This is a genomic window from Algoriphagus vanfongensis DSM 17529 (genome assembly GCF_000429465.1).
GTDB classification, from domain to species: domain Bacteria; phylum Bacteroidota; class Bacteroidia; order Cytophagales; family Cyclobacteriaceae; genus Algoriphagus; species Algoriphagus vanfongensis.
Map to the genome: position 1 here is coordinate 115,343 of NZ_AUBX01000016.1, position 57,671 is coordinate 173,013.

The 57,671-nt window shown below is 44.6% G+C and carries 43 protein-coding genes, 1 tRNA gene and 1 pseudogene (2 of these 45 running past the window's edge); 21 read left to right on the plus strand and 24 right to left on the minus strand.

Annotated features, from left to right (window positions below):
- Nucleotides 1-147, plus strand: partial view of a Na/Pi symporter gene (locus tag G460_RS0115885; RefSeq protein WP_026956293.1) — the end only. 963 nt of this gene lie to the left of the window's left edge; the window shows 147 of its 1,110 coding nt (coding positions 964-1,110); its start codon lies off the left edge, out of view; the stop codon is at nt 145-147.
- Here the strand turns inward: G460_RS0115885 and deoC are convergent.
- Both deoC and G460_RS0115895 read right to left on the minus strand, forming a co-directional pair.
- On the minus strand, nt 139-813 hold the full coding sequence (gene deoC / locus G460_RS0115890) for a deoxyribose-phosphate aldolase (protein ID WP_026956294.1): 675 nt from the start codon (nt 811-813) through the stop codon (nt 139-141). The two genes, G460_RS0115885 and deoC, sit on opposite strands and share 9 nt — an antisense overlap.
- Complete coding sequence (locus tag G460_RS0115895) at nt 797-2,014, minus strand: NAD(P)-dependent oxidoreductase (protein ID WP_026956295.1); 1,218 nt, start codon at nt 2,012-2,014, stop codon at nt 797-799. The genes deoC and G460_RS0115895 overlap by 17 nt, the downstream gene beginning before the upstream one ends.
- 179 nt (nt 2,015-2,193) lie before the next feature.
- Between G460_RS0115895 and G460_RS21980 the strand changes: the two genes are divergently transcribed.
- Nucleotides 2,194-3,702 carry a sulfatase family protein gene (locus tag G460_RS21980; RefSeq protein WP_051316076.1) on the plus strand — a complete coding sequence of 503 codons (1,509 nt, stop codon included), beginning with the start codon at nt 2,194-2,196 and terminating at the stop codon, nt 3,700-3,702.
- A gap of 109 nt (nt 3,703-3,811) precedes the next feature.
- Here the strand turns inward: G460_RS21980 and G460_RS0115905 are convergent, their stop codons facing one another.
- The 5 genes from G460_RS0115905 to G460_RS0115925 form a co-directional block, all read right to left on the minus strand.
- Nucleotides 3,812-4,369 (minus strand): FKBP-type peptidyl-prolyl cis-trans isomerase, encoded by a 558-nt coding sequence (locus G460_RS0115905; protein ID WP_026956296.1) that lies wholly within the window; start codon nt 4,367-4,369, stop codon nt 3,812-3,814.
- On the minus strand, nt 4,356-4,907 hold the full coding sequence (locus tag G460_RS0115910) for an FKBP-type peptidyl-prolyl cis-trans isomerase (protein ID WP_026956297.1): 552 nt from the start codon (nt 4,905-4,907) through the stop codon (nt 4,356-4,358). Before G460_RS0115910 ends, G460_RS0115905 begins: the two co-directional genes overlap by 14 nt.
- A 20-nt stretch (nt 4,908-4,927) precedes the next feature.
- Nucleotides 4,928-5,854 carry an FKBP-type peptidyl-prolyl cis-trans isomerase gene (locus G460_RS0115915; protein ID WP_026956298.1) on the minus strand — a complete coding sequence of 309 codons (927 nt, stop codon included), beginning with the start codon at nt 5,852-5,854 and terminating at the stop codon, nt 4,928-4,930.
- A gap of 45 nt (nt 5,855-5,899) precedes the next feature.
- Entirely contained in the window at nt 5,900-6,934 is a 1,035-nt protein-coding gene (locus G460_RS0115920) for a DHH family phosphoesterase (protein ID WP_026956299.1), read from the minus strand.
- 199 nt (nt 6,935-7,133) lie between these two features.
- Nucleotides 7,134-7,469, minus strand: coding sequence for an avidin-fold protein (locus G460_RS0115925; RefSeq protein ID WP_026956300.1), 336 nt, complete (start codon nt 7,467-7,469; stop codon nt 7,134-7,136).
- Between the two features lie 202 nt (nt 7,470-7,671).
- On the opposite strand from G460_RS0115925, the gene G460_RS0115930 reads away from it, so the two are divergent.
- From G460_RS0115930 to G460_RS0115975, 10 genes are all read left to right on the plus strand, one after another.
- Nucleotides 7,672-8,094 carry a nucleoside-diphosphate kinase gene (locus tag G460_RS0115930; RefSeq protein ID WP_026956301.1) on the plus strand — a complete coding sequence of 141 codons (423 nt, stop codon included), beginning with the start codon at nt 7,672-7,674 and terminating at the stop codon, nt 8,092-8,094.
- Between the two features lie 174 nt (nt 8,095-8,268).
- Complete coding sequence (gene nirB / locus G460_RS0115935; RefSeq protein ID WP_026956302.1) at nt 8,269-10,779, plus strand: nitrite reductase large subunit NirB; 2,511 nt, start codon at nt 8,269-8,271, stop codon at nt 10,777-10,779.
- Nucleotides 10,780-10,781: 2 nt separating this feature from the next.
- Nucleotides 10,782-11,159, plus strand: coding sequence for a nitrite reductase small subunit NirD (nirD, locus tag G460_RS0115940; RefSeq protein ID WP_026956303.1), 378 nt, complete (start codon nt 10,782-10,784; stop codon nt 11,157-11,159).
- Nucleotides 11,160-11,170: 11 nt separating this feature from the next.
- Nucleotides 11,171-11,752 carry a DUF4202 domain-containing protein gene (locus tag G460_RS0115945; protein ID WP_026956304.1) on the plus strand — a complete coding sequence of 194 codons (582 nt, stop codon included), beginning with the start codon at nt 11,171-11,173 and terminating at the stop codon, nt 11,750-11,752.
- A gap of 1 nt (nt 11,753) precedes the next feature.
- Nucleotides 11,754-13,559, plus strand: coding sequence for a sensor histidine kinase (locus tag G460_RS0115950; protein ID WP_211226759.1), 1,806 nt, complete (start codon nt 11,754-11,756; stop codon nt 13,557-13,559).
- A 58-nt stretch (nt 13,560-13,617) separates the two neighbouring features.
- On the plus strand, nt 13,618-14,280 hold the full coding sequence (locus tag G460_RS0115955) for a response regulator (RefSeq protein WP_026956306.1): 663 nt from the start codon (nt 13,618-13,620) through the stop codon (nt 14,278-14,280).
- Between the two features lie 133 nt (nt 14,281-14,413).
- Entirely contained in the window at nt 14,414-15,832 is a 1,419-nt protein-coding gene (locus tag G460_RS0115960; RefSeq protein WP_026956307.1) for an MFS transporter, read from the plus strand.
- Nucleotides 15,833-15,934: 102 nt separating this feature from the next.
- Entirely contained in the window at nt 15,935-19,459 is a 3,525-nt protein-coding gene (locus tag G460_RS0115965; RefSeq protein WP_035464585.1) for a nitrate reductase, read from the plus strand.
- Nucleotides 19,456-20,898 (plus strand): rubredoxin, encoded by a 1,443-nt coding sequence (locus tag G460_RS0115970; protein WP_026956309.1) that lies wholly within the window; start codon nt 19,456-19,458, stop codon nt 20,896-20,898. Before G460_RS0115965 ends, G460_RS0115970 begins: the two co-directional genes overlap by 4 nt.
- A gap of 118 nt (nt 20,899-21,016) precedes the next feature.
- Nucleotides 21,017-22,297 (plus strand): alginate export family protein, encoded by a 1,281-nt coding sequence (locus G460_RS0115975; RefSeq protein ID WP_026956310.1) that lies wholly within the window; start codon nt 21,017-21,019, stop codon nt 22,295-22,297.
- 126 nt (nt 22,298-22,423) lie between these two features.
- Here G460_RS0115975 and G460_RS0115980 read toward each other — a convergent pair.
- A tRNA-Val gene (locus G460_RS0115980) sits at nt 22,424-22,498 on the minus strand.
- 154 nt (nt 22,499-22,652) lie between these two features.
- Nucleotides 22,653-25,466, minus strand: a complete 2,814-nt coding sequence (uvrA, locus tag G460_RS0115985) for an excinuclease ABC subunit UvrA (protein WP_026956311.1) — start codon at nt 25,464-25,466, stop codon at nt 22,653-22,655.
- A 280-nt stretch (nt 25,467-25,746) separates the two neighbouring features.
- Between uvrA and pnuC the strand changes: the two genes are divergently transcribed.
- The 3 genes from pnuC to G460_RS0116000 are packed head-to-tail and all read left to right on the plus strand — an operon-like array spanning nt 25,747 to nt 28,410.
- On the plus strand, nt 25,747-26,355 hold the full coding sequence (pnuC, locus tag G460_RS0115990; protein WP_026956312.1) for a nicotinamide riboside transporter PnuC: 609 nt from the start codon (nt 25,747-25,749) through the stop codon (nt 26,353-26,355).
- A complete protein-coding gene (locus G460_RS0115995; protein WP_026956313.1) occupies nt 26,352-26,891 on the plus strand; it encodes an AAA family ATPase in 540 nt (179 codons plus the stop codon). Before pnuC ends, G460_RS0115995 begins: the two co-directional genes overlap by 4 nt.
- Before the next feature lies 1 nt (nt 26,892).
- The gene (locus G460_RS0116000; RefSeq protein ID WP_026956314.1) at nt 26,893-28,410 is read left to right on the plus strand and encodes an arylsulfatase; all 1,518 of its coding nucleotides are present in this window, start codon (nt 26,893-26,895) and stop codon (nt 28,408-28,410) included.
- On the opposite strand, the pseudogene G460_RS21985 reads toward G460_RS0116000, so the two are convergent.
- The 3 genes and pseudogenes from G460_RS21985 to G460_RS0116015 form a co-directional block, all read right to left on the minus strand.
- Nucleotides 28,411-29,382 (minus strand): annotated as a pseudogene (locus tag G460_RS21985) (serine hydrolase domain-containing protein); the annotation flags it as partial.
- Nucleotides 29,383-29,489: 107 nt separating this feature from the next.
- Entirely contained in the window at nt 29,490-31,562 is a 2,073-nt protein-coding gene (locus G460_RS0116010; RefSeq protein WP_026956315.1) for a S9 family peptidase, read from the minus strand.
- A 120-nt stretch (nt 31,563-31,682) separates the two neighbouring features.
- Entirely contained in the window at nt 31,683-33,224 is a 1,542-nt protein-coding gene (locus G460_RS0116015) for a M20/M25/M40 family metallo-hydrolase (RefSeq protein WP_026956316.1), read from the minus strand.
- A 211-nt stretch (nt 33,225-33,435) separates the two neighbouring features.
- Here G460_RS0116015 and G460_RS0116020 point away from each other — a divergent pair, with 211 nt between their 5' ends.
- The 6 genes from G460_RS0116020 to G460_RS0116045 all read left to right on the plus strand — a co-directional run bounded on the left by G460_RS0116020 (nt 33,436) and on the right by G460_RS0116045 (nt 39,976).
- Nucleotides 33,436-34,323, plus strand: a complete 888-nt coding sequence (locus tag G460_RS0116020; RefSeq protein ID WP_026956317.1) for an EboA domain-containing protein — start codon at nt 33,436-33,438, stop codon at nt 34,321-34,323.
- A gap of 28 nt (nt 34,324-34,351) precedes the next feature.
- A complete protein-coding gene (locus G460_RS0116025; RefSeq protein WP_026956318.1) occupies nt 34,352-35,263 on the plus strand; it encodes a TatD family hydrolase in 912 nt (303 codons plus the stop codon).
- 3 nt (nt 35,264-35,266) lie between these two features.
- Nucleotides 35,267-36,181, plus strand: coding sequence for a UbiA-like protein EboC (gene eboC / locus G460_RS0116030; protein ID WP_026956319.1), 915 nt, complete (start codon nt 35,267-35,269; stop codon nt 36,179-36,181).
- A 65-nt stretch (nt 36,182-36,246) separates the two neighbouring features.
- A complete protein-coding gene (locus G460_RS0116035) occupies nt 36,247-37,398 on the plus strand; it encodes a 3-dehydroquinate synthase (RefSeq protein ID WP_026956320.1) in 1,152 nt (383 codons plus the stop codon).
- Nucleotides 37,399-37,401: 3 nt separating this feature from the next.
- A complete protein-coding gene (gene eboE, locus G460_RS0116040) occupies nt 37,402-38,604 on the plus strand; it encodes a metabolite traffic protein EboE (RefSeq protein WP_026956321.1) in 1,203 nt (400 codons plus the stop codon).
- Nucleotide 38,605: 1 nt separating this feature from the next.
- Nucleotides 38,606-39,976 carry an alkaline phosphatase family protein gene (locus G460_RS0116045; protein ID WP_026956322.1) on the plus strand — a complete coding sequence of 457 codons (1,371 nt, stop codon included), beginning with the start codon at nt 38,606-38,608 and terminating at the stop codon, nt 39,974-39,976.
- On the opposite strand, the gene G460_RS0116050 is transcribed toward G460_RS0116045, so the two are convergent.
- The 12 genes from G460_RS0116050 to G460_RS22005 form a co-directional block, all read right to left on the minus strand.
- Nucleotides 39,973-40,557: an HD domain-containing protein gene (locus G460_RS0116050; RefSeq protein WP_084421368.1), complete on the minus strand. Its 585-nt coding sequence runs from the start codon at nt 40,555-40,557 to the stop codon at nt 39,973-39,975. The two genes, G460_RS0116045 and G460_RS0116050, sit on opposite strands and share 4 nt — an antisense overlap.
- Complete coding sequence (locus G460_RS0116055; protein ID WP_035464547.1) at nt 40,554-41,450, minus strand: YitT family protein; 897 nt, start codon at nt 41,448-41,450, stop codon at nt 40,554-40,556. Before G460_RS0116055 ends, G460_RS0116050 begins: the two co-directional genes overlap by 4 nt.
- A 196-nt stretch (nt 41,451-41,646) precedes the next feature.
- Nucleotides 41,647-45,264, minus strand: coding sequence for an amidohydrolase family protein (locus G460_RS0116060; RefSeq protein WP_026956325.1), 3,618 nt, complete (start codon nt 45,262-45,264; stop codon nt 41,647-41,649).
- Between the two features lie 57 nt (nt 45,265-45,321).
- Nucleotides 45,322-46,371 carry an adenylate/guanylate cyclase domain-containing protein gene (locus tag G460_RS0116065; protein WP_026956326.1) on the minus strand — a complete coding sequence of 350 codons (1,050 nt, stop codon included), beginning with the start codon at nt 46,369-46,371 and terminating at the stop codon, nt 45,322-45,324.
- Between the two features lie 8 nt (nt 46,372-46,379).
- On the minus strand, nt 46,380-46,769 hold the full coding sequence (locus G460_RS0116070) for a response regulator (RefSeq protein WP_026956327.1): 390 nt from the start codon (nt 46,767-46,769) through the stop codon (nt 46,380-46,382).
- Nucleotides 46,766-48,127 (minus strand): sensor histidine kinase, encoded by a 1,362-nt coding sequence (locus tag G460_RS0116075; RefSeq protein ID WP_026956328.1) that lies wholly within the window; start codon nt 48,125-48,127, stop codon nt 46,766-46,768. Before G460_RS0116075 ends, G460_RS0116070 begins: the two co-directional genes overlap by 4 nt.
- Before the next feature lie 39 nt (nt 48,128-48,166).
- Complete coding sequence (locus G460_RS22715; RefSeq protein ID WP_051316078.1) at nt 48,167-51,796, minus strand: two-component regulator propeller domain-containing protein; 3,630 nt, start codon at nt 51,794-51,796, stop codon at nt 48,167-48,169.
- Nucleotides 51,797-52,061: 265 nt separating this feature from the next.
- Nucleotides 52,062-53,450, minus strand: a complete 1,389-nt coding sequence (locus G460_RS22720; protein ID WP_051316079.1) for a sensor histidine kinase — start codon at nt 53,448-53,450, stop codon at nt 52,062-52,064.
- Between the two features lie 2 nt (nt 53,451-53,452).
- On the minus strand, nt 53,453-54,127 hold the full coding sequence (locus G460_RS0116090) for a transmembrane-type terpene cyclase (protein ID WP_026956329.1): 675 nt from the start codon (nt 54,125-54,127) through the stop codon (nt 53,453-53,455).
- A gap of 1 nt (nt 54,128) precedes the next feature.
- The gene (locus G460_RS22000; protein WP_084421371.1) at nt 54,129-55,397 is read right to left on the minus strand and encodes an oxygenase MpaB family protein; all 1,269 of its coding nucleotides are present in this window, start codon (nt 55,395-55,397) and stop codon (nt 54,129-54,131) included.
- A 401-nt stretch (nt 55,398-55,798) separates the two neighbouring features.
- On the minus strand, nt 55,799-57,490 hold the full coding sequence (gene ggt, locus G460_RS0116100; protein ID WP_026956330.1) for a gamma-glutamyltransferase: 1,692 nt from the start codon (nt 57,488-57,490) through the stop codon (nt 55,799-55,801).
- 1 nt (nt 57,491) lies between these two features.
- On the minus strand, nt 57,492-57,671 hold the final stretch of the coding sequence (locus G460_RS22005) for a peptidylprolyl isomerase (protein WP_051316081.1). Its footprint extends 630 nt past the window's final position; 180 of the gene's 810 nt are visible here — the last part of the coding sequence; its start codon lies beyond the right edge, outside the window — the gene reads right to left on this strand; it ends in the stop codon at nt 57,492-57,494.

Sequence of the window (57,671 nt, forward strand, 5' to 3'; positions counted from 1 at the left end):
TCCTTCCCACAGTTGAGGAATGTTCCTGTCAGATTGGCGATCTATATGGGTAAAAAATCCGTGAAATCTAGATTTTTGGGATTTGCCTATATCCTATTGACCTTTTTTATTATCCCGTTCCTGCTGATTTATTTCAGTTCAGAGTGATAGATTTTCACGGGAGCGAAGTTCATCCATGATTGCCTTGGCCGAGCTGGTTCCTATGCGGTCTGCACCTGCCTGGATAAGTTGCTCTGCAAATGCCAGACTTTTGATCCCGCCGCTAGCCTTGATCCCTGTTTGAGAACTGAGAATACTCCGCATCAATTGGATGTCTTCCAGTTTTGCTCCTGAGGGTGCATAGCCAGTGGAGGTTTTGACAAAATCAGCTCCCGCATCTTGGCAGATCAGGCTGGCTGTTTGGATTTGATCTGGGCTTAGATAGGCAGTTTCGATGATGACTTTCAGGATTTTTCCTTCCTCATGACAGATATGGGCAATTTGAGCAATTTCGATTTTGGGCCAGTTCATGCCCGAATGAAAAGCCGTCTGTGACCAAACCAGATCCAGTTCATCCGCCCCATTCGTGATAGCTTCTTTGGTTTGGGAAACTTTGGTAGCTGTATCTTCAAAACCAAATGGAAATCCGATCACCGTGACCGTTTGGATGTCTTGGGACTGGAGTTCCCGCGCTACTTTTTTGACCCAAAAGCTCGGGACACAGACTCCGATAAATTGTTCCTCGATTGCTTCCTTGATAAGTTTGTCCACATCTTCGCCTGTCATGGTAGGCTTGAGGATGGTAGATTCGAGATATCTATTCAGCTTGTTCATGGGGGTACACGTAATCTGTCAAATGCATAAATTCTAACGTCAGATCTCCATCTCGGGTGATTGTTGCTTTTTCCAATAGAGGTGCAGGCTCCTCCAGCAGTGCAGGGATGACCCATTGACTGAGTTGCTTCCCAAAGTCCTCACTTGCTTCCCTGGGGAGTTCGCAGGGAAGATTGTCTATGGCCATCACCGAGATGCTGCTTTGTTTACCAAATGGAGGAAGTTCGGCTTTGGTCTGCCTATCCAAATCATAGACAGGGTCCTGAATCGATGATGCCCGGATTGTGCTAGGTACAAACCCTCCTATGTCGCAAGTGATATCGGCGATCACAGAGATACCGAAATCTTCAGATTGGATATCTGCAAGATGAAACAACCGAGGGGCTTCCGGATCCCAGTAGGCCGCCGAGATCAGAAGTTCTCCCGCCTCTGCATATTTCAGAAAATGAGATTCATAGCGTTCTGGATTGGCATAAAATTCGGATTTGTCAAAGCCACCGTCCGTTTTCCGGCGGACATAATCGGCCGAACCGAGCTGCACGAAGACAGCTTCCTCAAAATAGTCGTGAAGAAATTCATCCGGATTCACCTGTCTTATCCCCAAGGTCTCCAAAATCTCCTTGGCTCCATTTCCCACACGTCCCCTGCCAACCAAGACAATCTGAATGGGTGGCAGCTCTACTTTTTGCAACTCGGACTTCATGTCTGCCAGATCAAAGCACTCGAAGGCACGCTTGATCGTAAATAGCCCTGTTTTCATGCCGTAAGTCCAGAGTGCATTGTATGCACCGACGACCCCAGCCCAATGTCCAAATGCTACCAGTCTTTGACCGGACTCGTCTTTGAGCACTTCATAGTCGATGAGCCGAATGTTTTTGGTTAAAATAGCTTGAAGAAGCGCTCGATTTTGGCTTTGTCGCTTGATGGTGTGAGAGAAGAAAAAGTAGGTTTTGTCCGGAATCAGCTGAGCGATCGGGACCTCTTTTACTCCGAATAGCACATCACAATGAGAGATGTCATCTACGGTTTGAATTCCCTTGGACTCATATTCCTCATCAGCAAAACATCGGATAGTACTTTTTTCTACATAAAACTCGATGTTTCCAGCATACTGCTTTTGCAGAGCCTGGAGCTGGGATGGGCTAAATGGGCTTCTTTTGTCTGGTGGAGTCTTTCCTTCGCGGATAATTCCAATTTTCATAAAAATCTTTTCGCTACAGGGTTTCTTACTGTTTTCTAAGATAGTAAGATTTCTGAAGGAGAATCAGTTAGAAAAGAGAAAATAGCCTCTGGGAAATGCTTTGATTCAGGTTGGAATTAACTCAAGTGATTTTTGGAATCTGTAGTAGAACAATTTAACTTCCAAAAGCCCAAAGACCTATGAAAAAAATACTCCTACTCTTCATTCTAATTAGCTTCCATACTTTGCTAGGAAGTGCTCAAAGCAAATCACCCAATATCTTATTTCTAATCGCAGATGACTGGTCATTTCCACATGCAGGAGTCTATGGGGATAAGGTAGTAAGAACTCCCACATTTGATCGCTTGGCATCCGAAGGGGCGCTCTTCACCAATGCCTATACGGCATCTCCTTCCTGCTCTCCTTCCAGGGCATCAGCCTTACTTGGGCGATATCCACATCAAAATGGGGATGGGGGCAATCTTTGGTCGGAGTTTCCCAATGAGCATCCAACCTATGTTCAGCTTCTGGAAAAAGCCGGATATTTCACTGGGTCGGCCCGAAAAGGCTGGGGACCTGGCGAGTTCAAGGTGACAGGTTTTGAACACAACCCAGCAGGAAAAGGCTTTGAAGATTTTGCTTCCTTTTTGAAAGAAAGAAAATCAGGCGAACCTTTCGCTTTTTGGTTTGGGAGTACAGATCCGCACAGAGAGTATGTAGCCAATACAGGGATTCAGACAGGGATGAAATTGGAAAATGTAGTCGTGCCGGGATTTTTCCCCGACAATGACTGTGTCCGAAATGATATCTTGGATTATTATTTTGAAATTGAGCGTTTTGATCGAGAATGTGGGCAGCTGATAGCCATGCTGGAAGAGATAGGGGAGCTTGATAATACCATCATAGTAATGACAAGCGACAATGGGATGCCTTTTCCCCGGGCCAAAGCAAATCTTTATGATTATGGTACTAGGATGCCTTTGGCGATTCGATGGCCTGAAAAGATCAAAGCCGGAATGATCGTGGAGGAATTTGTGAATTTCGTGGACTTTGCACCAAGTTTTGTAGAGGCAGCAGGCTTAAAGCAGACTTCCATGTCAGGTCAGTCCCTTTGGCCATTGATGGCTGGAGAAAAACAAGATCGTATGCAGGTGTTCTTGGAAAGAGAAAGGCATGCCAATGTGCGGGAAGGAGATCTCAGCTATCCCATGCGTGCAGTGCGAAATCATGATTTTCTCTATATCTGGAACCCTATGCCGGAGAGAAATCCAGCAGGAGATCCCAGTGTACATCAGTCCGTCGGTCAATATGGAGATGTGGATCACTCGATCACCAAGTTTCTTGTCATGGCCATGGAGGGCGAGGCGGTGGGCAATCAGCCCGATCTTTTTGAGCTCAGCTTTGGTTTGAGACCTGAGGAGGAATTGTACGATGTGAAGAAGGATCCCTATCAACTGGATAACCTAGCTGCTAAGCCAGAATTTGCCAAAATCAAGACCGAACTCAAAGCTCAACTATTGGAGTGGATGGAAGATACAGATGATCTTCGATTCGCCAATCCTAGATCTACCTATTGGGATGAGGTGCGGTATACGCCGGATTATCAGATGAAGGATACTGACTGGCAAAAGCAAATCGATCAATATAGGATTCGGCCGCCTTTTGGATCGGTCAGAGAGATTCTGTGTGATGCAGTGACTGTAAATTAACCAGCTGCGGATCTATCTGAGCACCCATTCCCAATGCTACAAGGGCTTAGGAAAAAACATAAGGAAGAGGGAAGCAGCTAAAAGTAAAAAAAGGGCTTCGGCCCTTTTTTTAATCTATTCCCAAGAAGTCAACATCAAATCGCAAGACCGAGTTGGCAGGGATGCGTTCGTTTGATGTCTGACTCTGATATGCGTATGGGGATGGGATGATCAGAACAGCTTTGGAACCTGGTCTCAGCCTTCTAAAAGCTAAGTCCCATCCTGTAATCACTGTGCCTGCACCCAAAGTAAATTGTAAAGGATTGTATGTCCTTCCGTCTACATAGATGCTGTTATCCCTAGCTACCTGCTCAAGCGAAGTGTCGAATACGGAGCCGTCCGTGATCAAAGAGCCTGTATAGTTGGTGTACACTACAGTGCCTGAAACAGGTCTGCTTCCAAGTCCCTCTTCTTGTACAATGACTACAATACCCGTATTGGAGTCATGGATACGGTAGAGAGAGTCAATCTGAGCAGTGTCCAGATAGGCTTCTATCTTGACACTATCCAAAGCCAGATTCCCATCAAAATCATAGACAGGTCCCGTAGCAAAGGGATTATTAGGTTCGCAGGAGGCAAAAACTGCCACAGCTGCTAAAAAGAAAAGTAGATAATTAATTCGCTTCATCTTGAGGCTTTATGTCTAATAATTCTATTTCAAAGATCAATGGTTCATTGGGCTCGATGCCGATGTCTGGTTGGCCACTTCTTCCATACGCCCAGGTAGAAGGCATGATTACAGAGACTTTATCTCCTTTTTCCATCTGGCTTACTCCGTATTCAAATCCAAAGATGACCCAGCCTGCACCGTGGACATATCCAAGTGGCTCAAATTTGGTTTTGGTGATACCATTTTCATCTGCGACTTCTTCGATATTCGTATCAAATACTCTATTAGTCAGAGTTTTTCCAGTGTAGTTGACCCAAACAGAATCTCCCACTGCTGGTTTAATGCCGGATTCTGATACAGAGTGCCAAAATACATGAAAACCATAATTCTCATCTTCAAATTCTTTGACATTGTCAATCGGGTTAGTGGCAAGGTATTCATCGATTTCTTCGATGTCATCCTGCAAAATTGAAAGATCAGTAGCTTCGTCGTCAATGCACGAGAAGAGCGTGATAGAAGCTAGTAGAACTACGAAAGATGATAATCTGGTATTCATGTTGGTTTAGATGATTTAGTTTATTTCTGTACGTCTGTCACTTCGACATCGAAGATCAAGATCGAGTTTGGCTTAATCATAGCTCCTGCTCCATTTTCGCCATAGCCCAGTGGAGAAGGGATAAGGAATTTAGCTTTGGAGCCGTTTTTCAAAAGCATCAAGCCTTCGTCCCATCCTGGGATTACCTGACCCATTCCTACATTGACAGGAAGTGGCTCATAAGGTCTTTGCTCGTTGAAGACATTGTGATCTTTGGCAATCTGCTCGAAAGAGGTATCGAAAAGCGTCCCGTCAAGAAGGTAGCCAGCGTAGTTGACATACATTTGATCACCTGGGCTGACAGCATCACCAGTCCCTTCGGATTCGATGACATAGTATAGTCCGCTTTCAGTTTTCTGTGCATTCAGACCATTTTCCGATGCATATTCTTCGATTTGTTTCGCTTGCTCAGCGATCAATTCCTTTGCTCTTTCTTCTCTTTTTGCATTTTCAGCTTCTTCAGCTTTGGTGAAGTAGTCCATCAATGCTTCTTGATTCATGATGTCGATGACTCCGATTCTGATTTTCAACTGATCTTCTGCACTCAAGAAAGGAGGGAAGTTTTGACCGAAAATCACCTGAGCGGTGGATTCAAAATTGATTGAGTCACCTTTTCTCAATCCCATAAAGATCTCGTCCATGCCATTGTTGACAGGGATGGAGTCATTTGCCTTGAGGTAGCCAGGTACAGGCTGCTGATGGGTAGAGTAGATCACGGAATCATCTGCATTGATGATTTCGAGATGATAAAGCAAAAACTCTCCATTTTCAGGTTTCTGAGTACCCTGCTCGATATAGGTATATTCGATTCCGTCTTTCTCAGTTACTTTGGTCTTTTTGCAAGAAGACAAAATGCTCGCTCCAGAGAGCAGGATAAGGGCTGCCAGTAGGCTTTTTGTATTTTTCATAAAGGATAGGTGGTTTTACTTTTTAAGATAAGGGATGCTGCTATTTCACTCTACGGATACTGACTCGCCTGCAAACAGCTCTTCTTGATTTTCTTCCACTAGAGATTCAAATCGCTCGATTGTTTCTTTCAGGTTTTGGTCGGATTTTCCGCCAGCGGCATTCTTGTGTCCACCTCCGTTGAAGTAGGACGCAGCAAATTTGTTGACCGCTACATCGCTGGAAGATCTAAATGAAATTTTTATTCCATCTTCCCGCTCAGAGAACAGTGCAGCCAGTTTGATCCCGTCCAAAGATAGGGCATAATTGACCAATCCTTCGGTATCCCCTGTGCGGCTTTGATATTTTTTAAGATCTTTTTTGCTGATCGTAAAGTAGGCTGTGTGGAGGTCTTCCAGCACGACCAGTCTCCTGCTGATCGCAAAGCCTATAAACTTGAGCCTGTTGACCGAGTTGGAGTCATAGATCCAGTTGGCGATCTGAGAGGCATTGGCTCCTATTTCGATCAGTTCGGCCACGACCAGATGCACGTTTTTGGTGGTATTGGGATGTCTAAAACCACCTGTATCTGTCATGATGCCGGCATAGAGGCATTCGGCGATATCTTTGTCGATCAGGTTTTTGTCCCCGATTTTTACGATCAGTTCATAGATCAGCTCACAGGTGGCGGCGGCTTGGGTGCTCCAGTATCTGAAGTCAGCAAAGTCTTCCGGGTCCTGATGGTGATCTATATTTACGGTGTAGGCATCCGATTGACGGATCATTTCACCCAAATCATTGACTCGTTTGAGACTGGAGAAATCCAGGCAGAAAATCATATCGGCTTCATCCAATGCTTGGGTCGCCTTTTTTTGGTGATCTTCTCTGGAAAAATCCAGTACCGAATCATTTCCTTTCATCCAAGTGAGGAAGGAAGGATAATCTGTAGGAGTTACCACTGTCACCTCATGCCCCTTTTTGATCAGGTAGTTTGCCAGTCCCAAGGAAGATCCGAGTGCATCGGCATCAGGCTTGACATGAGTGGTGATAAATATTTTTTTGGGTGAAGAAAGTTCTTTTTTAAATGAGGCTACTGCTTCCATTAGTTAGTTTCTACGGCTCAATGGCGTATTCAGTCGGCAAAGGTCAGGAATTTTTTGACAATTCCCAACTTTGTAAGTCTGCTGAAAATGAATGAAATAAAGGTGTAAACCGTAAAGACAAGCAGGAATCAGAGATTAAGTTGAATTTTTCGAAGGTTTCCCTCGAATGGCTACATGGCTTAGAACTACACAATACTTCTCATACCTCCTCCAAAATAGAAGTACCCTTGGATTGATCGCCTGAAGTCCACTGCCAGGATTCATAGAGGCGGATTTTTCCGGATGGCAGGATTTCCGGTCTGGATTGGCAGATGCCCGCCATCAGCTCTCCAGAGGCATTGACTTGATGGTAGCGCATCTCGATCCGACCTTTTTGATCCACCAAGCCGATCAGATATCCTTGGATGATTTTGCCTCCGCTATAATCAGAGCGCAAAATATTTCCTTCCTGACGATAGAGGAATGTAGTCTCAGCGCTGGTTTCTCCATTTTCTGAGTTTTGCACCGGGCGAAAAATTTTGCCATCGTAATTCATAAAGAAATTTTAGAAATTTGGTGATTTACAATTACTAAATAAAGGTTAGGAAGATGAAAACACAATTCTCCAATCAGTTTTGAATTTCTTGTTCACTTGATTGAAAACAAAGAACTTATCCCCAAATTTTCAAGTTTTCTCGGATTCCCATCAGGATTCTTCTATTTTTGCGGCCGAATTAAACCAATGAATCTCAAAAAACATGGCAGCAAACAGAACATTCACCATGATCAAGCCTGATGCTTTCGAAGCAGGCAACTCAGGAGCAATCCTCAAAATGATCGAAGAAGCAGGCTTCAAAATCGTGGCAATGAAAGCTACTCAATTGACTCCTGAATTGGCAGGTAAATTCTACGAGGTGCACAAAGAAAGACCTTTCTACGCTGATCTTTGCGCTTATATGTCTTCCGGGCCAATCATCGCGGCTATTTTGGAGAAAGACAATGCAGTGGAAGACTTTAGAAAATTGATCGGTGCTACCAACCCAGCTGATGCTGCAGAAGGAACTATCCGTAAGATTTTTGCCAAGTCTATCGAAGCAAATGCGGTTCATGGATCTGACTCTGATGAAAACGCAGCAATCGAAGGAAGCTTCTACTTCTCTCAAGCAGAAAGAGTAGGCTAATAGCTCCACCATACGATACTTAGAAAGCACTCCTTGGGAGTGCTTTTTTTATGCCTTTTTCATTTTATACTTATCAAAATCGCTCCGGAATTCTAAGTATAACTGTCTGAAATTTTTACATTTTTATTTTGAATTAAGTATAAATACTTATATTTGATTCAAAATTACTTAGCTATGAAAAAGGTAATCGTCATCGGAAATGGAATGGTAGGCTATAAGTTTTGCGAAAAACTGGCAGCAAATCCGCTAAGAGATCAATTTGACATCCTTGTTTTTGGAGAAGAGCCTAGACCTGCCTATGACCGGGTGCACCTGAGTGAGTATTTTTCTCTGAAATCCGCAGAGCCACTTTTGTTGGCTCCCATGGCTTGGTATCAGGAAAATAGAATAGAACTCCGGACTGGTGAACTGATCTCTGAGATCGATGTCAGTTCAAAGAGTGTGCTTACCCATAAAAATCAATCCTTTGATTACGATTACCTGATTTTGGCCACGGGATCCTCTCCTTTTATTCCTCCTATTCAGGGAGTTTCCAAAACCGGAGTATTTATCTATAGAACGATAGAGGATCTGGAAGCAATCGAGGAGTATGCTAAAAAGCTGCAGGCTAAAGGAAAATTCCGGGCAGCAGTATTGGGCGGAGGGCTTCTGGGTTTGGAAGCGGCAAATGCCACCAAGGAGCTCGGTATGCAAACCCAGGTCATCGAATTTGCTCCGAAATTGATGCCTCGGCAGCTAGATCACACTGCGAGCGATCTGCTTCGGGCCAAGATAGAAAGCATGGATATCGAAATCCTTTTGGGCAAAAACTCCAAAGAAATCTTGGGTGAGGAGGAAATGACAGGGATTCTATTTCAGGATGGGTCTGTTTTGGATACTGATATGTTGGTGATTTCAGCGGGGATTCGTCCTCGGGACGAGTTGGCAGTGAAAGCGGGAATCCTCTGCGGAAATCGTGGAGGAGTGGAAGTCAACCGAAAAATGGAAACGTCCGAACCATCCATTTTTGCAATCGGCGAGGTGGCGCTTTATAATCAGATGATCTATGGATTGGTAGCTCCTGGCTATGAAATGGCCGGTGTAGCTGTGGATCAGATCACGGGCGGAGAGAAGCTCATGAGTCCCACTATTGACATGTCTACCAAGCTAAAGCTGGTAGGCACAGAAGTGGCTTCTTTTGGAGATCCTTTTCTGGAAAATGATGAAGTGATCGCCATTCGTTATGAAAACAAACAGAAAGGAATTTATAAAAGGATCAACATCAGCAAGGATGGATCTAGACTATTGGGAGGAATATTAGTTGGAGATGCATCCGACTACAATCAGCTTTTTCAGCTCTATCTCAACGAGATCAAACTTCCAGAAAATGCTGAAGATTTGATTTTGGGAGCTCGTGAAGGAGAAGGAGGTAGCGCTTTGGGTTCTGCTTTGGATCTTCCTGATTCCGCTCAGATTTGTTCCTGTGAGTCTGTGTCCAAGGGAGACATTTGTGGCGCCATTACTTCCGGCAAGTCTAGTTCGCTGAAGGAAGTCATCCAATGTACCAAAGCTTCCAGCTGCTGCGGAGGGTGCAAGCCGATGGTCACGGAATTAGTCAATGAAACATTAAAGTCCCTAGGCCAGGAAGTGAAAGAGACTATCTGCGAACACTTTGAGTACAGCAGGCAGGAACTCTATGACTTGGTCAAAATTCATAAAATCTGTACCTATAATGAAGCGCTAGATCAATTGGGGAAAGGGCACGGTTGTGAGGTTTGTAAACCGGTAATGGCTTCGATATTCGCCAGTATTTTTATGGAAACTGCCAATCGGCAAGTGACGATACAGGATTCCAACGATCGTTTTTTGGCGAATATTCAGAGAAATGGAACCTACTCTGTCGTGCCTCGGGTGCCTGGAGGAGAAATCACTCCAGAAAAACTTGTTGTGCTGGGTGAAGTAGCCAAAAAATATGATCTCTATACTAAGATTACCGGTGGGCAGCGGATTGATCTCTTTGGAGCTGAGTTGCATCATTTGCCTCTGATCTGGAAAGAACTGATTGATGCGGGTTTCGAAAGTGGCCATGCATATGGCAAGTCTCTGCGGACAGTCAAAAGCTGTGTAGGTTCCACATGGTGCCGCTATGGCATGCATGACAGTGTGAGTTTTGCGATCCGAATCGAAGAAAGATATAAAGGACTTAGATCTCCACACAAGCTAAAAGGAGGAGTTTCTGGCTGCATTCGCGAATGCGCAGAGGCAAGAGGAAAGGACTTTGGCATCATCGCAGTCGAAGGTGGCTGGAATCTCTATGTCTGTGGGAATGGCGGAGCTAATCCCAAGCATGCCGTCCTATTGGCGTCCCAGCTCGATGATGAAACCTGTATCAAATACCTAGACCGGTTTCTGATGTATTATATCCGCACGGCGGCTCCCTTGATGCGAACAGCCCCTTGGCTTGAAAAACTGGACGGAGGGCTCGACTATCTCAAAAAAGTAGTGATCGAGGATAGCCTTGGTATCGCTGAAGAATTGGAAAGTGAAATGCAAGGCCTCGTGGATCATTATGCCTGCGAGTGGAAGGAAGCAATAGAAAACCCTGAAATGATGAAGCGTTTCAAACATTTTGTCAATTCGGATGAGTCAGATGATCAATTGGTGTTCGTTCCCATGAGGGAGCAAAAAATGCCTAAACCTTGGTAAATATGGAAGAGCTATTGAAAACCTATCAAACCGTTTCTGACCATCAAGTCCTTCATTGGATCTGTGTAGGCGGAGTCAGTGATTTTCCGGAAAATGCCGGAGGGTGTGTCAAATACAAGTCAAAGCAAGTGGCGGTGTTTCACTTTGAGCGGACCCAAAGCTGGTACGCTTGTCAAAATCTCTGTCCACACAAGATGGAAATGGTGCTATCTCGTGGGATGACCGGAGATGCAGCTGGTATCCCAAAAGTAGCTTGTCCCCTTCATAAGAAAACTTTTTCTCTGCAAGATGGCAAAAGTCTGAGCGGAGACGAACTTCAAATCGCCACCTACCCTGTCCGAATAGAAAATGGAAATGTATATATTGGTTTTGCAGATTAAGCCAATATCCCATGACATTATTTGAAAAAGCCATCTCCAAAATAGATGAAGTAAACGCTCAGGATCCTCATAGCGAGGATTTTGAGGGGAAAACTTTTCCTAAAGAATTGCTCTATTCACAGCGAATGAGTGAAAAATTGCAGCAGTTTGCACCGGAAGCTCCGGACTATCTGCACATCGCTGCCCGAGCTCAGCATATCGGTAGATGGAGAATCCCCAGAAGTGAATATCCGATGGATCGTGTCGGCTATCTCAGGTGGAGAGAAGAATTGAAAAAAATGCATGCGGCTATGACTACTCAGATTCTCGCAGAGTTGGGATTTGATGAGGAGAAGATTGCACGGGTCAGTCATCTCATTCGCAAAAAACAACTCAAAAGTGATGAGGAAACCCAACTGCTGGAAGATGTCATCTGTCTTGTGTTTTTGGAGTATTATTTCGAAGATTTCGCAGCAAAGCATGCAGATGAAAAAATCATAGATATCGTCAGAAAAACCTGGGCAAAAATGTCCGAATCCGGCAAGAATGCCGCATTGAAACTACCCTTAAGTTCATCCAGTCTCCAGCTGATCCAGCAGGCAGTATCCGATTAAAATGGCCCCCAACCAGTCCTTAGATCAAGAAACATTCTCTCGTCTCCGTCGCCTCTATTTGATAGCATTGGGGGCGATAGCTTTGACTGTTTTGATCAGTCAGGCATTGATTCAGGGCTTTTTGTCGAGTCAGAAAGATGACAGCAAGTTGATCAATATCGCAGGGCGACAAAGGATGCTCAGTCAAAAACTCGGCAAAGAAATTCTGTTATTGACTTTGGAGAGTGAAGGAGACTATGCCGCTCAGCTCATCGATAGCATCGCCATGACCCAGCAGGCATGGAAGGAAGCGCATCAGGTTTTGAGATTCGGGGATGAGTCGTTGGCGATAGACGCCGAGAAAAGTGCGGAATTGGAGCGGCAGTTTGAAGAGATTCAGCCTGTCTTTGATCAGGTCAATGCTTCGGCTGATATCATCAAGCACCTTCTTCAGTCAGACGGGGTGGATGCAGTAGGCTTACAGGAAGAGTTGAAGCGATTTCAGCAAGGAATCACTTATTTTTTGCCACAAATGGATGCTATCGTCAATCAATATGATAAAGAGGCGAAGGCGAAAGTTTCACAGTTGACACGGGTGGAGGTCATCTTGACAGTGATCACCTTGGTGATTTTGCTATGTGAGTTTCTGTTGATTTTTTGGCCATCTGCCAGAGCGATGAAAGCAAGTATCCGTCAGTTGATTTTGGCCGAAGAAAAAGCGATCAAAATGGCGAAGGATGCAGATGAGCTTTCGCAGGTCAAAGAAAAATCGGTTCGTGAGCTGAGGGCCTTGAGTCATGCGATGGATCAGGTGCTGCTTTTTGCCAGAATCAGTCCTGAAGGCTATATCAATCACATGGGAGACCAGTTTCGCAAACTATTGAAGGTCCCGTATTTTAATCCCAATGCGAAGTTTTCTGAGGTTATTTCCATTCATGAAAACGAACGGCTAAGCATGGATCGTCTTATCTCAGAGCATCAAAAGTCAGGCTGGCAAGGCGAAGTCAAGGCTTCAGACACAAAAGGAGAGGAGATTTGGCTGGATTTCACCTTGTTGCCCTTTCACTCCGGAGAGGATAAGTCTGAACTGATCATCGTCTGTCTGGATATCACCAAGCGCAAGGAGGTCATGCTGGAGGTGGAGCGATTGACCAAGGAGAGTTTTGAGGAGAAAATGCTCCAGCAAAAGATTCTGAGCCGAAAGATCATCGAAAATCAAGAAAATGAGCAAAATCGAATAGCCAAGGATATTCATGATGGCATCGGTCAGATGCTGACAGGGATGAAATATTTACTTGAGAGCGTGGAGTTGGAAGATCCAGTCAAGGCAGGTGAAAAATTGGAAAAACTTAAAGTCCAGACAGCCAATATCATCAAAGGGGTCCGAACGGCCACCTTCAATCTTACTCCTCCCGAATTGAGTGATTATGGGCTAGTGCCCGCACTCACGGAGCTGACACAGGAGTTGAGCAAGTTGACTGATAAAGAGATCGTCTTGTTCAACAAAACAGATTTCAGTCAGCGCTTAGATTCCTTGGTAGAGATCAATTGCTATCGGATCACGCAAGAGGCTATCAACAATGCTATCAAATATGCGGACAGTTCGCACATCATCGTGACGATGTCTCATAGCGAATCCTTGCTCAGCATCATTGTAGATGACAATGGAAAGGGTTTTGATCCGGACAAAGTCAAGCCTAAGCCGGATAAAGATGGGGGCATGGGCTTGACATTTATGCAGGAGCGAATTACTTATATCAATGGACGACTTTTTATCAACTCTTCACCCAACGAAGGAACACGTGTCACAATTAATGTTCCTATCTAAGGGCTATCTAGGTAGAATTAAGTAGATTTGCTTACGTAACTATTGAATCAAGTAATCCATGAATCCTACCCAAATAATCCTTGCAGATGATCATGAGCTAGTCCGAGATGGCATCAAGTCACTGCTCGAAAATGAATCTGATTTTTTAGTCATCGATGAGGCTTCAGATGGTCAAGAGGCAGTAGATATTGTGTCCAAAAAGCAGCCCGATTTGCTTATTGTAGATATCCGTATGCCCAAAATGAACGGGATAGAAGTCGTCAAAGTCTTGTCAAAGGATTTTCCCTCGGTGAAAAAGCTGGTGCTTTCAATGCATGATTCGGAAGAATACGTAGTACAGTCCATTGAGGCGGGTGCAGATGGGTATTTGCTGAAGGGTTCGTCCAAATCGGAATTTTTGAAAGCTCTTAAATCGATCTCGGAAGGAGGAAAGTATTTTACAGGGGATGTGTCTGCATACATCATCAATAATTTTGTGGGTGGAGTTTCCAAAAAAGCATCCAAACCAACTGCTGACTCTGAGGAATTGGCCAATTTGACCAATCGGGAGAAGCAGATTCTGGACTTGATCCTGCGTGGATTGGGGAATCATGAGATCGCCGAGGAGTTGGCGATCAGTAGAAGGACTGCGGAGGTGCATCGCTTTAATCTCATGAAAAAACTACAGGTCAAAAACCTGACGGAATTGACCAACAAGGCGAAAGAACTAAGTCTAATCTAAGTATATACGTATTCAAAAGCTTTGAAATTCCTGTTTCAAAGCTTTTTTTGATTTTTTTATAAAATTTATATACGTATATATTGACTTAAATAAGTATAAATACTTACTTTTAAAATAATTAATCGTAAGTATTATGGAAGCAACACTCACTAACAAAGCAACCCGTCTCAATCTAAAAGACATCAAAAGTGTGCCTATCCGGACCTTTTGGATTACTTCATTCGCATTCTTTATCTGTTTCTTCGCCTGGTTTGGGATTGTCCCTTTTATGCCAGACGTAGTTAGAGATTTGGGACTTAGTCCTTCTCAGAAGTGGAACGCTACCGTCTTAGCAGTGGCGGGTACTGTGTTTGCTCGGTTGTTGATCGGCAAGCTTTGCGATCGCTATGGTCCTAGAATCTGCTACACTTGGCTACTGACCTTGGGGTCGATTCCGGTGATCTTGAGTGGACTTGTTCAGACACCCTTTCAGTTTTATGTTTGTAGATTGCTGACAGGATTTATTGGGGCAAGTTTTGTGATAACGCAGGTGCATACCTCGTTGATGTTTGCCTCTAATGTAGTAGGGACAGCCAATGCCACATCTGCAGGATGGGGGAATTTAGGTGGAGGAGCCAATAGATTAGGGATGCCGATATTGGCAGCTATTGTGATCAGTTTTGGGATAGCGGAGGGAGATGCGTGGCGCTATGCTATGGTGATCGCCGGGATAGTTTGTTTTTTGACAGGTCTGGTTTACTACTTTTTTACGACAGATACTCCGGAAGGAAACTTGAAAGAGTTGGCAGCTAAAGGAATCAAAGTTTCTAAGAAAAAAGATAAGGTTGGCTTCATGGATTCGATCAAAGACTACCGCGTTTGGTTGTTGTTTATCGTTTATGCAGCCTGTTTTGGGATTGAATTGACAGTCTATGGGACGATGGATGATTACCTTCAAAATACCTTTCAGCTGGAGCGAATCACTGCTGGTAATATCGTGTTGTCATTTGCCCTGATGAATATTTTTGCACGGACTCTGGGAGGTTTTTTTGGGGATAAATTTGGGAAAACAAACGGACTGAAAGGCCGGGTTTATTTCTTAGCAGCCATTTTGGTGGCAGAGGGGATTATGCTGAGTTTGTTTTCTCTGGCGACAGGCTTGGTGTTTGGGATTTTGCTTTTGGTAGCATTCAGCTTAACTGTCCAGATGGCCGAGGGAGCTACTTTCTCTGTTGTTCCTTTTATTAATCGCAAAGCGATCGGATCTATCTCTGGCATAGTGGGAGCTGGTGGCAATTTTGGAGCATTTATGGCGGCCCTATTTCTCAAGTCCAAGTCCGCTGTAGCCGAAAATTCTGCTTTGATTGCTTCTGAATCTTTGGGTGCGGAGGCTGCGGCTGCCGCTCAATCTGCCGCCGCCTCGTCGGCAGTGTCCAGTGGATTTCTGGTCATTGGGCTCTTGATTATCCTCGTAGGGGGAGTTACATTGGCTATAAGATTCAGTATGGAGGATGAAAAAGAAGCGCAACTGGAGATAGAAAAACTCCAGCCAAAGCTCGTGCCTATCGATTGACCCTAGCAGCAATAGACCCATTCAAGCTCCACAAATCATCATTCCTGCATTTGTGGAGCTAATTTAATTTGACAGGACTGCATTCAAACCAAAACTTTGCCTGTGAAGCTCAGCAAAAAAGTAAAAACAACCTGCTCCTACTGTGGAGTCGGATGTGGCATTGAGGCCAGCATCGATTCACATCAAAAAGTAAAAGTGGAAGGAGATCAGAATCATCCTGTCAATGCAGGGATGCTCTGTAGTAAGGGGATGAACCTGCACTATGTCGTCAATGATACTTCTGACCGTATTCTCTATCCAGAAATGAGATGGAGCAAGTCGCATCCAAGGGAGAGGGTGTCGTGGGATCAAGCGCTGGATAGAGCGGCGGCGGTGTTCAAGACGATGATTCAAAATCATGGGCCGGACTCAGTGGGCTTTTATGTGTCTGGACAGTGCCTGACTGAGGAATATTATATCGCCAATAAATTGGTGAAGGGTTTTTTGGGAACGAATAATATTGATACCAACTCCCGCTTGTGTATGAGCTCGGCAGTGGTGGCCTATAAGAAAACTTTTGGAGAGGATTCCGTGCCCATTGCTTATGATGATATCGAATTGGCGGATGTCTTTTTGATCGCTGGAGCCAATCCTGCTTGGTGTCATCCAATTTTGTTTAGAAGGCTTGAGAAACACAAAGAAAAAAATCCTCATGTCAAAATCATCGTAGTCGATCCCCGCAAAACTGACTCAGCTACATTCGGAGACTTGCACCTACAAATCACTCCGGGAACGGATATCGTGCTTTTCAATGCAATAGGAAGACGCTTGATAGAAAACGGGCAAATCGATCGGAATTTTATTGAGAAAAATACCGAAGGTTACCTCGCATATCGCAAGCAAGTGATGTCTGTGAGTTTTACTCAAGCATCCAAATTGTGCGGAGTATCCATAGAGGATATCAAACATACGGCAGATTTGATCGGAAAATCCAGTGGTTTTATCAGTATGTGGGCCATGGGGCTCAATCAGAGTGCTGTGGGTACTGACAAGAATTTTGCTCTTTTGAATCTGTCTCTGTTGACCGGTCGGGTAGGTAAGCCTGGCAACGGTCCCTTTTCTCTGACAGGTCAGCCCAATGCCATGGGAGGCAGGGAAGTCGGTGGTATGGCAAGTCTCCTAGCCGTGCACAAGGAGCTATCCAACCCGGATCATCGCCAAGAAGTTGCCAGTTTTTGGGGTGTGGATCAGATTTCGCCCACTCCTGGGCTCTCAGCTACTGAGATGTTTGACGCATTAGGATCTGGTAAGTTAAAAGCCATCTGGATCATTTGTACAAATCCTTTGGTAAGTCTCCCCAATCTAAGAAAAGTAGAACAAGCACTTAAAAACGCCAAATTCGTCATCGTACAGGATATTTCTCATCGATCAGATACGGTGGATTTTGCGGATTTGGTATTGCCCGCGGCTGGATGGCTCGAAAAAGAAGGAACTATGACCAATTCGGAACGTAGGATTTCCTATTTGAATAAAGGCATAGAGCCACCTGGTGAAGCTCGGGCGGATGTAGAAATCCTTTGTGATTTTGCCAAAAGAATGGGCTTTCGAGGATTCAATTTTGCCAATGCTGCGGAAATCTATGAGGAATATGTGGCCATGACCAAGGGGAGTTCCATTGACATTTCCTACCTCAACTATGATCGATTAAAATCCGAAGGGACATTCCAATGGCCAGTGCCGGAGTATCGCCACCCTGGGACCTCTCGACTGTTTACGGATCAAAAATTTCATACCCCCAATGGGAAAGCGATTTTCAATTTGCCCGCTTCAGTCGAGCCAAATTTTGAAAAGCCAAGCCCAGAGTTTCCCATGATTTTGACGACGGGAAGAGTCAGAGATCAATGGCACACGATGACTAAAACGGGAAAAGTGTCGAGGTTAAAAACGCACTATTCACAGCCCGTATTGGAGTTGAGTACGATTGATGCCTACATAGACAAAATCAAAGAAGGCGATGTGGTCGAGGTCAAGAGCAACTATGGAGTGGTGAGACTGCGTGCCAAAATCACCAAAAATCTCAAGGAAGGAGTCGTCTTTGTTCCGATGCACTGGGGCAAACAGCTACAGAGCGATCTCAACCGAGCTAATAATTTGACCTCTGATCGCATCGACCCACAGTCCAAAGAACCTGATTTCAAATACACCACTGTTTCAGTCAAGAAGTATCAGAAGCCTGTAGAAAAAATAGTTGTCATCGGAGCGGGGGCAGCAGCATTCCGATTTATCCAAAATTACCGGGAACATAATGATCGGGACAGTATTGAGGTTTTTTCCAAAGAGGTAGATCCTTTTTACAACCGCGTTTTGCTACCAGAATATGTGACCGAAGAGCTCACATGGGAGCAACTCCAGAAAATCAAGGAAAAAGAACTTCAAAAATTGAAAATCACCTTGAAAACGGGGCTTTCGGTAGAAATGATCGATCCACAAAGGCAGCTGGTCACAGATAGTGATGGAATAGAGCACCCATATGATAAATTGATTTTGGCAACGGGAAGTAGAGCCTTTGTACCTAGAGAAGCACAGCTGGACTTGCCAGGCCGATTTACGATGCGCAATAGGTCTGATGCAGATCGCTTCAAGGACTATCTTCAAGCTACAAATCTTCCTTCAGAGGATCAGCATGTGGTGATCGTCGGAGGGGGCTTACTGGGTTTGGAATTAGCCGCAGCTTTGCAGCATACGCAGGTCAAAACTACCATCGTCCAGCGGGCCTCTCGCTTGATGGAGCGGCAGCTAGATGTCATTTCCAGCAATCTACTTTCTCTGGATGTACAGGAAAGGGGCATTCACATTTATTTTGACAATGAGGTCAGTACAGTCTTTGATGATGAGCGTACCAAGACACTCAATATCACGCTGAGAAGTGGAAAGATCATTCAGGCAAATGCCATCGTCTATGCTATCGGGACTCAGCCTAATATCAAAATCGCGAGGGATAATGGAGTCCACTGTGGTCGTGGAGTCAAAGTGAACCAGCATCTTCAGTCCAATTATCCAAATATCTTCGCGATTGGCGAGATAGCAGAGTTTGAGAATCAATTGTTTGGGATCACTTCTGCGGCAGAAGAGCAAGCTTCTATTTTGGCAAACTATATCGCTGGAGATGTGAGTAGTTCCTACCATGGCTCGGTTTTGATGAATATTCTCAAATTCAAGGACCTGGAGCTATGTAGCATTGGAGATATTACAGTACCGCCTAATGATGACAGCTATGAAGAAATAGTATTTACCGACATCAGCAGGAGGTATTACAAGAAATGTATTGTGAAAGATGATCTTCTGATCGGTGCGATCTTGATGGGTGATAAGAATGAGTTTGCCGAATTCAAATCTCTGATCGAAAACAGAATTGAGCTTTCTGAAAAAAGAAAATCTCTGCTGATGGGGTCATCTGAAACACGGCCAGTCAAAGGAAAACTTGTCTGTAGCTGTAGTCGCGTGGGAGAAGGAAACATCGCTGAAGCGATAGCAGGGGGATGTAGTGATTTTACAGAACTCTGCAAGCAGACCGGGGCGGGGCTAGGATGTGGAAGTTGCAAAACTGAAGTGCGGGAATTGTTGAATTTAGCCAAAGTGCCTGTATGAAAAAGTCATTTTCCAGAGTCATTGTGCGAGGGGGAGTCTTGTCCCCAGCTGAATTGAAGCATATTTTAGAGAAAGCCGAGCAAGCTGGCCTGACGACTATTTCTCTTGGTTCCCGTCAGGATATATTATTTATCAACGAAGGCAATGACCTGCCGCTCCAGTCAGATGATAAGTTTCATGTCGTGTCTCCAGATCAAGAGGGAAGTGAGAATATTGTTTCCTCGTATGTCTCCGCAGATATATTTTCGAATACGCCTTGGTTGACAGGAGACCGGTATCTCTATATTTTGGAGCAGTTTCAGCAGGATTCCCGCTTAAAAATCAATGTAACGGATCCAAAGCAACGCTTGGTTCCTTTGTTTACCGGTCATCTCAATTTTATCGCCTCGGAGCACGAGGACTACTGGTATCTCTATGTGAGATTGCCGGATTGGTCTAAAACAGTCATGTACCCAGCGCTGATTTATAGCTGGGACTTGGCAAAAATCACACAAGCCATCGAAGGCCTACTGATCGAGGAGCCAGAGGATGTGGCTATGCTCTTTGAGCTCGCCAATGAGGCTGCACCTACTCATAATAGGACTGTAGACCGGACTTTGGAAGTGCCATTTTATCCATTTCCCTATTACGAAGGGATCAATCGAGTCGGGCCAGATAGCTATTGGCTGGGGCTCTATTGGCGAAACAACCGCTACTACATTGATTTTCTAAAAGTGCTGTGCGACCTCTGCGCAGATTGTAGGATAGGTAAGATTTCCATTACTCCATGGAAATCCATCATCATCAAAGGTATTCCCGAAAAGCATAAGTTGGAGTGGGAAAGACTGCTAGGAACCTATGGCATCAATGTGCGACATTCCATGCTGGAGCTCAATTGGCACTTGCCGGTCAACAATCGCTCCGCTTTAGAACTTAAGGAGTATTTGGTTTCCAATTTTGACAAAAGGGATATCAGTACTTATGGGCTGACTTTTGGGATCACGGACTATGCGAAAAAGGCCTATTATTTCACCTCTATCGTCGTGGAAAAAAACGCGCTGGCACCCGAGCTTGAAAAGCTCAATTTCCGCAATACTTACAACTTGCTTTACGCCAAAAATTTTGACCCAAATACGCAGGAATATATCGTACATGTTCAGGATGTGGATCAATCCGAGCTACCTAACTTACTGATTGAGTTGAGTAAGTTGTATTTCGAGCAACTCGGAAAAGTGAGAGAAAAGCCTGAAAAGCCGATGTCAGTCCGGGAAAAGGCTTCCGTTGAAATATGGCAATGCCCGCATTGTATGACAGTCTATGATCCTGAGCTGGGGGATCCGGCTCAGGGTATTAAGGAAGGCACTTCGTTCATTGATTTGCCGGATGACTATACTTGTTCTCTTTGCGAAGCTCCCAAAAATGAGCTCCGAGCCGAAACATGGACGAGAGAAATGGACTGATTTGATGGAACATTTATCGTTTTGAGGCAATAGGTTAAATACTTATGAAAATAAGTATTTGTAAGTATTAAATATAAGTAATTATACTTATATTTAATTTCTTCAAAACCTATTGACTATGAAACGAATAGCTCTTCTTTTGCTTTTTGCTCTTGGTGTATTCAATGCACTTTCAGCTCAGGATTTTACTTTGAGTGCAGATATCAGGCCTCGCTTTGAATATAGACATGGCTTTGGGGCTCCATTCCCAGATAATGCCAAACCAGCTGCTTTTGTCACGCAGAGATCTCGGCTCAACATGGATTTTGGGATGGACCGGCTTTCGGTTTATTTCAGCATGCAAGATGTGAGCACATGGGGAGATACCCGGCAATTGGCTATTTCTGATGACAATCATTCATTTTCTCTTTTTCAGGCTTGGTTGCGCTATGGGTTGAGTGATCATTGGTTTGTGAAAGTGGGCAGGCAGGCGATTTCCTATGACGACCAGCGTATTTTGGGTGAGGTAGACTGGACGATGCAGGGAAGATTTCATGATGCTGCGATGATTCAGTATTCTAAAGAAGGTCTGGACTTAGATCTCGCATTTGCATTCAATCAGGAAAATCAATCCAATCTGGGATCTGATTATACAATTACTGGCATGTATTCATACAAAGTCATGCAGTTGGCACATGTGACGAAAAAGTGGGAGAAGTCTACGTTTAGTTTTCTTTTTATGAATAATGGCTTTCAGAAATATACCGGAGAGACGGAGCCTACTCCCGATGGGGTGTATTACCGTCAGACCACCGGTGCCTATTTTTCATTTCCCGTGTCTCCGATTCAGTTGACGGGCTCTGTCTACTACCAGTCCGGAAAAGCCAACGCTACAACTGACTTGTCCGCATTGCAGTGGATGGGAGAAGCTACTTATCGCTTGGGGAAGGCTGCATTTACAGTGGGGTTTGAATCTCTCAGTGGCACGGATCAGTCTGGATCTGAGCAAAACAATTCGTTTTTTCCCCTGTATGGTACCAATCACAAGTTTAATGGATTGATGGATTATTTCTATGTAGGAAATCATGCCAATTCCGTAGGGCTCAATGATATCTATGGCAAAGTGCAGGTAAAAGCAAGTGAAAAATCCAGTTTGGGAGCCCATTTTCATCATTTTTCTGCGCAAGCTTCATTGGCCAATGGTATGGATAAAAACCTAGGTAGCGAAGTGGATCTGGTTTATAGTTGGGCAATCAGTCCAGTAGTGAAGCTCAATGCTGGTTATTCGCAGTTATTTGCTACTGAAAGTATGGCAGCCATCAAAGGAGGAGCCTATGAAAACACCAATAACTGGGGCTGGGTGATGCTGGTAGTCAACCCGACTTTGTTGACTTTATCTAAGGGAGAATCGACGCACTGAATTTGAAAGCGATCCTTTCCAAGCTCGAGAGGTGTAATAAAAATCAACGCTAAACCTTGGCCTGAAAAAGAGTGATATCGAGGTGGGCAATAACTGTCATGAGTGACTTCATGACCTTGAAAGTAGTGGGATCTAGGGGATTCGAACCCATGACCTCTGCCCTGTCAAGGCAGCGCTCTAAACCAACTGAGCTAAGATCCCATTTTGCCTCAAAACTGAGACGGATGCGAATATAGATCAGTGTCCCTTTCTATGCAAGAGGGCTTGGTTGATTTTAAACTATTTCACTCTGTAGGATTAATTATTTACCATGAAAATCGTAAATCTGATTTACGATTTTCATGGTAATGGTACGCTAAAAACTCTCCCTCAAATACATTCCTGTAAAATTATCTTCCTCTTTGGCCAAATCCTCTGGGGTTCCGGCAAAAGTCAAATGGCCACCTTTATTTCCACCTTCCGGTCCCAAGTCAATCACCCAATCAGCGGACTTGATCACCTCGGTATTGTGCTCGATGATGATGACGGAGTGTCCTTGATCAATCAAAGCATTGATACTGTGAAGGAGCTTGCTGATATCATGGAAGTGAAGGCCGGTGGTCGGTTCATCGAAAATAAAGAGAACTTGATCGCTAGACTTGGTTCCTCCTTTTCCTAAAAAGGAAGCGAGTTTCACTCGTTGAGCTTCACCGCCAGACAAAGTGTTGGAGCTTTGTCCCATGCCGATATATCCTAGGCCGACTTCTTGGAGCGGAGCCAGGCGATTGATGATCTGATTTTTTCCCTGGAAAAACTTCATTGCCTCATCAATGCTCATCGCCAAGACATCTGAAATGTCCTTGTCCTTGTATTTGACATCCAAGATTTCATTTTTGAATCGCTTTCCTTTACAAGACTCGCAGGTCAGGTGAATATCTGCCATAAACTGCATTTCCACTGTCGTCGTCCCTTCTCCAGCGCATGCTTCGCATCTCCCGCCATCTACGTTGAAAGAGAAAAATGCCGGTTTGTAGCCTCGCTGTTTGGAAAGAGGCTGCTCAGAAAACAAGGTTCGGATGGCATCATAAGCCTTCACATAAGTCACCGGATTGGATCGGGATGATTTTCCGATAGGATTTTGATCCACAAACTCCACTTGGGTGATCTGCTTGTAGTCCCCTTCGATTTTGTCATATTTCCCGCTTTCGTCGATGACGGTACCGAGCATTTTGCCCAATGCAGGATAGAGAATCTTCTTGATCAAAGTGGACTTGCCTGATCCTGAAACTCCCGTGATGACAGTCAGAGTATTAAGCGGGAATTGGACCGTCAAGTTCTTGAGGTTGTTTTCTCTGGCACCTTTAATGGTGATGCTATCCTTCCACTTTCGGTTTCCATTTTTCTGGAAAATATGCTCTTCCCCTCGCAGGTATTTAGCTGTGTGCGTTTGGCCGGAAGTGATGAGATCTTCTATGCTTCCTTGGAAAAGCAATTCACCGCCGTGAATTCCGGCATCAGGACCGATATCGATAATCTGATCAGCAGAACGCATGACTTTTTCTTCATGCTCCACCACGATGACGGTATTTCCGAGTTCTTTTAGGGTTTTCAAAACACCAACCAATCGATCGGTATCTCGTGGGTGCAAACCAATACTTGGTTCATCCAAAATGTACATGGAGCCCACCAAGGCAGAGCCTAAGTTTGTCGCCAATTTGATTCGTTGATACTCTCCGCCAGACAGGGTTGAAGTCAGTCGGTTCAAAGTCAAATAACCCAAACCAACCTGATCCATGAATTCCAGTCGGCTCGTGATTTCTTTCAAAAGTCTATTAGCTACTTTGGCCTCATGCACTTCCAAATTGAGTTTGGAGAAAAAGACCAAGGCTTCGTCAATCGGCATCAGTACCAAATCCGTGATGGATTTTCCATTGATTTTGACATAGGAAGCATCTTTTCTCAATCGAGTGCCTCGGCATTCTGGGCAGGTGGTTCTCCCCCGGAAACGGGAAAGCATCACTCGATATTGGATTTTGTGAGTTTTAGTTTCCAGATCTTTGAAAAAGTCATTCAATCCTTTGAAATACTTATTTCCAGTCCAGATCAACTCCTGCTGTTTTTCAGTCAAATCTTCGTAGGCACGATGAATTGGGAAATCAAATTCGATTCCTTTTTTCAACAAAGGCTCCACCCATGACTTGGAAGATTCGCCTCGCCAAGGAGCGATAGCTCCTTCATATACAGAAAGCTCTTTATTTGGGATGACCAAATCTGGATCGATTCCCAGTACATTTCCAAAGCCCTCACATCGCTTACAAGCTCCGTAAGGATTGTTGAAAGAGAAAAAGTTGACAGATGGAAGCTCGAAGGTCATTCCGTCCAACTCAAATCGATCCGAAAACTCTTTCGTTTCCTGACCAGGGATGGTGATTTTGCAATCTCCATGTCCTTCGAAAAGTGCCGTCTGTACAGAGTCTGCGATCCGGAATTGATTGTCTTCGTCGTCTTTTCTGACCGAAGCTCTATCAATCAAGACCTCGTAATTACCTTTCGGGATCTTTTTTTCTTCTAAAAGTTCTTCTACAAAATAAGCATCTCCATCGATCAGGATCCGCGTATATCCTTTTTGCAAAAGCAACTCCAATTCCTGATTGATTTTTCTGCCTCGGGCTACTTGAAGTGGGCATGAAATCATGACTTTGGAGCCCTCCTCAAATGACAGAATGTAATCCACAATATCCGAAACCGTGTGATGCTTGACTTCTTTGCCTGAAATGGGAGAGATGGTTTTTCCAACCCGAGCAAAAAGCAACTTCAAATAATCGTAGATCTCTGTAGTAGTCCCTACCGTGGATCGCGGATTTTTGGTGTTGACCTGTTGCTGGATCGCGATGGCCGGAGCTACACCTTTGATGTATTCGACCTCTGGTTTTTCCATTCTACCCAGGAACTGACGGGCATAAGAGCTCAGGCTTTCCACATACATTCTTTGGCCTTCGGCAAAAAGTGTATCAAAAGCAAGAGAAGATTTTCCAGAACCTGAAAGTCCCGTCACCACCACAAAATGATTCCGTGGGATAGCAACACTGAGGTTTTTCAGGTTGTTGACCCGTGCATTTTTGATGATGATATAATTTTTGGGATCGAGAGAGTCGAGGTCTGTTTTTGCAGATAAAGTGCTCAAAGTCATAGCTGGCAAAGTTAAGAATCTAACCCTAGAAGTCCTTGTAAAGTTTGAAGCTTGTCGGGAAATGTCGCTCTGTTATACAAAGTACAATGTACCAAGTACAAAGTTTGGAGGCATTAGAATCAAGAAGCTAGATCCAAGAACAAAGACTCAATGACGGAACTTTATGTGATTTGAAAATCTCCATTCTCTTTTCTCCATTCTTCTAAATACACCTTGCAGTAGTAGAACCTTCCAACTTTAAACTTTCGAACTTTCCAACATTTATCCCTTTCTTCGCATCATGGATATCAACTTCCTTTTGGACGGAATCAGAGAAGGGATAGCCGCCATGACTTGGCTGGAGGCGATTGCTGCTTTTTTGGGAATTGCCTCAGTATTTTATTCCATGAAGGAGCATATCTGGGTCTATCCGACAGGGATAGTTTCGACCTTGATTTATGTCTGGATATGCTTTGAATACAAGCTCTATGCAGACATGGGCATCAATGCTTATTATTTCAGCATGTCGATTTTTGGATGGTATGCCTGGACACATCCCACGGAAAATGAATCGATTCTCCCTACTACTTGGCTGAGTTCCAAAGGGTGGGTTACTTCTCTTTTATTGTTTGCAGGCTCTTATCTCGTCCTTTCCACAGTTTTATCCAATTTCACAGATTCGGATGTGCCCTATTGGGATTCATTTACGACTTCTTCGGCATTCGTCGGAATGTGGCTGATGGCTAAAAAGAAAGTGGAAAACTGGTATTTCTGGCTGCTAACTGACTTTGTTTCCATTCCTCTGTATTTTTACAAGGGGCTGATCCTGACTTCCTTTCAATACGTAGTGTTTACCGTTTTGGCAATACTCGGTTTGCTGGCCTGGATCAAATCTGCCAAAGCTCTATGAAGCAAATTAGCAAAATACTCATTCTCGGACCAGAATCTACCGGCAAAAGCACACTTGCGGCTGACTTAAGTGATTACTTTGGAGAGCCTTGGGCCCCTGAATTTGCGCGTGAATACTTAGAGAAACTGGGGAGACCCTATGGCTATGATGATTTGGTCAAGATCGGCAAAGGCCAGATGCAACTGGAAGACGAACTCTCCCAAAAAGCCGAGAAGCTACTTATTTGTGACACCGATCTGCGGGTGATTCAGGTTTGGTCGGAGTATAGATTTGAAAAAGTCGATCCTTGGGTTTTGGAAGAAATGAAAAAAAGAACCTACGATTTGATTCTATTGACAGATACTGATTTGCCTTGGGCTCCTGATCCTCAGCGAGAATATCCGGAGCTTGAAATGCGACGATTTTTCTTGAATTGGTACCAAAACCTAGCTCGGGAAAGTGGATTTCCTTGGTATAAAATATCTGGATCTCGGGAAAAAAGATTGAAAGATTCCGTTAAATACATTCAAAAGACTATTTTTGGCCAAAAGACCTAATATGAAAAAACTCCTGTACCTCTCCTTGGTGGCATTGTATTTTTCCTGTAGCCCCGCAGAAAAAGAAGCTCCAAAACCTAACATTGTTCTTATTCTGGCAGATGACCTCGGATATGGAGAGGTGGGATTTAACGGTCAAAAAATCATCCAAACTCCAGCCATGGATGCTTTGGCTGCTAGTGGCAAAGTCTTCACCAATCACTATTCAGCAGCACCAGTATGTGCTCCTGCAAGATGTATGCTATTGACTGGATTGCATTCTGGCCATGCTTATGTACGTGGCAATGATGAGTGGAGAGAAAGAGGAGAAGTCTGGGACTATGCCAAAGCAGCAGCAGATCCAAATCTGGAAGGGCAAAGACCTTTGCCTTCGGATACCGAGACTATGGCCAAGATCCTACAGAGAAATGGATACAAAACCGGGATTGTCGGTAAGTGGGGCCTAGGGGCACCTTTGACCGAAAGTATTCCGACCAAGATGGGTTTTGACTACTTCTATGGCTACAATTGCCAGCGTCAGGCTCACAATCTGTATCCGCCGCATCTTTGGGAAAATGAAACTAAGATTCCGCTCAATAATCCAGTGGTAGTTCCCAATACCAAATTGGATGAGGGAGCTGATCCAACTGATCCAGCCTCTTATGCCAAATATCAGCAGGAGGACTACGCCCCGACTTTGATGCATGACAAGGCTTTGGCATTTATCGAGGAAAATAAGGACGAGCCTTTTTTCCTTTATTATGCTTCTCCTTTGCCACATGTGCCCTTGCAGGCTCCTATCGAAAATGTGTCTGAATATAGAGAAATCGTAGGCGAAGAAGATCCTTACATTGGCAATCAGGGCTATTTCCCTAATCGCTATCCCAAAGCGACTTATGCGGCTATGATCAATCTGCTAGATCAGCAAATCGGAGAAGTGAGAGCCAAACTGGAAGAGCTTGGGCTTTCGGAAAACACAGTCATCATTGTGACCAGCGACAATGGTCCTACTTACACTGGAGGAGCTGATTTCGATTATTTTGACAGTTCGCAGCCTTTCACCAATGGCTACGGTCGTACCAAGGGCTTTGTCTATGAAGGCGGCATTCGTGTGCCGATGATTGTCAATTGGCCGGGGAAAGTAGATGCAGGAACTAGCTCAGATCATATTTCAGCATTCTATGACATCCTGCCTACTATCTGCGAACTGATCGGTGTGGAACCTCCAAAAACAGATGGGAAAAGCTTTCTTTCGGCTATTTTGGGCAAAGAGCAAGAAGCGCATGAGTTTTTGTATTGGGAATTCCCAGAGTATGACGGCCAGCAGGCTGTGCGCATGGGTAAATGGAAAGCTGTTCGCCAGCACCTGAAAAAGGGTGAAATCAAAACGGAACTTTACGATCTGTCTGTCGATCCTCAAGAGCAAAATGATGTGGCCGAATCAAATCCCGAAATCGTGGCTCAAATCGAGGAGATTATGAAAAAAGAACATACTCCTTCTCAGATTGAGCGTTGGCAGCTGGAAGCGCTGGGAGACTGATCACCATTTTCCGAGTGACAAAGTCGCTGCTTCTACGAGCCTCATCATGTCTGGGTGATAATTGTTGTTTAGGATGATGATGGTTTTATTTTCTTCGATAAAACGAACAATAATGGTCTTGTACCCGGGATTGTCTCCGGTGTGCATGACCATTTTTCCATAGGGGCTTTTGGGTTCTATTTCCCAACCAAAACCGTAATAGCTTCTTGTTCCATCATTGAGTTTGAAAGGAGCAAAAGCTTCTTCCAAAGTTTTTTTAGACACCAAGCGATCACTGTAGAGTGCCTGATCCCATATCAATAGGTCCTGTGCATTGGAACTCACTCTTCCCGGGCCTTTTCTATTTCCCAGCCAAAGGGTATAATCAGAAGATCTAAATTTATTGGCATTGACATAGTTTCCGTTTTCATCTTTGAGATGTCCTGCAGCGAAATTTGGGACTTTCGCTTTTTCATCCAATGTGCGGATGGCGGTATTTCTCATTCCCAAGGGATCAAAAATCCATTCCTTGGAAAGCTCCACAAAGTCTCTTCCCGTCGCTTTTTCTACGATACTCGCCAGCAAAACATATCCTGTATTGCTGTATTCATATTTTTCACCTGGCTCAAAAACCTTCGGAGGAGCATATTTAGTGAGATATTCCAAAATGTCAGGATTGCCAGCCGCCTTGCTTTTATCCCAATGCTCATCCATGATCGCCTGATAATCCGGAAGACCAGAAGTATGGGTCAGAAGATGCCTGATCGTAATTCCTTTGTATGGGATCTCCAGAAAGTGGGAAACTGAGTCGTCAAAATTCAAAAGGCCCTTCTCCTTAGAAATCATAATCATCATGGCAGTGAACTGCTTGGAAACAGAGGCCATTTCGAAAATATCTCCCACTTCCAGAGGGATGTTTTCCTCAAAGCTTCGCTGTCCAATGGCCTTTCCAAAAAGAATTTCTCCTTGATCTGCCACAAGTACAACTCCCGAAAAACCTTCGTCTTCCGCTCTTTCAAATGCTTCATTGAGTCGTTTTTCCTGTCCAAAAACCTAAAGCGGAAAAAAGGTAAATGCAATAAGGACTAAGTTCAATTTTTTCATTGCTTTTGAATTTGTCGTTGAATGAAATCAATGGTCGCTTCGTAAGCCGCAACCCAATTTCGATGAAGGATAAAGGAGTGCACCTCGTCGGGAAAAACTAGTTGCTCGACTTCTACGCCTTGCTTTCTCAAAACTTCAGCCAGTTCCACGGATTCGGAGAAAAGGACATTTCGATCATCATCTCCATGAATCAAAAGAACTGGATCTTCCCAGTTTTCGACATAGGCCATCGGTGAAGATTTGAAAGCCAATTCAGCCATTTTTGGGAATTTCTCCGGCTCATACCAAGATGCAAAGACCGGAATGTCCTTATTCCAATTGTGGACTCCATGTATGTCCACGCCCGCCAAGAATTTCTCCGGAGCCTGAGCCAATCCGTGAGCAGTCATGAAGCCTCCATAGCTTCCTCCCCAAGGGATGATTTTGCCTGGATCCACATCTGGCCTTCCCGCCAAATAATCTGCCGCAGCGATCAAATCACCTACTTCACTCGCTCCCCCTGCGCCATAGTTTTCTTCCTCTCGGAAATCCAATCCATAGCCGATTCCACTTCGATAGTTGATCGTCAATGCGATGAAACCATTGGCTGCGAAATACTGCTGAAGTGCATAGGCATTGCTGTAATACTGTGAATAATTGAAGCCCAAAAGCATCTGTCGGCGACTTCCACCATGGATAAAAATAACGGCAGGATACTTCTTGGAAGCATCATGATTGGGAGGTAAAAAAAGCTGAGCTCGGGTCTTGAATCCATCCTCAGCGATCAGGTCAATGCCTAAGGGTGCAACCAGGTTTTTTGGAAAGTCTGTCGGAAATAGCTCTTCTGCTAATGGCTGTTGCCCACCGTATTGCCGGATCATCGGCCAAGCTGGAGTAGTGGCTGAAGCGGACAGATAGGCGAGGCCATTCTCTATTCGGACAGGAGACCAATTGATTTTCCCCGCTTCGGAGAGATCTTCTATTGCATACGAACTCAGATCCAGTCTCAGGATTTTTCTCCGCTCAATGTCTCCGATATTGGTGGTGAGTAGCAGTTCATTTTTGGTGAAAGAGGAATTCACTTTTTCTACAATTCCAAATCCAGGAGTCAAATGCTTCGTTTCCCCATTTTCAGGATTGACGGCATAAAGTTGCACCCAGCCATTTCCTTCCCACGGGAAGATCAAATCACCTTTTGGGGTCCACCAAATTCGCTGATTTTCCGCAGGTAGGTCCCATACCATCACAGAGCCTTTTCCAGCTGAAGCTTTCCATACCTCCTTTGCTTTTAAAGTCGCCAAATCCAGAACTCTGATGCTCCAAGGATTGGCTTCTTTATGGGAGGTGAAAGGCAGTTTCTCATTCACATTGGGCACTCGGACATAGGCGAGCTGGCTTCCATCTGGGCTCCATGCTGGGTGGGAATCATGGTCCAAACTAGCTTCTGGATAGCTGAGCGTTTCATTTTCAATGTCCCAAACTCCAACATAAGAATGATCTCCTCGATCGGAAACGAAGGAGATATACTTACCATCTGGCGAAAAACTGTATTGCTGGATGCTACCCCGAGCTGTGAAAACTGTCTTAGGACTTTCATCCAGTTTGTCAAGAGAAATAGATTTCAGGTCTTTTCCGGCTTTGAAAATAAGCCTTTTCCCATTTGGCGAAAAAACAGGCCCACTTCCAGGGCCTATCAATTGGTCTTTTCCAGTATCTAGATCAATTAGGTGAATTTGAAACTCGGTACTGACCTGAAGTTGGGCAGGATTTGCTGCCTCGCCTGCTGGGTTTTTGGAGTTCCCACTGACATAGGCTAGGATTTCTCCGTCAGGAGAAAAAGCCAAGGAGCCGACATCTATTCCCACATCCCCTTTGTAATCGGTGATTTTTTTGGTCTTAAATTCTGGCGCTTTTGCAAAAAAAACATTTCTCTCACCTTCCGAATTGAAGACCCAAGCGATGGATTTGCCTTCTGGATCAGCCGTGAGATTGGTTGGAAATGGAGCTGCTAGGTACCTTGAAATCTCCTGTGAAAAACTTGAAACCAGAACGGAAAAAAATAGACAACTGAGAATTAAATATTTTTTCATAAGCAGAGAGTTGAACCAATTTACATAGGGAAAGGTGGGATTCAAAGAGAATCCTTCCTGCAAACAAAAAAGACCAAGCAGATCACTCTACTTGGTCTTTCATTTCCAATGGTTCAGAAATTAATCCATTCCACCTTTTCTGGTAGGGGATCGTTGGGCAGGCCACTCGGTAGGCTCGCCGTTTCTTCCGATCGGTACGCGTACTTCTCTGGATACCATCTCAGGCTCTTCGCAGGCCATGTATACCATGATGGCTGCCATGATCACGTTGTTTTGTACATCGTCAAAAACAATTTTATCATACGTATCCAAATTGGTGTGCCAGGTATAGTTAAAGTAAGACCAACTCAAAGAGCTCAATGAGAAGGCTGGTACTCCTGCCGCTACAAATGAAGCGTAGTCAGAACCACCACCTCCAGGATTGCCTGGGAAGCTAGTTTCGATATCTCTGGTGATGTCTCTTGGCACCTTGGACATCCATCTGCCCAAGTACTCATAGCTATCCACGAAACCTTGACCTGAAACATTTGCCACGCGGCCTGTGCCGTTGTCTTGATTGAAAAGCGCTTGGATTTTCTCCATCATCTCTGGATGATCTTCTACGAAAGCTCTTGATCCGTTCAACCCTTGCTCTTCAGAACCCCAATGTCCTACCAAGATGGTTCTCTTAGGATTTGGGTATACTTCTTTCAACACTCGCATCACTTCCATCATCATGATGGTGCCGGTTCCATTGTCAGTAGCACCTGTACCACCGTCCCAAGAGTCAAAGTGAGCTGAAAGCATGACATACTCATCTGGCTTTTCAGTTCCTTTGATTTCAGCAATTGTATTGAAAGTCGGCTGAACACCAGTTTCTTTAGATTGAGCGTTCAGGTTGATCACTGGTTTTTTACCGCTTTCAGCCAGTCTGTACAACATGCCATAATCTTCCAAAGAAAGATCTACAGTTGGGACGTTTTTGGTGTAGGCAGAGAAAATCTTATTGGCACCAAAACCTCTTGACCAGTAGCTGGTGATGATACCCAATGCACCAGCTTCTTCCAAAGCTTGCGGAAGCTCTCTTCTACCGAGGCCAGTTGCTTCGACTCTTTTGTTCCAAGCTTCTTCGAAAGCAGCTCTTTCCTCTTTCATTTTCGCGAAAGACTCATCAGTAGCCCACTCCTCCCAGTTGTAGTCAGGACGACCAGTGTATTGAGGAACAGAGATCATGACGTATTTCCCTTTTACGTTGGGTAGCCAAGCTTTAAATCCAGCTTCGTCTGCCACTTCAGGAAGAGTCACCACTTCACCTTTTGCTCCTCCTTGTGGGGATGCCGGAGACCAAGCTAGCTGCATGCCAGCAAGAGATCTCACCCAAGGCTCGACCATATCGATGTGCGTGATGCCGCGATCCCATCCTCTCCACTCACCCCACTGCTCGTTGCGGGCTTCGATTCCCCAGGATTGGTACTTTTCTACCGCCCAGTCATGAGCTTGCTGCATTTGAGGAGATCCGACCAGTCTCGGTCCGATTCCGTCCATCAGTTCGTGCCCGATTTCTCTCAATTGCGAGTTTTCGGTTTCTTCTTTGATGATTTTTTCGATCACCGGATCTTGAGCTTGTGCATTGACAGCAAAAAGCAGCATCAAGCCCATTCCAGCTAGGTAGCGTTTCTTCATAGTTTTTAAATTAGAATTTAAAATTACTGCAATAGGAAAAAATATCTGAACCGCTGGTGGAATCAAAAGATGGATTTGTGGACAGGGCAGGCCAATTCTATGATTTTTCTCATAAAGGAATCAAAACTGGGGGCCATTCCTCCCAAACAGGGTGCATTTTGTCAGAGGATTGAGTTTATTTGAGAATTCAAGAATCAGTATTCGTAAATAGATGGCATCTACTCAAGATATACGCGCATTCCTTTCTGGAATATTATCTAAAAATGCAGCAGAAAAGTCAATGCTTTGGCTTTTGCAGAAATCTGAAAAAATCCAATCTACGGGATCTCAAACTGCTTTCTTTCTGGCATTCAGTCAGGCTTCCCGTTTTTTTGACAAGGGGATGTTGGTGCTGGATGAGACAGAAAAGAAAGAGGCTCATCAACTAGTCGAAGGATATGAGCCTGAATTTTGGAATGTGCTTCAAACTGCACGGACCTATTTGCTTTTGTCTTTTCCTCAGGAAAAGGAGGCGTGGTTTGCTGCAGTCAATCAGCTTTTTGAAACTGCCGACATGCACGAGCACCAAGCGCTATTTGCAGCTTTGCCTTTGATGCCGTTTCAGGAGGATTTGATCGATCGGGCGATAGATGGATGTAGAACCAACGTGGCGCTGATTTTCGATGCGATTGCCCTGAACAATCCTTATCCCGCTAAGTATTTTCCGGAAGCCAACTGGAATCAAATGGTGCTTAAGGCTGTTTTCATGCAGCGTCCCTTGTATAGAATCCAAAGTCAGGATGCGAGAAGCAATCCAGCTTTGGCTGAAATTGCAAGAGATTTTGCTCACGAAAGATGGGCGGCTGGTAGAAATGTGATGCCTGAGCTGTGGCGATTAGTCTCTCCATTCTTGAATGAAAAATACTTGCAAGATCTGCAAAAAGTCATGAGCTCCAAGGATGAGCTAGAGTTGGCCGGAGGAGCTTTGGCGCTCTTCAATGGGCCTTCAGGGACAGGAAAGACGGTTTTGGGTAAATTTCCTACCTTAGTATCACAAATTGAATCTGGTACGATCACCTGGGAAACCGTAGGGAAGGAGTACCAGAAAACCCGAGTTTAAAATAGAATTTATACAAAAAATAGAAGTCATGTCCATGTACATTGATCCACATATTCACCTGGTATCCCGCACGACGGATGATTACGAGGCGATGCAAAAGGCAGGTATCGTTGCGACTATTGAACCGGCATTCTGGCTGGGGCAGCCTCGTACTGAAGTTGGGAGTTTCAAAGATTATTTCAGTACGCTTGTTGGCTGGGAACGATTCAGAGCAAGTCAGTTCGGCATCGTTCACTACTGCACGATGGGCTTGAACTCCAAAGAGGCCAATAATATTGCTCTAGCTGAGCAAGTGATGGAATTGCTTCCGCTCTATGTTGGAAAAGAAGGCGTAGTAGCAATCGGTGAGATTGGATATGACGATCAAACTGAGGCCGAAGATAGATTCTACAGAGAGCAGCTGGAATTAGCAAAAGAAGTAGATCTCCCAGTGTTGATCCATACCCCTCACAGAGATAAGAAAAAAGGAACCTACAGATCCATGGATGTGGCTGAAGAGCATGGAATGGACCCGGGATGGATCATCGTAGATCATAACAATGAAGAGACGGTCAAAGAAGTTTTAGATCGTGGATATTGGGCTGGATTCACCATTTACCCTCATACTAAAATGGGTTCTGAGCGAATGGTCGAGATCGTAAAGCAATACGGTCCAGAGAGGATTATCGTCAATTCCGCTGCGGATTGGGGTATTTCGGATCCTTTGGCAGTGCCAAAAACAGCTGATTTGATGCGAAAAATGGGAATCCCTGAGGAGCATGTCCAAATGGTGACTTATAGAAATGCGCTTACGGCATTTTCACTTTCCGGACAAATGGACGAAAACGACTGGCTTCAAGCTCCGCCAATCGATCAAACTAAAAAGCTTAGCGGAAACTCTGTGCTTCGTGGAGGTCAGGTGCCAAGAGTCGAAGGGCCAGCAGACCGAGTAGAAAATTAATTTATGGCAAAAGGAGGAATTTTTCCATACCTACAGCTAACCCGCCCAGCCAATGTAGTCACAGCGATTGCAGACATCTGGGCGGGTTTTGCTATTGCTGGAGGATGGAGTTATATGATTTCCAATTGGGAAAAAGGAAGTGCGGATTTCTGGCAAAATCTGCTCTGGCTCTCTTTAAGTACGATTGGCTTATACGCTGGAGGCGTAGCCTTCAATGATATTGCAGATGCTGAGTTGGATGCCGTAGAGCGACCAGAAAGACCGATTCCAAGTGGCAGAGCCAGCAAAAGTACTGCGATTATCTTCGCTACTTCCTTGTTAGTCTTTGGAGTAGCTATGGCTTTTCTGGTGAATTGGATTGCCGGAGTTTTGGCAATTGCAGTTTCGCTTTGTGCTTTGCTTTATGATTACTGGGGAAAGCATCAGTCTATCTTAGGTCCGATCAATATGGGACTTTGCCGTACAGGGAATTTGCTTTTGGGAGTAGCTGTCGCTCCGGAAGTCTTGGAAAAGCTCTGGCCAATTGGTGTTTTACCTTTGATTTATGTGGCGGCTATCACGATGGTCAGCCGGGGAGAAGTGCATGGCAAAAACAAAAAGGCACTCTATGGAGGCTTTTTCATGTATATCTCTGTGGTTTTGGCGATCTACGGATTGGCAAAATTTCAAGGGCCGGATTACAAAGAAGTATTTCCCTTCCTAGTTCTTTTGAGTTATATGATTTTTCCTCCTTTGGGAAAAGCTATCAAGACTCAAGACCCAAAAATGATCGGAAAGTCGGTGAAAGCTGCGGTAATTTCCTTGATTATTGTCAATTCATCTCTCGCGGCCGCCTTTGCAGGATGGGAAATTGGCGCAATTGTTTTATTGTTGCTTCCTATTTCTTTATGGCTGGCTAAAAAGTTTGCCGTGACTTGATTTACTTTGGGCTTGGTTTTCAATTCGTTTGAGAACTTTCTGACCCTACAATTCCTTTCAATTGCATGAATACCCTAATTAAGCAGCGATTTTCGGTACCCTTTGAGTACCCGGTGTGTTTTACTGAGAATATTTTTGACCCGAGTAATCGGAGTTTTGCTGCATTGCTGGATCAAGGGAAGCAGGTCAAAGCCTATTTCGTGATCGATAGTGGTGTGGCTGACTCGCATCCTGATTTGATCCAAAAAATCCAGGAATATGCTAAAGCTTATGAGTCTATTTTTTATGTATGTGCGGAGCCTTTAGTGGTGCCGGGTGGAGAAGCTTGTAAAAACGATCCTTCAGTTTATGAAAAAATCGTGGAGGCCACCCATATACACGGGATAGACCGACATTCCTATATCGTGGCGATTGGTGGCGGTGCTGTATTGGATATGGTTGGCTTTGCTGCAGCTATTTCTCACAGAGGTATTCGTTTGGTCAGAGTCCCGACTACTGTCCTTTCTCAAAATGACTCAGGTGTAGGGGTGAAAAATTCTGTGAATGCCTTTGGTAAAAAGAACTACCTCGGCACATTTACGGTCCCAGTGGCGGTAATCAATGATTTTGAGTTTTTGAAAACATTGGATGATAGAGACTGGAGATCTGGAATTTCTGAAGCTATCAAAGTGGCTTTGATCAAGGATTTGTCCTTTTTCGAGTGGTTAGAAGATAATGCTTTAGCGATGGCTGACCGTCAGATGAAGCCGATGCAAGAGCAAATCGTCCGATCTGCTCAGATGCATTTAGATCACATTGCTGGAAAGGATCCTTTCGAATTTGGTTCCTCCAGACCCTTGGATTTTGGTCATTGGGCTGCTCATAAGTTGGAGCATTTGAGTGATTATCGTGTGCGTCACGGAGAGGCTGTTGCCTTGGGGATTGCATTGGATTCTACCTATTCTTATTTGAAAGGAATGATCAGCAAGCAAGATCTGGATCGGGTCATTGCACTGATTCAAAATCTCGGTTTCGAACTATATCAACCTGAACTTTCCGGCGAAAATCTACTCAAAGGTCTGAAGGAATTTCAGGAGCATCTGGGAGGTCAGTTGACCATTATGCTTTTGGAAAAACTGGGTAAAGGAGTAGAGGTACATGAAATGGATCATGAGCTGATCCTCAAAGCCATTGGCATGCTCCAGGAATGGAATGCTTTGGCTCCCACAAAACACTAATTCATGCAGTTTTCAAACTTTCATTTAAGCTATTGTAGCAATATCCATCCTGGTGAAAGCTGGGAGGCTACTTTTGAAAATTTAAAACATTATATCCCGGAGGTTCGAAAAAACTTGGATTTTAAAGGACCATTTGGAATCGGTTTGAGACTTTCTCATGAGGCAAGTCTGATTTTGCAAAAGCCAGAAGAATTGGCTCGTTTTCAAACTTGGCTTCAAGAGGAAAATGCATACGTCTTTACCCTGAATGGATTTCCATACGGGGACTTTCACAGAACGGTAGTCAAAGACCAAGTTCATTTTCCTGATTGGACGACTCCTGAGCGTAAAGATTATACCATACGATCTTTCAAGATTTTAGCTCAATTGCTTCCAGAAGGTCAAGATGGAGGAATTTCTACCTCACCTATTTCCTACAGACATTGGTTCAAGACTCAAGAAGCTTTTGGTCAAGGAATGGAGGTGGCTACTTCCCATTTGATGGAAGTGGTGACCGAACTTGCAAAGATTGAAGCTGAAACCGGTAAGTTATTGCATCTGGATATCGAGCCGGAGCCGGATGGAATTCTGGAAAATTCCGATGAAATGGTCTGGTTGTTCACTGATTGGCTTTTGCCAAAAGGAGCTCCAGAGTTGGCAAAAGCCTTAGGGATTAGTGTAGAAGAATCAGAAACATTGATTAAGCGTCATATTCAGGTTTGCTATGATGTGTGTCATTTCGCTATCGTCTATGAAAAGCCTGAAGAGACATTTGAGAAGTTTGCGAAAGCAGGAATCAAAATTGGGAAGGTTCAGATCTCAGCAGCCTTGAAATTGATGTTGGATCAGGATAGAGGGGTTCTTAAGAATCAACTGTCTGAATTTGCTGAGTCAACCTACCTTCATCAAGTAGTGGGTAGAAATACGGATGGAAGCTTGATTTCCTATCCAGATCTTCTGCCGGCTTTGGAAAAACTGGAGGATGCGAAAGAAGAGGAGTGGAGAATTCATTTCCATGTTCCTGTTTTCATGAAAAAATATGGTGAGTTTGAATCCACCAACTTCCTGATTGAAGAGGTATTGAAAGTGCTTCAATCACAACCAGAATTAAGCAATCATTTGGAGGTAGAAACTTATACTTGGGAAGTTTTGCCTCCAGAATCCAGACTTCCTTTGGCTGAATCGATCAGCAGGGAATTGGCCTGGGTTATGTCACAATTGAATTAAGATGCAAAAGACTGTCGTTATTGATATCGTAGCTTTGTCCTCCAGAGTAATCGGAGAGCATACGCCATTTTTAAAATCTTGGATGGATAAGCAGAAAAAGGCCGTAGTTGAGCCTGTACTTCCTGCTGTTACTTGTAGTGCCCAATCCGCTTATTTGACTGGTGAAATGCCTGCCAAGAATGGAATCGTTGGCAATGGCTGGTATTTTCAGGATGAATGTGAGATCAAATTCTGGCGTCAGTCAAACCGTCTGGTTCAGTCTCCAAAAATCTGGGAAAAGCTAAAGGCCGAAAATCCTGAGTTTACCTGTGCCAATATGTTTTGGTGGTATAATATGTACTCTTCCGTGGACTATGCGGTGACTCCTCGGCCTTTGTATCCTTCTGATGGGCGAAAACTCCCAGATTGTCATAGCCAACCGATGGAGTTGCGAGATAGACTCCAAAAAGAATTGGGACAGTTTCCTTTGTTTTCATTCTGGGGGCCAAATGCTAACTCAAGTTCTACCAAGTGGATTGCTGATGCTGCTAAGAAGGTCGATGAATGGTACAATCCGACTTTAAATCTGATCTATCTTCCGCATTTGGATTATGGGCTTCAGAAATATGGGATTGATTTCGAAAATATCGGGAAGGATCTGAAGGAAATTGACGATATCGTCAAGGATTTGATCACCTATTTCGAAACTGCAGGCGCTCAGGTATTAGTGCTTTCGGAGTATGGGATTACCTCAGTTTCCAAACCTATTCATATCAATCGTCTCCTACGGTCTGCAGGATGGATAGAGGTGAAAAATGAACTGGGGCTGGAGACACTGGATGCTGGAACATCCAAAGCATTTGCAGTCTCGGATCACCAATTGGCCCATGTTCATATCCAAGATCCTGCAATCTATGATCAAGTGAAAAGTCTGTTGGAGAATACTCCTGGGATAGAGTTGGTTTTGGATGACAAGGGAAAGAAAAAATACGGATTGGATCATGAGAGATCCGGTGATTTGGTAGTAGTTGCTGATAAGGATTCCTGGTTTACATATTATTTCTGGTTGGATGATGCCAAGGCTCCTGATTATGCCCGATGTGTAGATATTCACAAAAAACCGGGTTATGATCCGGTAGAATTGTTTTTGGATCCGAAGATCAAAGTTCCAATGCTAAAAGTGGGATCGAAAGTCTTAAAGAAGAAGTTGGGTTTTCGCTATTTGATGGATGTGATTCCGCTGGAAGCGGGCTTAGTGAAAGGAGCGCATGGTAGAATCCCCGAAGATGATTTGGATAAGCCGGTGTTGATCGGAAGTGAAAAATTGGTCAAAGAAGGGAAAATCCAGCCTACTGATGTTTTTGATGTGATTTATAAAGCTGTAAAAGGCTAGGCAAGTTTCAGTTTCTCTTTGACGGACTGAATGTTTGCTTGCTTTTTGGGCTCTCTGTTCTTTTTGCAATACTCCGTGTGGTAGTGATGCTTATCCAGAAAAGTAAGCTGAAGCTCGTTCCAAGCTTGTTCAGATAGGTTGGGGTTGAAATGCTTCAGTTCTTCATACAAGGCATCCCCCTGTCTTTCGAAATCCTCCGTGCCTAGGTATTCCAAATCTGCATCGGCGATGATTCTTTCCAATTGATTGGTGGGGGATTGGGGGATTTGAGTGGCCATAATCATTCCACAGATTACTTTCAGGTCATCTGCATTGAGTTCATCTTTCAGGTATTGTTTGGCAATACCACAGCCGATTTCTTCGTGGTTTTTTGGGTTTTCGATAAAGCCTGTGTCATGAAAAAGGCAGGCCAGGCGGAGCAGTTCCAGTTCTTTTTCTGAGACGCCTTCGATTCGGGCCAAAAATTGGGCTTTTTGCAAGACATACTCGGTATGAGCCAGATTGTGGTAGGTCAGATAAGAAGGGAGATTTTCCAAGATCTCTCTGAATACCTTGGTTTTTAGCTGTTCAAAATCCATCATACATGTTTCTTTCCTACTTGTTTGACTACTCCTCCTTTGACTTCCTTGATCGTCTGCACATAGAAGAATGCTTTGGGATCAATTTCCTGAATTGCCAATTTGATCCGGTGCACCTCTAGCCTGGTCACCACGGTCATGATGATATCGCAAGGATGCTTGATATGAAAGGTCTCAGGAAGATAACCTCTTTCTCCTTTATATACAGAGATAGCTTTTCCGAAATCTTTCACAATAAGTTCTTTTACCTGCTCGTGCTCTTTGGAGATGATCGTGAGGGCAGTGTATTCTTCAAATCCTTCGACAATGTAATCTGTGGTTTTGATGGCCGTGAAGTAGGTCAATATAGAATACATGGCAGGTTCTATGCCAAAGACATACGCAGCAGAAAGCATGATAAGTGAATTGAGAAACACTGTGATCTCGCTTGCCGTAAGTGCTGAGTTTTTGTGAAAATATTCAGTAATCACTTCAAAACCGTCAATTAGTCCGCCTCCACGAATAATCAACCCAATGCCTGTTCCCATGAGAAACCCACCAAAAACAGCGATCAGCACTTTGTCTTCGGTGACGGTCGGTACCTCTAGAAAATAAAGGACCAGAACCAAAAGAAAGATTGAAAATGCGGACTGAACTGCAAAAGTCTTTCCGATCATTTTCCAGGCCATAAAAAGAAAGGGGAGATTGATCACGACCAAAAGGAGATTGAGGTCTATGCCCAAACCCAAATTGACCAAAATAGCGATCCCCGTGACTCCTCCATCCAGAAATTTATTGGGAAGCATAAATGCTTTGAGTGCTATGGCTGCCAAGGCTACTCCACCTATCGTGTAGATCAGAGAGTGCGGAGAAACGATGGACTTCCAATCAACCGAAGCAACTGACTTATCTTTCATCAAAAAGCCAGGTTAAAAAAGAATACAATTGATTTTGATTGAAGCATTTCAGTAGATCAGGTAGCAATTTCAAATGAAGAAAATAATTAATTGTTAGTTAGGCAAGGCCTCATTCTATTTATTTCCAGGAAGGAAAAAGCTGATGTGTCGAAACAGCCAAGCCACATTTCAGCTGTTTCGACACATTAGTATGAGTTTACTTGATACTAGTAGTAGTCGCAGGAGCGGCTTTGGTCCAAGAGCTAATATCCAGTTTTTTAGGGTTGGGGTAGATCTCATCCAGTGTGTTGCCGTCATAGATTCTACCGTTTTTGACCACTTTATTGACCGTGTTGGTGTTTCGGATATTTTCCAGCGGATTTGAGTCCATGATGACCAAATCAGCCAATTTACCAGCTTCGATACTTCCCAACTCTTTGTCCAATCCTAAGGCTTCTGCACCCAGTATGGTAGCGGTGCGTAGTGCATCCATGCTGCTCATTCCACCGCTGGCTACAGACCAAAGTTCCCAGTGATAGCCTAGTCCTTGGAGCTGACCATGTGAACCAACTCCTGCCAGACCACCTTCTTTGACCAGATCATTGACTCCTTCAGCATGCTTGGCGAAGACGTGGTCTTCTGGAGCAAACCAGCCTCCTAGACCTCCAGCTCTTCGTCTAGCTTTTGCATTTAATTCATCATATGGCGTAAATCTGTTCAACTTAGGGTCGTGAAGTGGACTTTCGGTGGTGTAATAATAGTTTTCAGCCCAAGGGCCTCCATAGGCAACCAAGAGAGTCGGTGTCACGGCCATTTTGCTTTCTGCGATGGTTTTGATCACATCGGAATAAAGTGGATGGACAGGAATCGCATGCTCATGACCCGGATAGCCATCAAATAGCTGCGTCATGTTGAGTTTGTAGTCAAGACCTCCTTCTGTGGTAGGCATTAGTTCTTGCTCTTTGGCAGCCATAATTACCCATTGTCTATGTTGGCGATTGCCCACTAGGTACATTTTGATGTATTGGGTATTGTAGTACTTGCTGTATTGTTTCAGTACATTTTTGGTCTGATCCAAGGACTTGAGATTGTACATCCAATATCCCACACCTGGTCCGGTAGAGTAGACACGAGGTCCTGGGATCATGCCCGCATCTACCATGTCTCCATAGGTCAATACGTCTGTGGTTGCAGTTTGAGGATCACGTGTGGTGGTGACTCCATAGGCCAAATTTGCTGCGTAAATCCAAACGGTATTCTTGTGGAGACCCCACGTTGGCCACATGTGTGCGTGAGTGTCTATGAATCCCGGAGTGATGGTCTTCCCTGTGACGTCTATAACTTCGGCTTTGCCAGCATCCAGTGATCCGGTCTTTCCTACAGCTTTGATTCGGTTGTTTTCGATCAGGACATCTCCATTTTCTATTACTTCTGTGCCATTCATGGTGATGATTCTGGCATTTTTGAGGAGAACAGATCCTTGAGGAGTATCTTTTGCAAAATAAACTTTGACTTGCTGCTCGGCAGGTTTATAAGTTTCCTGTTCTTTTTTCTTTGCCTTTCCAATGCTGTCGGCTTTTGCCAGCTCTTTATCTGCTTTAAAAAGTGAGTCGATACGCTTCTTTTCAGCTTTCGCTAATGAATCAGCCAATTTTACAGCGTCCTCCCCTTGTGCTTTTAACGTGGCCACGCTGTCTGCATCCGCCAACATTTTGGCCTTTTTGGCACTTTTGACAGAATCTTCTATAAAGTCTGCCCGATCTATATCGTAGACCCAGTGGCCATTGCCCAGGGACCAGTGAACTTTTTTACCATCCGCTTCCCAAGCCGGCCATTCTCCACCGATTTCTGTCAATTGTTTGGATGGGAAATTTGAAGCGTCTGGATTGCCTACATTGATGCTCGGAGTCTTTCCCGCAGAAGGGATTGTGACCACATAGATATTGTTATTTACTTGTGCCAAAGCTAGATTCCCTTCTGGAGCCATGAGAATTGTACTGGCTGTGGAAGGCCTCATTTGAGGCTCACGTGCCGAACTTCCCTCAGGCAGCATGCAATAATTCACAGCATCGGCAGTAGATCGAGGCATGCCCATGACATACTCCACAGAGCTGTATGTCTCATGGTGCTCATGATCGTCATGAGGGTCTGCGGCCGTTCCAAAAGGAGTGATTCCACTTATTTTTGCATATTCCTTTTTGTCCTTTCCATACCAATTGACACTGAGGAGAGTGCCTCCGGATCCATTGAGGAAAATCCTGGATGTGTCTTTGGTGAAATGGGCGTTGCCGATTCCACGGGCATCCATGATATGACGAAGCTCTCCGCCGGAAGCAGGAATCCACGCCAAAATGGATTCAGCGCCAGAAAAGCCCGGTCCTTCTGATTCCATCATCAATCGGCGATCTCCTTTGAATACGACTATTTTATTGTTTGGACCCCAGACAGGGCCAACGTAAAGTGCATTTTCGGAAGTAAGTTTGGTGATGGCCCCATTTCTCCCAAGGCTAGCTTTGTACAAGCTACCACCGTCAGTTTCATCCCAAGTAGTAAAGACCAGCTGCGTGCCATCAGGAGACCAAGAAGGCATGGCCTCGGTAAAGTCATGTTTGGTTACTCTTCTGGGTTCTCCATCAGGATAATCCATCACATAGAGTCTGTTCAATGCTGTGAATGCTAATTTTTTACCATCTGGAGAAGGCACTCCATCTCTGATCTGGGTAGCCAGTTTGGCTGTAGTATCTTTGATGGCGTAATTGAAATAAAGACGTGGTCCCATCGCAAGATTCACATCTGCCTCAAATGGAATTTCTGCTGCTTCAGAGCCATCTACTGGCAACTTCCAGATTTTGCCGCCATAGGAAGCGATTACATGTTTGCTGTCAGGAGTGAATGCCATTGCCGGTAGTACGCCCTGTGGAGCGATGGATTCCTGCTCATCTCGCTGGACTGGATAGGCTAACCAGTTTTCATCACCTGTTTCTAAATTTCTAAGGATGAGGCCTGTTTTTTCATGCCAACGACTGCCATAGACAAGCCATTTGCCATCTTTGGATAGGGTGGGGGTGAATGCTGAGCCATATCTACTGGTGATGCCCGTGACATTTCCTTCTTCAAAATCGTAGGTGCCCACTTGGTATTGAGGTAATAGGGCGTTGTAATTCCAGGCTCCACTTCTATATGAAAAATAAACCTTTTTGCCGTCTGGACTGATGACTGGATCTATTGTTTTCATGGACGAAGGAGAGTCGTTCAGCTCGATGCCTCCTCCACCATCTTTGTGATACATGAATAACTTATGGATTCTTCTCCCTTTGCTGACGACTATATAGTCTCCGTCAGGTGTCCAAGCAGCCCCGGGAACATCTCCATTTTTATCTTTCGTAACCTGTATGGTGTCTTTTTTGACCATATCTATATACCAAAGGTTGTCGCTACCCGCTCGGTCAGAAGTGAATAGGATCTTCTCTCCATCCGGGGAAAATCTCGGATGGGTCTCATAGGCCATGCCAGTAGTGATCGGGGTGGCTTTGCCTCCAGAGATCGGCATGGTATAGATGTCTCCCATCAGATCAAATGCTATCGTCTGTCCATCTGGACTGACATCCACACTCATCCAAGTCCCTTCTTGGGTCGTGAACTTGACTTCTCGCTCAGGCTTGAGTGGGAGATCCTTAAATTTTGGATAGTCCAATGAATCCTTTTTGGTAGAATCCGACTCCAAAATGTCCAGATTCATAGGTTTCAGATTTTCTTGTGTTCTTGGTACCATGGCTGCCACCGAGAGAGTGGTTCCCAAAGCTACCAAGAGTGCTGGCTGGGTAATTTTTCTCATAGATATTGGGTTTTACTGGTTTAGCGATAGAGATGAGCCATGTGCTTTTCCCCAGTTTTAGGAATTGGACTTGACTACTTCAAATACTTTAGCGGGTAAGGCTTTATTTTTCAAATTGATTTCTCCCATGTTCTGAAACTCAAAGTGCGCTTTGACAGCCTCTGCACAGCTTTCCAAAACCAAAATTTGTGCTGGCTTGGCCGCAGATTGGAGTCTGGCAGCGACATTGACCGTGTCTCCAATGACAGTATAGTCCAGTCTCTTGAGTGATCTGGAGCCGATATTGCCTGATACCATTTCGCCGGCATTGATTCCGATGGATACTTCAGGTCGGAAGTTTGTCTCTGGAGAAAATACCGGGAGCTGTTCCATTTTGTCACGGATGGATAGAGCTGTGCGGATGGCTCTTTCGAAGTGGTTTTCTCCCTGAAATACAGCCATCACAGCATCACCTATAAATTTGTCGACAATTCCTTTTTGCTCGATGATCTCCTTGACCATCAGGTCAAAATATTCATTGAGCAAACCGACGACGACATTGGGCTCTTCATTCTCAGAGATTTTGGTAAATGCTACCAGATCGATGAAAGCGACCGAGGCGTCAATGGTCTCATTTTCCATCAGACTGGATTCGAGTTCCTTGTTGCCCATAAAATTGAGCACTGTCTCATCCACATACATTTTGAGAATGTTGTTTTCGCGCATGGCTTTGAGGGTGGACTTGATCTGATTGCGATATTGGATGGTTTTGTCCAGCGTGATTTCCAAATCTCTGAAATCCACAGGTTTGGTGATAAAATCAAAGGCCCCAAGGTTCATCGCGGTGCGAATGTTTTCCATGTCACCATAGGCAGAGATGATGACCGTTTTCAGGAGGGAATTTTTCTCTTTGACTTTGGACAAAAGAGTTAGTCCATCCATCTCAGGCATATTGATGTCGCTGAGGATCAGATCTATATCTGTATGCTCCTCGAGGAGATCCAAAGCCTGCCTTCCATTGAGCGCAAAATAAAAGTCAAATTCTCCTTCACGGATGCGCTTGCGGAATTTCTGTTTGATCAGAATTTCCAGATCTGCCTCATCGTCCACTACCAGTATTTTGACCATTTTTAGAGTTATTTATTTCCTAGGATCATTTCTCCGATTTCTTTTTTAAGAGACTCAAAATCAATGGGTTTGGTGAAAAATTCCTTGGCTCCGGAATTCATCGCCTTTTCATAGTTTTGATTGTCTCCATAGGCTGAAATCATACTGACGGTGATGTCAGAAAATTTTGATTTGATTTTACCCAGCAATTCCAGCCCACTCATTCCCGGCATATTGATGTCGGAAAAAACATACACTACTTGGGGAGGGTCCTCGCTTCCCAGGATTTCCAGAGCTTGCTGACCCGAAAAAGCAAAGCACAGCTCCAGATTCCCAGATTTGATTTCCTTTCTGAATTTCTGTCTAAAGAGCAATTCTACGTCTTGCTCATCATCGACTATTAGTATTTTGCTTTTCATTGATTTGGAATTAGTATTTCAAATTCTGTAAACTCTCCAGCTTGGCTAGTCACATTGATTTCACCATTGTGACCTTTGGTGATGATATCATAGCTCATGGAAAGTCCCAGTCCTGTGCCTTTACCAGTGGGTTTGGTCGTGAAAAAGGGCTGAAAGATCTTTGCTTTGATTTCATCAGGAATCCCGTTGCCATTGTCTCTTACGCGGATTTCCACTCCGGAATTTGTCTTTTTGGTACGGACAGTGACTTTGGGGACAAAGTCCGGATTACCAGCTGCAGCCAATTCTTTTTTCTTTTCTCCAGCGGCATAGAATCCATTGTTGATCAAGTTGAGTAAGACTCTCCCGAGGTCTCCCGGGACTACATTTATTTTTTCCAAACTCGGATCTTCTTCGATTTTGAAATCAGCGGTGAAGCTCTTGTCTTTGGCTCTCAAACCATGATAGGCGAGTCTAAGGTACTCGTCTGCCAGTGCATTGATATCTGTAGGTTCTTTTTGTCCGGTGCTACTGCGAGAGTGTAGGAGCATGCCTTTGACGATGGAGTCGGCCCGTTTTCCGTGATGATTGATTTTGCCGAGATTTTGGATGACATCTTCGAGGATTTCCATAGCGTCTTCTTGATTCCCGGCTTCCAACTCTTCCTTCAGTTCAGTGAGCAGTTCTGTACTGACGTCCGAAAAGTTGTTTACAAAGTTGAGCGGATTTTGGATCTCGTGGGCGATTCCGGCGGTCAATTCTCCCAAAGAAGCCATTTTTTCTGCATGGATCAGTTGGGTTTGTGCTGCGGTTAGCTCTTTGATGGCACTCTCCAGTTCGTTTTTTTGCTTGGTGATTTCTTTGGTTCGCTGTGCTACTTGTCTTTCCAGCTGAGCCTTGAGCCGTTCGGTGATTTCAAATTCTTTTTCTCGCTGGAGGGCTTTTAGTTTTTCCAATTCCAGCGCTTTGCGCTGCTTGGTATTGATGATCCACATGGCGATCGCCCAGATAAAGGCGAATACTCCCGCAGCTTCAAAGTAATTGTGAAATTGGTCATAAAAGGACTGACTGATCATCCTGACTATAGCTTCTACTGTCTCCACGGCGAGGATTGGAAGCCAGGCATAGATCATCCCTTTTCTATGCTGAAGCTCTGGTGTGATGAGTGTGATGTAGGCGATCAATCCAGCCAATAAGATAGCTGCCAATGTGGCTACTTGGGATAAAAGCGGGATTTTGATCCCGATGATCGTAATCAATATGGCAGATGCGATCATTCCTCCTTTGAAGATTCTTTGCCATTCGGGTGAGACTTTGATCAGTCCCATCGGTCTGGAGAGATAGTAGAGTAGGATCAGTGATATTATGCTAATTACCATTGCTTTTTGCGAGTTGGTGGTCCACCGTGATGGGTGGCTTTAGGTTTTTGTGGGTAAAAAGATAGTGAAAATTGTTTCGGAATCGCTGCCAGTGCTGCTTAGTACCCGAATATCACCTTGATAGGACTTGATGATATCATAACTCAAAGATAAGCCCAATCCTGTTCCCTGACCAGTGGGTTTAGTTGTAAAGAAAGGCTGAAAGATCTTGGCGATAGCTTCTTTGCTGATACCTACACCGTTGTCAGCGAGTTCTATTTCGATGCCGTCCAGTATTTTTTTGGTCGACATGCGTACTTGTGGTTTATAGTTTTCGATGTCAGAGGACAGGGCCTTCTCATGGCTTGCCTGAAATGCATTGATGCACATATTGATCAAGGCTCGGGTCATTTCCTGACGGATGACCTCTATCTGAGGAAGTCCAGTGGCAAAATTTGTACTGTACTCCACTTCAAAGTTTGCATCCTTGGCTCTTAGTCCATGAAAGCTCAAGCGGATGGCTTCATCGCAGATCGTGTTGAGATCGACAGTTTCCTTGCTACCCATGCTGGCTTTGCTATGCTGGAGCATGGCTTTGACGATGGCATCGGCTCTCATGCTGTGAGTAGAGATTCGGTCGAGATTTCCCTGGATTTCCTTGGCGAGGCTTTTGGCGTCTTCAAAATCTCCTTCTTCGATCTCCTCGTTCATTTCATCCATGAGTTCATGAGAGACCTCCGAAAAATTCTTGACAAAGTTGAGGGGATTTTGAATCTCATGGGCAATGCCGGCTGTGAGCTCGCCGAGAGAAGCCATTTTTTCTGCCTGAATGAGTTGGGATTGGGTGGACTTCAGATTTTCGTGAGCCGAAGCGAGCTCTGTATAGGCGACTTCGATCTGTCGTGCATGCTCCAGTTCTCGCTCTTTGGCCTTGTCCCATTCGGCTTTGAGCAGACGGTATTTCATGTAGCGATTGAAGGGGTAGAGCAGTGATAGAATCAATGCGGTGTAGATCAGGTAAGCCCACCAACTCCTATACCAAGGCGGTAATACGGTAAATGAAAACTCAATCGGTTCGGTCCATCCAGTTGCTATTTCCTTGGCAGGGCCCGTATATCTTGCCCTAACTTTGAACGTGTAGTCCCCCTCCTGAATATTGCCAAAGGTCGCTGAGGTTCTTTTCAGCACTGGGCTCCATGTAGGATCATAGCCCTCCAAGATGTATTGATATTCAATCAGAAAAGGTCTGGCCAGCTCATTGCTCCCGTACTCGATATTGAGATGGTTGTGTTTGAAAGGCAATTTCAAATTGATGGGGATGGGGAAAAATGGACTGACACTGTCTAGCTGAATACCTTTAAATCGATCTTGAATCGCTAGCTTTTCCTCCTCGTCGAGTCTTTTTTTGAGTGTGATCAATTGGTCTGTGGCCCGGGTAAAAATATCAGTTTTGGAATCTTCCCTTACCGTCTCCCAAGAAAGAACCTCTTCATTGATCCTGACTTGCTTGATCAGTACCTGAGGTTTTTGGGTGTTTTCAGAGATTTTGTTGATGTCAAATCTCACCAGTCCTGTTTTGACACTTCCTGTTCCGGCCCAAAGTATGCCGCTAGAGTCTAAAAACATCCCATTTTGCCCATCTGTAAGGTCTTTTACAGGGTAGCCGGTGTCAGAGTGATAGACTTCCAGTTGCTGAATGACATGCGCGGAGTCTGGGTGGAATTCAAACGTGCTGATTCCGGTATTGGTGCCGACGGCCAGTCGCCCATCTCCCAAGTCCAACACCTGCAAAATCACATCATCCGGTAATCCATCTTGGCTTGATATGGTCAAAAATAGATCTTCCCCTTTCGCAGAATCCCAGGCTTCTATTGTTTGTTTTTTTTGTGCACTGAGATAGCTGAGCCCATTTTCCGTTCCGATCCAAAGATTACCCGCCTTATCCTCAGAGATCCGAAGTACACCGCTATCTGTGAGTCCTTGGTCGATGGAGTAGGTGGAGAATGTTTCACCGTCAAACCGTGTGACTCCACCATCCAGAGAGCCTATCCACAGGACACCCTTTTGATCTTCCAAAATACTGACTACAATATCTCCGGCCAGACCTTGCTCTTTGGTATAATGAGTATACTGCTCTCCATCAAAGCGAATCAGGCCGGTATCTGTGCCGATCCAGATGTAGCCCTGATGGGATTGGATGAGGGCATAGATTTCGTTGGAAGGGAGTCCCTGATCCGTCGAGTAATTGACAAATCTGTTTTTATCTAAAATGCTGAGGCCATTTCCGGCTGTTCCAAACCAGATCTTTCCAGCTTGATCTTCCAAAATACAGTAGACGATTTCCCCTGCCAGTCCATCGCTTGGAGTATAGGACAGGATAGATTTGCCATCAAATTTATTGACCCCTCCATCAGCAGTGCCGATCCATAGGTTGTGCTGGCTGTCCTCCATGAGGCTGAGGATGATATTGCCAGAAAGTCCCTGTTGGGATGTGAAATTGGTGAAAGCGATCCCGTCCAATCGGCTGGCACCACTACCGTCTGTGCAAAACCAAATTTTACCCATTTGGTCTATCGCTATGTCGGAAACATTATTGCCTACAAGGCCTTGCTCAGTAGTATAGGAGACAAATTGACTTCCCGTCCATTTGCTCACTCCCTGGTCTGTAGCAAACCAGATCGTCCCTTCTTGATCCTGCTTGATAGCTCGTACTACCATTCCTGCCAATCCATCCTGCATACCATAAGAGGTAAAACTAGTATTGTTGTATCGGGTCACGCCTCCGCCTAAAGAGCCAAACCAAAGATCCCCTTTCTGATCTTGAAAAATGCATCGAATCCGATCCGAGGCAAATCCATCACCTATGGAAAATGTCTCAAATTCTTCACCATCGTACCTAGCGACTCCTCCTCCATAGGTGCCAATCCAGAGATTTTTGTTCTTATCCTCCAAGATGCTGATGACTACATTGTCCGGAATGCCATCCTCCATGGTCCAGTTGGTAAATGTGCTGCCGTCATAGCTGGTGATGCCCTGTCCGCCTGTACCAAACCATATTGTCCCATCAGTGGCCTCATAGATGCTATAGACTACCTCATCGCCGATTTGCTCCTCGGTAAAGTGTGTAAAGGTTTTTCCGTCAAATTTGCTGACTCCATTGTCTGCTGTACCTATCCAGATATTTCCTCGTGAATCCTCGAAAAGACTCCTAATTGAGATACCCGCAAGCCCCTGCTCAATGCCATAGACCGTGACATCTGTACCATCAAATCGGTTGACTCCATCCCCATTGGTGCCAAACCAAATGTGTCCTTTGCTGTCGACAATAGCGCACTCTACTCCATCGATCGATAGACCTTCGTCGGACGTGAATCTTTTGAACTGCGAGATTCCTCCTTGTCCCAAAATCATAGTATTGCCAAGAGAGTCAAGAATAGGTTGGCCATTTCCATCGGTGAGTACTGGCAGAATCGTCGAGTGTGGGCGTTGAAGAAGAGGATGGATGACAGGAGCCGCTTTTTTTCCTACCTCCAGTAGCTTCGGTTTTTGATCATCTGGCAACTGAGAGATGGAGGTGATGCGGGGAGGAGACCAGTTGGTTGTCCTGCTGGCAGGCTGTTCTGTTTCCTGCTGGGAGCATGCTCCCAAAAAAAATAAGCAGATAATAAGTGTGTAAAAAAATGGTCTCATTTACTGAGTAGGTTTCTGGTCGGGAAATAGGAAAACTATGCTAGTGAATCCTATTTGGTGTTTTATTAAAGAGTCTGTATTCGAAAAATACAAAAACAATTTAGGTTTTGAGGTCATTTTTTGCAATTATGTTTTAGTGATAGGTTGCTGAAAACTACTGGAATTCAGTTGGCTGTCTGGATTGATAGCGCTGCTCCAGGTTTGAAGTAGTTGGGTTGGTTTCATGTGTTTTTCTCTTTATAGTTATATTCTTAGTCGGCTTGCTCTAATCCAGCCTAATGATGAAAGTACAGCCTTTCCCTTCCTCACTTTCCACCCTGATCATTCCACCATGAGCCTTGATGATGTCATAGCTCAGACTCAAGCCCAAGCCAGTTCCTTTTCCTGTGGGCTTGGTGGTAAAGAATGGTTGAAAAATTTTATCTCTGATAGAGTCAGGGACTCCGGGTCCATTGTCATGAACAGCGATCTCGATGCTGGCTATTTTATCTTCTGGGTGCTGTATTTGCCGTGTGAAAACCGTCACTTTTGCCTGCGATTTGGATTCGGGGCTTTTGTTATGTTCTGTGGCGGCATAAAAGGCATTGTTGAACAAATTGAGTAAGACTCGACTGATATCTTGTGCGATCAGTTCCTTTTGAGGCAAGTCAGGATCAAATACCGTCTTGAAATCCGCACTAAAGCTTTTGTCTTTGGCTCGAAGGCCATGAAAACTCAGCTTCAGACATTCTTCGACGAGATTGTTGAGGTTTACGAGTTCCTTTTTTCCATCGCTTTTGCGGCTGTGCTCCAGCATACCCTTGACGATAGAGCCGGCACGCTTGCCATGGTGAGTGATTTTAGAGAGATTGGCTTGAAGGTCTTTTGTCAGATCTGCGACTTCTTGGTAGTTGCCTTTGCCGATCTCTTCCTGGATTTCCTCTAGGATTTCTTCGCTTACTTCTGAAAAATTATTGACAAAATTGAGTGGATTTTGGATTTCGTGGGCGATTCCAGCTGTCAATTCACCCAGTGAAGCCATTTTTTCTGCTTGGATCAGCTGGGCTTGGGTGTTGATGAGTACTTGATTTTTTTCCTGGATGTTTTGAAGTGCTCTGGACTTGCCGAGTTCGTAGACCAGCAAAATCAGGAAGATGGTGATATTGGTGCCGAGGATAGAAGTGAAGTAAAAAGTCTGTTTTTTGTCCAGATTGTATTCCGGCTCTGGAATACCAATGCTTTTTTCCAAAAGCAATATTCCAAGCATCAAAGTAGCTGATACAATCACCCAAAAGATCGAGGCGCGCTTGCCTAAGATCAGCATAGCGACAGATGGCAACAGGAAAAAAGCAGCAGTGGCTGGAGAGGCGAGTCCTCCCTGAAGCCAGGCCTGAATCGGAAAGCTGATCGCAAACTGAATCAGGAAAATAGTGGCTGCGATTTTTTTGGGAAGCCCTTGTCGATAGGCTACAAGAATCAGCAGATTGATACATCCATTGACCAGCAGTAAGTATCCATTGAGTTTTGCCCCGATATCGATGGCTAGGTTGATTCCCAAAAAATTGGAAATGGCTGATATCAGCAAAACGGCCACAAATATTCTCTCGGAGCGGAGTTCGTCTCCGGTTTCCAATTTAGATTTGGGAATAAAATACTCTGTGATTTTTCGAAACATGGCTAAGCTTTGCTAAGAGAACCGAATAGTTTGCCATGCCGCTTCCATAGCACATAGATGAAGGTGCAATCGAGAAGAAAACAGGAAATACCGAGGAGCTGGACGAAGTGATTTTCTGGATAAAAGATGAACATGGAAACGGAGATGAGGCCTGTGCCGAGCATTCTGGACCAAGCCAACACCATCGAAAATTGTCCTGTATCCTTGGTTTGCATTAGCAAAAACACACACTGTAAAGACAGGATGACATTGATGATGTATCCCGAATTAGCACCAATGAGAGTGTCATATCCTTCTCCTCTATAGAAATAACTAAAGGCAATCCAAAAGAGAAAATTGACTATACAGAAAAGCGCAAAATGCTTCTTGGTTTCAGCATTCATGGGCTGCTTGGTGCCATACCTCAGGACAGAATAAAAAATAAAGCAATCCAGTAAAAAGGCTGCTTGATAGCTGAGAGCAAATAGCAATCCTGTATTGGGATGATAGATCCAGCTCCAGACAAATTCCCAGCCGATATTTGCTCCTGCTACGTAGGCAGGCATTTCTACAAATTTTTTCTTGCGAATCTCCACTACCAAAATCACATAAGCCACGACCCAAAACAGGCAGCCAATACCATTGAAAATGAGACCTGCCAGAGCATATTCTTCAAAGTTGATCAGAGGTTGGTTCATATCAGTGCGTCGTAGGTTCCCAATCCTTGGTCAGGGATTTGGGGAGGTAAAAATTGATAATGGATTTGTTGCTCATTCTTCGCAGCATCAGTGTGAGTGCGAGCCTGGTGACAAATTGAAGCACCATGGAAAAGACCAGACTTTTGTCTAGAATCTCTCCGATCTTCGTGATTCTCTTGAGCTTTTTCTGAATGGAGTCGATTTTTTGCTGTTCGATAGGCTCTACTCCCAGTAGATCCGAAACTTCCTTCCCCATCATCAACCGCATCAAAGCAATGTTGGAATTACTACCCAAAATGGGTTTGGATTTGACGTCCTGAAATTGCCTAAGAGCTCGGACCAATTCTTTGGCGTGAACACTGGGAGCCATTTCTTTGTCGAGAATGCTATGACCCAGCTTGAGAGCATCTTGAGAGTTTTTGGGGATAAGATCTTTGTCTAGCCCTACGATATGACCGACTACCCGCCAGCAATGGATGTAGGCCTCGAGCTCTACAGGCTCAAATTCGATCCCGATTATTTCTAAACCTTCAATGACGAGAGCCGAAAAGGACATCAGAGTGCCAGCCAGATCTTCCTGATTGATAGGTTGGCCAAATTTCTCATCTTCCCAATGATGCTGCTTCAGAAAAAAGCGAATCGTCGCATGGATCAGTCGTACTTTTTGAGTGGAAACGAGCCCTTTTCCCTTTGGACTCAATCCATCAGGAGACATGGCAAAAACCACAAACTGTGCTGTCTCAGCAATTCGTCTCGAGTATGTGTCGAGCGAGCCATCTTTCTCATTGAGTCGGGCAGTGCGATGGAGCACTTCCGCACCTCTTGCGCAGGCGTAGCATTCTGGCAGGGATTTGTAGCACAGGAGTAAGCCAATCCAAAATCCATGTCGCAGATAAATCTGCTGTCCAAGTGCAATCAGGTCCGGATCTGCCCAGTCAGGTAGCTGAGCTGAAGTATCAAAGTAATGATGCAGTTCGGCAGGAGCCATAGGTGGGAGGTGATTTCGGTCTTTGACGATCGATTTGAATAAGTGGTTGATTTCACCTTCCTCATTTTTGGACATGATGGTTGCCACCGTATTATCAGCGAGTGGGTCCATTTGAGTCCTTTTATGATTCAGCTTTTGACTGTTCCAATCAGAAATTTCTTGAGTATTGATTTCTGCTAATTTTTTTAGAGCCCTGTTTTTAATTCGGACATTTTTGATGACAAAGGCCATAGAAACTGCTACAAAAAGAATTGCGAGTAGAAGAAGAATCTGACCTAGCATAAAGCGTTTGATTTAGAAGAATAGTAGTAGCATTACTCAGGGGTATACTCAATTAAAACAGGGTGGAATCTAAAACTGATAGCAGCAAATCTTATTTCATATCTGACTGGATAATACCGCTAATCCTCTACAAAATACAAAAATGACCTTTGAAAAATACTTTTTGAGGATATAAATATGAATTTACGTGATCTGCTCTCTCAAGAGCAAGCATGAGAAGCTAAAAAGTTATTCAAATTTGACTTTACTCGGTGTATCCTTTACTCAAATTGCCCCACTTGATATAAAATGGATCGGGACTTCGCAAAAAAATGAAGCTTGGAGCCAATGGTTATGTGGCCAATGAAAAATGTTGAAAAAAAACCTCCGGCATATGACCGGAGGGATACTATTCATCTTAATCAATAAGCTCTTGCAGCTCCGTCTTCGCTGGAAGAATCTGCGGCTCCTACCCAAGTGCCGAGGCTTGGGTCAAACGTAATCCCCATCAACACACCAAGATTAGTAGTTGGTCGTAGGGTATGCCCCATTTTTTCCAATGCTTGTCGCGTATCTGGGGAAAGCAAATTTCTCTCATACACGATCTGATTGGGTAGCCACTGATGATGGATTTTCATAGCTTCTATAGCCCGGTCGATCCGCATGTCATACGCCAAAACAGCCAGTACTGTCTGAAAAACGGTGTTGATGATAGTCCTTCCTCCCGGACTTCCGATTACCAAGTATGGTTTTCCGTCTTTGGCTACAATAGTCGGAGTCATGCTGGAAAGCATCCGTTTCTCAGGAGCTACCAGATTGGGATCTGAGCCAATTTGGCCAGTTTCAGTAGTCACTCCCGGTACAGGGTTGAAGTCACCCATTTCATTGTTGAAGATAAATCCGAGTTTGGAAGATCCCATTTTGACACCATAGGAATTTTCCAATGTATAAGTGAGTGAGACTGCATTTCCATCCTTGTCAGTCACCGAAAAATGAGTGGTATGATCGCCTCCATACAGCTGCCCGTACTTGGCGGGATCACTTGGAGAAGCATGATTCATATCCAGACTTTTGAGCCTTTCCTGGGCAAAATCCTTTGAAATCAGCTTGTCTACAGGCATGTGGGGATTGAAATCAGGATCTCCCAGGTGCTCGGCCCGATCTGCAAATGCTCTGCGCATGGCCTCAGCAACCAAATGAACATAAGGAGTAGAGTTGAATTCGATGGAAGTAATATCTGCCGCTTCCATCAGGTTCATCATTTCCAGGAGTGCGACACCTCCCGAACTCGGTGGAGGCATGGAGAAAATTTCAAAATCGTTGAATGTCGTACGGAGTGGTTTTCTTTCTACGGCTTCGTATTTGGCCAAGTCTTCTTGAGTGATGATCCCTCCGTTGGCCTTCATGTAAGCTTCGATCTCCTCGGCGACTTTCCCTTTGTAGAAGCCATCTCGGCCATGCTTTTTGATTTCATCCAGAGTCTTAGCGAGAGCTGGCTGTTTCCAGAGTTCACCTGGAGCGACGATTTCTCCATCTGCACCTCGGAAATAGTTTTTCATGATGTCCCAAGAATCATCTCGATCTGACATCCTCAAAGCAGCTCGGTACAAGCCCCAAGACATGGGAAAGCCTTTCTTTGCCAATTTCACAGCAGGATCTACGACCTCTTTCCATGAAAGCTTGCCATACTTTTGATGAGCTTGGTAAAGTCCAGCGACAGTTCCGGGAACTCCGACTGAAAGCAATCCGCTATGGTTGGAGTTGTCTTTGATATTTCCATTTTCATCCAAAAACATAGTGGGACTAGCTGCCAAAGGAGCTTTTTCCCTGAAATCAAACGTGGTGACATCGCCGTCTGATTTCATGAATACAATAAAACCTCCGCCTCCGATATTTCCGGCTTCCGGATGGGTCACTGCCAATGCAAAGGCTGTAGCAACTGCGGCATCGATGGCGTTGCCACCTTGCTGTAGGATGTCAATTCCCACCTCGGATGCCAGATAATGATCCGAAACGACCATTCCATTTTTACCATAAGTTTGAGAAAAGGCATAACTGGGCAAGAGAAGAATGCCCAGCATGAGAGCAATCAAAGTACGTTTGGAGTGATTCATTTTAGTTGGTAGGATTGATTCGTTGGATGGATAGGATGATAACGTTTTGGATAGGTCGATTGCGTGAGTCTGTAGGGACTGCTGCAATCGCGTCGATGACTTCCAAGCCAGATAGGACTTGTCCGAAGACCGTGTAGCTCTGATCCAGATGTGGTGTGCCTCCAATAGTCTGATAAACTTC

Excerpts from the sequence above, each read along its gene's own strand:
- deoC (WP_026956294.1), bottom strand. The coding sequence starts at position 813 with ATGAACAAGCTGAATAGATATCTCGAATCTACCATCCTCAAGCCTACC.
- G460_RS0115895 (WP_026956295.1), bottom strand. The coding sequence starts at position 2,014 with ATGAAAATTGGAATTATCCGCGAAGGAAAGACTCCACCAGACAAAAGA.
- G460_RS21980 (WP_051316076.1), top strand. The coding sequence starts at position 2,194 with ATGAAAAAAATACTCCTACTCTTCATTCTAATTAGCTTCCATACTTTG.
- G460_RS0115905 (WP_026956296.1), bottom strand. The coding sequence starts at position 4,369 with ATGAAGCGAATTAATTATCTACTTTTCTTTTTAGCAGCTGTGGCAGTT.
- G460_RS0115910 (WP_026956297.1), bottom strand. The coding sequence starts at position 4,907 with ATGAATACCAGATTATCATCTTTCGTAGTTCTACTAGCTTCTATCACG.
- G460_RS0115915 (WP_026956298.1), bottom strand. The coding sequence starts at position 5,854 with ATGAAAAATACAAAAAGCCTACTGGCAGCCCTTATCCTGCTCTCTGGA.
- G460_RS0115920 (WP_026956299.1), bottom strand. The coding sequence starts at position 6,934 with ATGGAAGCAGTAGCCTCATTTAAAAAAGAACTTTCTTCACCCAAAAAA.
- G460_RS0115925 (WP_026956300.1), bottom strand. The coding sequence starts at position 7,469 with ATGAATTACGATGGCAAAATTTTTCGCCCGGTGCAAAACTCAGAAAAT.
- G460_RS0115930 (WP_026956301.1), top strand. The coding sequence starts at position 7,672 with ATGGCAGCAAACAGAACATTCACCATGATCAAGCCTGATGCTTTCGAA.
- nirB (WP_026956302.1), top strand. The coding sequence starts at position 8,269 with ATGAAAAAGGTAATCGTCATCGGAAATGGAATGGTAGGCTATAAGTTT.
- nirD (WP_026956303.1), top strand. The coding sequence starts at position 10,782 with ATGGAAGAGCTATTGAAAACCTATCAAACCGTTTCTGACCATCAAGTC.
- G460_RS0115945 (WP_026956304.1), top strand. The coding sequence starts at position 11,171 with ATGACATTATTTGAAAAAGCCATCTCCAAAATAGATGAAGTAAACGCT.
- G460_RS0115950 (WP_211226759.1), top strand. The coding sequence starts at position 11,754 with ATGGCCCCCAACCAGTCCTTAGATCAAGAAACATTCTCTCGTCTCCGT.
- G460_RS0115955 (WP_026956306.1), top strand. The coding sequence starts at position 13,618 with ATGAATCCTACCCAAATAATCCTTGCAGATGATCATGAGCTAGTCCGA.
- G460_RS0115960 (WP_026956307.1), top strand. The coding sequence starts at position 14,414 with ATGGAAGCAACACTCACTAACAAAGCAACCCGTCTCAATCTAAAAGAC.
- G460_RS0115970 (WP_026956309.1), top strand. The coding sequence starts at position 19,456 with ATGAAAAAGTCATTTTCCAGAGTCATTGTGCGAGGGGGAGTCTTGTCC.
- G460_RS0115975 (WP_026956310.1), top strand. The coding sequence starts at position 21,017 with ATGAAACGAATAGCTCTTCTTTTGCTTTTTGCTCTTGGTGTATTCAAT.
- uvrA (WP_026956311.1), bottom strand. The coding sequence starts at position 25,466 with ATGACTTTGAGCACTTTATCTGCAAAAACAGACCTCGACTCTCTCGAT.
- pnuC (WP_026956312.1), top strand. The coding sequence starts at position 25,747 with ATGGATATCAACTTCCTTTTGGACGGAATCAGAGAAGGGATAGCCGCC.
- G460_RS0115995 (WP_026956313.1), top strand. The coding sequence starts at position 26,352 with ATGAAGCAAATTAGCAAAATACTCATTCTCGGACCAGAATCTACCGGC.
- G460_RS0116000 (WP_026956314.1), top strand. The coding sequence starts at position 26,893 with ATGAAAAAACTCCTGTACCTCTCCTTGGTGGCATTGTATTTTTCCTGT.
- G460_RS0116010 (WP_026956315.1), bottom strand. The coding sequence starts at position 31,562 with ATGAAAAAATATTTAATTCTCAGTTGTCTATTTTTTTCCGTTCTGGTT.
- G460_RS0116015 (WP_026956316.1), bottom strand. The coding sequence starts at position 33,224 with ATGAAGAAACGCTACCTAGCTGGAATGGGCTTGATGCTGCTTTTTGCT.
- G460_RS0116020 (WP_026956317.1), top strand. The coding sequence starts at position 33,436 with ATGGCATCTACTCAAGATATACGCGCATTCCTTTCTGGAATATTATCT.
- G460_RS0116025 (WP_026956318.1), top strand. The coding sequence starts at position 34,352 with ATGTCCATGTACATTGATCCACATATTCACCTGGTATCCCGCACGACG.
- eboC (WP_026956319.1), top strand. The coding sequence starts at position 35,267 with ATGGCAAAAGGAGGAATTTTTCCATACCTACAGCTAACCCGCCCAGCC.
- G460_RS0116035 (WP_026956320.1), top strand. The coding sequence starts at position 36,247 with ATGAATACCCTAATTAAGCAGCGATTTTCGGTACCCTTTGAGTACCCG.
- eboE (WP_026956321.1), top strand. The coding sequence starts at position 37,402 with ATGCAGTTTTCAAACTTTCATTTAAGCTATTGTAGCAATATCCATCCT.
- G460_RS0116045 (WP_026956322.1), top strand. The coding sequence starts at position 38,606 with ATGCAAAAGACTGTCGTTATTGATATCGTAGCTTTGTCCTCCAGAGTA.
- G460_RS0116050 (WP_084421368.1), bottom strand. The coding sequence starts at position 40,557 with ATGATGGATTTTGAACAGCTAAAAACCAAGGTATTCAGAGAGATCTTG.
- G460_RS0116055 (WP_035464547.1), bottom strand. The coding sequence starts at position 41,450 with ATGAAAGATAAGTCAGTTGCTTCGGTTGATTGGAAGTCCATCGTTTCT.
- G460_RS0116060 (WP_026956325.1), bottom strand. The coding sequence starts at position 45,264 with ATGAGAAAAATTACCCAGCCAGCACTCTTGGTAGCTTTGGGAACCACT.
- G460_RS0116065 (WP_026956326.1), bottom strand. The coding sequence starts at position 46,371 with ATGGTCAAAATACTGGTAGTGGACGATGAGGCAGATCTGGAAATTCTG.
- G460_RS0116070 (WP_026956327.1), bottom strand. The coding sequence starts at position 46,769 with ATGAAAAGCAAAATACTAATAGTCGATGATGAGCAAGACGTAGAATTG.
- G460_RS0116075 (WP_026956328.1), bottom strand. The coding sequence starts at position 48,127 with ATGGTAATTAGCATAATATCACTGATCCTACTCTACTATCTCTCCAGA.
- G460_RS22715 (WP_051316078.1), bottom strand. The coding sequence starts at position 51,796 with ATGAGACCATTTTTTTACACACTTATTATCTGCTTATTTTTTTTGGGA.
- G460_RS22720 (WP_051316079.1), bottom strand. The coding sequence starts at position 53,450 with ATGTTTCGAAAAATCACAGAGTATTTTATTCCCAAATCTAAATTGGAA.
- G460_RS0116090 (WP_026956329.1), bottom strand. The coding sequence starts at position 54,127 with ATGAACCAACCTCTGATCAACTTTGAAGAATATGCTCTGGCAGGTCTC.
- G460_RS22000 (WP_084421371.1), bottom strand. The coding sequence starts at position 55,397 with ATGCTAGGTCAGATTCTTCTTCTACTCGCAATTCTTTTTGTAGCAGTT.
- ggt (WP_026956330.1), bottom strand. The coding sequence starts at position 57,490 with ATGAATCACTCCAAACGTACTTTGATTGCTCTCATGCTGGGCATTCTT.